The 56699-nt window shown below is 59.4% G+C and carries 52 protein-coding genes and 1 pseudogene (2 of these 53 running past the window's edge); 35 read left to right on the top strand and 18 right to left on the bottom strand.

Annotated features, from left to right (window positions below; genetic code table 11):
- A protein-coding gene (locus ACYZTL_RS01405; RefSeq protein ID WP_461950244.1) for a trypsin-like serine peptidase crosses the window boundary here: on the top strand, positions 1 to 880 show its 3' portion. It extends 647 nt beyond the left edge of the window; the window shows 880 of its 1527 coding nt (coding positions 648–1527); its start codon lies off the left edge, out of view; it ends in the stop codon at positions 878 to 880.
- Between the two features lie 60 nt (positions 881 to 940).
- Here ACYZTL_RS01405 and ACYZTL_RS01400 read toward each other — a convergent pair whose 3' ends face one another.
- A complete protein-coding gene (locus ACYZTL_RS01400; RefSeq protein ID WP_461950243.1) occupies positions 941 to 1558 on the bottom strand; it encodes a MiaE family protein in 618 nt (205 codons plus the stop codon).
- A gap of 160 nt (positions 1559 to 1718) precedes the next feature.
- Here ACYZTL_RS01400 and ACYZTL_RS01395 point away from each other — a divergent pair, with 160 nt between their 5' ends.
- On the top strand, positions 1719 to 2582 hold the full coding sequence (locus ACYZTL_RS01395) for a universal stress protein (RefSeq protein ID WP_461950242.1): 864 nt from the start codon (positions 1719 to 1721) through the stop codon (positions 2580 to 2582).
- 155 nt (positions 2583 to 2737) lie between these two features.
- On the opposite strand, the gene ACYZTL_RS01390 is transcribed toward ACYZTL_RS01395, so the two are convergent.
- Entirely contained in the window at positions 2738 to 3208 is a 471-nt protein-coding gene (locus tag ACYZTL_RS01390; protein ID WP_461950241.1) for a DUF1289 domain-containing protein, read from the bottom strand.
- A 408-nt stretch (positions 3209 to 3616) separates the two neighbouring features.
- On the opposite strand from ACYZTL_RS01390, the gene acnB reads away from it, so the two are divergent.
- Positions 3617 to 6226 (top strand): bifunctional aconitate hydratase 2/2-methylisocitrate dehydratase, encoded by a 2610-nt coding sequence (gene acnB / locus ACYZTL_RS01385; protein ID WP_461954235.1) that lies wholly within the window; start codon positions 3617 to 3619, stop codon positions 6224 to 6226.
- Between the two features lie 214 nt (positions 6227 to 6440).
- Here acnB and ACYZTL_RS01380 read toward each other — a convergent pair whose 3' ends face one another.
- Complete coding sequence (locus tag ACYZTL_RS01380; protein ID WP_461950240.1) at positions 6441 to 7721, bottom strand: serine/threonine transporter; 1281 nt, start codon at positions 7719 to 7721, stop codon at positions 6441 to 6443.
- Between the two features lie 290 nt (positions 7722 to 8011).
- On the opposite strand from ACYZTL_RS01380, the gene ACYZTL_RS01375 reads away from it, so the two are divergent.
- The 5 genes from ACYZTL_RS01375 (at position 8012) to ACYZTL_RS01355 (ending at position 12115) form a co-directional block, all read left to right on the top strand.
- The gene (locus ACYZTL_RS01375) at positions 8012 to 8395 is read left to right on the top strand and encodes a tautomerase family protein (protein ID WP_461950239.1); all 384 of its coding nucleotides are present in this window, start codon (positions 8012 to 8014) and stop codon (positions 8393 to 8395) included.
- A gap of 29 nt (positions 8396 to 8424) precedes the next feature.
- Positions 8425 to 9009: a TetR/AcrR family transcriptional regulator gene (locus tag ACYZTL_RS01370; protein ID WP_461950238.1), complete on the top strand. Its 585-nt coding sequence runs from the start codon at positions 8425 to 8427 to the stop codon at positions 9007 to 9009.
- Between the two features lie 112 nt (positions 9010 to 9121).
- Positions 9122 to 10105 carry a 2-hydroxyacid dehydrogenase gene (locus ACYZTL_RS01365; RefSeq protein ID WP_461950237.1) on the top strand — a complete coding sequence of 328 codons (984 nt, stop codon included), beginning with the start codon at positions 9122 to 9124 and terminating at the stop codon, positions 10103 to 10105.
- A 143-nt stretch (positions 10106 to 10248) separates the two neighbouring features.
- Complete coding sequence (locus ACYZTL_RS01360; protein ID WP_461950236.1) at positions 10249 to 11316, top strand: phosphotransferase family protein; 1068 nt, start codon at positions 10249 to 10251, stop codon at positions 11314 to 11316.
- Between the two features lie 31 nt (positions 11317 to 11347).
- Entirely contained in the window at positions 11348 to 12115 is a 768-nt protein-coding gene (locus tag ACYZTL_RS01355; RefSeq protein WP_461950235.1) for an SDR family oxidoreductase, read from the top strand.
- A gap of 463 nt (positions 12116 to 12578) precedes the next feature.
- Here the strand turns inward: ACYZTL_RS01355 and ACYZTL_RS01350 are convergent, their stop codons facing one another.
- Together ACYZTL_RS01350 and ACYZTL_RS01345 are read right to left on the bottom strand one after the other, a co-directional pair.
- On the bottom strand, positions 12579 to 12830 hold the full coding sequence (locus tag ACYZTL_RS01350; RefSeq protein WP_461950234.1) for a DUF1652 domain-containing protein: 252 nt from the start codon (positions 12828 to 12830) through the stop codon (positions 12579 to 12581).
- Between the two features lie 185 nt (positions 12831 to 13015).
- Positions 13016 to 14512 (bottom strand): helix-turn-helix transcriptional regulator, encoded by a 1497-nt coding sequence (locus ACYZTL_RS01345; RefSeq protein ID WP_461950233.1) that lies wholly within the window; start codon positions 14510 to 14512, stop codon positions 13016 to 13018.
- 265 nt (positions 14513 to 14777) lie between these two features.
- Here ACYZTL_RS01345 and ACYZTL_RS01340 point away from each other — a divergent pair, with 265 nt between their 5' ends.
- Positions 14778 to 15236 (top strand): REP-associated tyrosine transposase, encoded by a 459-nt coding sequence (locus ACYZTL_RS01340; RefSeq protein ID WP_461950232.1) that lies wholly within the window; start codon positions 14778 to 14780, stop codon positions 15234 to 15236.
- 94 nt (positions 15237 to 15330) lie between these two features.
- Here ACYZTL_RS01340 and ACYZTL_RS01335 read toward each other — a convergent pair whose 3' ends face one another.
- Positions 15331 to 16614, bottom strand: coding sequence for a Zn-dependent hydrolase (locus tag ACYZTL_RS01335; protein WP_461950231.1), 1284 nt, complete (start codon positions 16612 to 16614; stop codon positions 15331 to 15333).
- 157 nt (positions 16615 to 16771) lie between these two features.
- Entirely contained in the window at positions 16772 to 18256 is a 1485-nt protein-coding gene (locus tag ACYZTL_RS01330) for an NCS1 family nucleobase:cation symporter-1 (protein ID WP_461950230.1), read from the bottom strand.
- Between the two features lie 551 nt (positions 18257 to 18807).
- On the opposite strand from ACYZTL_RS01330, the gene hydA reads away from it, so the two are divergent.
- From hydA to preA, 3 genes are all read left to right on the top strand, one after another.
- Positions 18808 to 20247: a dihydropyrimidinase gene (hydA, locus tag ACYZTL_RS01325; RefSeq protein WP_461950229.1), complete on the top strand. Its 1440-nt coding sequence runs from the start codon at positions 18808 to 18810 to the stop codon at positions 20245 to 20247.
- A gap of 205 nt (positions 20248 to 20452) precedes the next feature.
- Positions 20453 to 21820 carry an NAD(P)-dependent oxidoreductase gene (locus ACYZTL_RS01320; protein ID WP_461954234.1) on the top strand — a complete coding sequence of 456 codons (1368 nt, stop codon included), beginning with the start codon at positions 20453 to 20455 and terminating at the stop codon, positions 21818 to 21820.
- Positions 21821 to 23095, top strand: coding sequence for an NAD-dependent dihydropyrimidine dehydrogenase subunit PreA (gene preA / locus ACYZTL_RS01315; protein WP_461950228.1), 1275 nt, complete (start codon positions 21821 to 21823; stop codon positions 23093 to 23095).
- A gap of 118 nt (positions 23096 to 23213) precedes the next feature.
- Here preA and ACYZTL_RS01310 read toward each other — a convergent pair whose 3' ends face one another.
- Positions 23214 to 23834 carry a TetR/AcrR family transcriptional regulator gene (locus ACYZTL_RS01310; protein ID WP_084320882.1) on the bottom strand — a complete coding sequence of 207 codons (621 nt, stop codon included), beginning with the start codon at positions 23832 to 23834 and terminating at the stop codon, positions 23214 to 23216.
- Between the two features lie 146 nt (positions 23835 to 23980).
- On the opposite strand from ACYZTL_RS01310, the gene copC reads away from it, so the two are divergent.
- Both copC and copD read left to right on the top strand, forming a co-directional pair.
- Positions 23981 to 24346 carry a copper homeostasis periplasmic binding protein CopC gene (gene copC, locus ACYZTL_RS01305; protein ID WP_461950227.1) on the top strand — a complete coding sequence of 122 codons (366 nt, stop codon included), beginning with the start codon at positions 23981 to 23983 and terminating at the stop codon, positions 24344 to 24346.
- Between the two features lie 3 nt (positions 24347 to 24349).
- Positions 24350 to 25207 carry a copper homeostasis membrane protein CopD gene (gene copD, locus ACYZTL_RS01300; RefSeq protein ID WP_461950226.1) on the top strand — a complete coding sequence of 286 codons (858 nt, stop codon included), beginning with the start codon at positions 24350 to 24352 and terminating at the stop codon, positions 25205 to 25207.
- Positions 25208 to 25406: 199 nt separating this feature from the next.
- On the opposite strand, the gene ACYZTL_RS01295 is transcribed toward copD, so the two are convergent.
- Entirely contained in the window at positions 25407 to 26207 is an 801-nt protein-coding gene (locus ACYZTL_RS01295) for a sulfite exporter TauE/SafE family protein (protein ID WP_461950225.1), read from the bottom strand.
- Between the two features lie 161 nt (positions 26208 to 26368).
- On the opposite strand from ACYZTL_RS01295, the gene ACYZTL_RS01290 reads away from it, so the two are divergent.
- Positions 26369 to 27232: an MBL fold metallo-hydrolase gene (locus ACYZTL_RS01290; RefSeq protein WP_461950224.1), complete on the top strand. Its 864-nt coding sequence runs from the start codon at positions 26369 to 26371 to the stop codon at positions 27230 to 27232.
- Positions 27233 to 27341: 109 nt separating this feature from the next.
- Here the strand turns inward: ACYZTL_RS01290 and bkdR are convergent, their stop codons facing one another.
- The gene (gene bkdR, locus ACYZTL_RS01285) at positions 27342 to 27830 is read right to left on the bottom strand and encodes a Bkd operon transcriptional regulator BkdR (protein ID WP_461950223.1); all 489 of its coding nucleotides are present in this window, start codon (positions 27828 to 27830) and stop codon (positions 27342 to 27344) included.
- Between the two features lie 185 nt (positions 27831 to 28015).
- On the opposite strand from bkdR, the gene ACYZTL_RS01280 reads away from it, so the two are divergent.
- The 5 genes from ACYZTL_RS01280 (at position 28016) to ACYZTL_RS01260 (ending at position 34310) form a co-directional block, all read left to right on the top strand.
- A complete protein-coding gene (locus ACYZTL_RS01280; RefSeq protein WP_461950222.1) occupies positions 28016 to 29251 on the top strand; it encodes a thiamine pyrophosphate-dependent enzyme in 1236 nt (411 codons plus the stop codon).
- Position 29252: 1 nt separating this feature from the next.
- On the top strand, positions 29253 to 30311 hold the full coding sequence (locus tag ACYZTL_RS01275; protein WP_461950221.1) for an alpha-ketoacid dehydrogenase subunit beta: 1059 nt from the start codon (positions 29253 to 29255) through the stop codon (positions 30309 to 30311).
- Positions 30312 to 31583 carry a dihydrolipoamide acetyltransferase family protein gene (locus ACYZTL_RS01270; protein WP_461950220.1) on the top strand — a complete coding sequence of 424 codons (1272 nt, stop codon included), beginning with the start codon at positions 30312 to 30314 and terminating at the stop codon, positions 31581 to 31583.
- 17 nt (positions 31584 to 31600) lie between these two features.
- Positions 31601 to 32983: a dihydrolipoyl dehydrogenase gene (gene lpdA, locus ACYZTL_RS01265; RefSeq protein ID WP_461950219.1), complete on the top strand. Its 1383-nt coding sequence runs from the start codon at positions 31601 to 31603 to the stop codon at positions 32981 to 32983.
- 307 nt (positions 32984 to 33290) lie between these two features.
- Positions 33291 to 34310 (top strand): branched-chain amino acid aminotransferase, encoded by a 1020-nt coding sequence (locus tag ACYZTL_RS01260; protein WP_461950218.1) that lies wholly within the window; start codon positions 33291 to 33293, stop codon positions 34308 to 34310.
- 113 nt (positions 34311 to 34423) lie between these two features.
- Here the strand turns inward: ACYZTL_RS01260 and ACYZTL_RS01255 are convergent, their stop codons facing one another.
- Complete coding sequence (locus tag ACYZTL_RS01255) at positions 34424 to 35185, bottom strand: ArsR/SmtB family transcription factor (RefSeq protein WP_461950217.1); 762 nt, start codon at positions 35183 to 35185, stop codon at positions 34424 to 34426.
- 79 nt (positions 35186 to 35264) lie between these two features.
- Here ACYZTL_RS01255 and ACYZTL_RS01250 point away from each other — a divergent pair, with 79 nt between their 5' ends.
- Entirely contained in the window at positions 35265 to 36377 is a 1113-nt protein-coding gene (locus ACYZTL_RS01250) for a cytochrome P450 (protein WP_461950216.1), read from the top strand.
- 50 nt (positions 36378 to 36427) lie between these two features.
- On the opposite strand, the gene dmeF is transcribed toward ACYZTL_RS01250, so the two are convergent.
- The 4 genes and pseudogenes from dmeF to ACYZTL_RS01230 form a co-directional block, all read right to left on the bottom strand.
- A complete protein-coding gene (gene dmeF / locus ACYZTL_RS01245) occupies positions 36428 to 37354 on the bottom strand; it encodes a CDF family Co(II)/Ni(II) efflux transporter DmeF (protein WP_461950215.1) in 927 nt (308 codons plus the stop codon).
- 12 nt (positions 37355 to 37366) lie between these two features.
- Positions 37367 to 37642, bottom strand: a complete 276-nt coding sequence (locus ACYZTL_RS01240; protein ID WP_149661361.1) for a metal/formaldehyde-sensitive transcriptional repressor — start codon at positions 37640 to 37642, stop codon at positions 37367 to 37369.
- Positions 37643 to 37808: 166 nt separating this feature from the next.
- A pseudogene (locus tag ACYZTL_RS01235) lies at positions 37809 to 37991 on the bottom strand (DUF6124 family protein); the annotation flags it as partial.
- Between the two features lie 137 nt (positions 37992 to 38128).
- Positions 38129 to 38467: an FKBP-type peptidyl-prolyl cis-trans isomerase gene (locus tag ACYZTL_RS01230; RefSeq protein ID WP_214383947.1), complete on the bottom strand. Its 339-nt coding sequence runs from the start codon at positions 38465 to 38467 to the stop codon at positions 38129 to 38131.
- A 140-nt stretch (positions 38468 to 38607) separates the two neighbouring features.
- On the opposite strand from ACYZTL_RS01230, the gene ACYZTL_RS01225 reads away from it, so the two are divergent.
- From ACYZTL_RS01225 to ACYZTL_RS01215, 3 genes are all read left to right on the top strand, one after another.
- Entirely contained in the window at positions 38608 to 38931 is a 324-nt protein-coding gene (locus tag ACYZTL_RS01225; RefSeq protein ID WP_461950214.1) for a protealysin inhibitor emfourin, read from the top strand.
- A gap of 85 nt (positions 38932 to 39016) precedes the next feature.
- Positions 39017 to 40090, top strand: coding sequence for a diguanylate cyclase domain-containing protein (locus tag ACYZTL_RS01220; protein ID WP_461950213.1), 1074 nt, complete (start codon positions 39017 to 39019; stop codon positions 40088 to 40090).
- A 267-nt stretch (positions 40091 to 40357) separates the two neighbouring features.
- On the top strand, positions 40358 to 42166 hold the full coding sequence (locus tag ACYZTL_RS01215; protein WP_461950212.1) for a monovalent cation:proton antiporter-2 (CPA2) family protein: 1809 nt from the start codon (positions 40358 to 40360) through the stop codon (positions 42164 to 42166).
- 193 nt (positions 42167 to 42359) lie between these two features.
- On the opposite strand, the gene ACYZTL_RS01210 is transcribed toward ACYZTL_RS01215, so the two are convergent.
- Positions 42360 to 42932 carry a cytochrome b gene (locus ACYZTL_RS01210; RefSeq protein WP_461950211.1) on the bottom strand — a complete coding sequence of 191 codons (573 nt, stop codon included), beginning with the start codon at positions 42930 to 42932 and terminating at the stop codon, positions 42360 to 42362.
- A 202-nt stretch (positions 42933 to 43134) separates the two neighbouring features.
- Between ACYZTL_RS01210 and ACYZTL_RS01205 the strand changes: the two genes are divergently transcribed.
- Genes ACYZTL_RS01205 through ACYZTL_RS01175 form a run of 7 tightly spaced genes read left to right on the top strand, consistent with a single transcriptional unit; the run spans position 43135 to position 49435 of the window.
- Entirely contained in the window at positions 43135 to 43812 is a 678-nt protein-coding gene (locus ACYZTL_RS01205; protein WP_461950210.1) for a thermostable hemolysin, read from the top strand.
- Entirely contained in the window at positions 43802 to 45283 is a 1482-nt protein-coding gene (locus ACYZTL_RS01200; protein WP_461950209.1) for an AMP-binding protein, read from the top strand. Before ACYZTL_RS01205 ends, ACYZTL_RS01200 begins: the two co-directional genes overlap by 11 nt.
- Complete coding sequence (locus ACYZTL_RS01195) at positions 45280 to 45954, top strand: TenA family transcriptional regulator (protein ID WP_461950208.1); 675 nt, start codon at positions 45280 to 45282, stop codon at positions 45952 to 45954. Before ACYZTL_RS01200 ends, ACYZTL_RS01195 begins: the two co-directional genes overlap by 4 nt.
- On the top strand, positions 45941 to 46750 hold the full coding sequence (locus ACYZTL_RS01190; protein WP_461950207.1) for an SDR family oxidoreductase: 810 nt from the start codon (positions 45941 to 45943) through the stop codon (positions 46748 to 46750). The genes ACYZTL_RS01195 and ACYZTL_RS01190 overlap by 14 nt, the downstream gene beginning before the upstream one ends.
- A complete protein-coding gene (locus tag ACYZTL_RS01185) occupies positions 46747 to 47391 on the top strand; it encodes a tetratricopeptide repeat protein (RefSeq protein WP_461950206.1) in 645 nt (214 codons plus the stop codon). The genes ACYZTL_RS01190 and ACYZTL_RS01185 overlap by 4 nt, the downstream gene beginning before the upstream one ends.
- Positions 47392 to 47402: 11 nt before the next feature.
- On the top strand, positions 47403 to 48065 hold the full coding sequence (locus tag ACYZTL_RS01180; protein ID WP_461950205.1) for a response regulator: 663 nt from the start codon (positions 47403 to 47405) through the stop codon (positions 48063 to 48065).
- Positions 48062 to 49435, top strand: a complete 1374-nt coding sequence (locus tag ACYZTL_RS01175; RefSeq protein WP_461950204.1) for an ATP-binding protein — start codon at positions 48062 to 48064, stop codon at positions 49433 to 49435. Before ACYZTL_RS01180 ends, ACYZTL_RS01175 begins: the two co-directional genes overlap by 4 nt.
- 90 nt (positions 49436 to 49525) lie before the next feature.
- Here the strand turns inward: ACYZTL_RS01175 and ACYZTL_RS01170 are convergent, their stop codons facing one another.
- Positions 49526 to 50422 (bottom strand): LysR family transcriptional regulator, encoded by an 897-nt coding sequence (locus ACYZTL_RS01170; protein WP_461950203.1) that lies wholly within the window; start codon positions 50420 to 50422, stop codon positions 49526 to 49528.
- 121 nt (positions 50423 to 50543) lie between these two features.
- On the opposite strand from ACYZTL_RS01170, the gene ACYZTL_RS01165 reads away from it, so the two are divergent.
- The 3 genes from ACYZTL_RS01165 to lldD all read left to right on the top strand — a co-directional run bounded on the left by ACYZTL_RS01165 (position 50544) and on the right by lldD (position 55771).
- Positions 50544 to 52190, top strand: a complete 1647-nt coding sequence (locus tag ACYZTL_RS01165; RefSeq protein WP_461950202.1) for a GMC family oxidoreductase — start codon at positions 50544 to 50546, stop codon at positions 52188 to 52190.
- Between the two features lie 229 nt (positions 52191 to 52419).
- Positions 52420 to 54042, top strand: a complete 1623-nt coding sequence (locus ACYZTL_RS01160; protein ID WP_461950201.1) for an MFS transporter — start codon at positions 52420 to 52422, stop codon at positions 54040 to 54042.
- Between the two features lie 574 nt (positions 54043 to 54616).
- Positions 54617 to 55771 carry an FMN-dependent L-lactate dehydrogenase LldD gene (gene lldD, locus ACYZTL_RS01155; protein ID WP_461950200.1) on the top strand — a complete coding sequence of 385 codons (1155 nt, stop codon included), beginning with the start codon at positions 54617 to 54619 and terminating at the stop codon, positions 55769 to 55771.
- 36 nt (positions 55772 to 55807) lie between these two features.
- On the opposite strand, the gene ACYZTL_RS01150 is transcribed toward lldD, so the two are convergent.
- Entirely contained in the window at positions 55808 to 56176 is a 369-nt protein-coding gene (locus ACYZTL_RS01150) for a DUF427 domain-containing protein (protein ID WP_461950199.1), read from the bottom strand.
- Between the two features lie 346 nt (positions 56177 to 56522).
- Here ACYZTL_RS01150 and ACYZTL_RS01145 point away from each other — a divergent pair, with 346 nt between their 5' ends.
- On the top strand, positions 56523 to 56699 hold the 5' portion of the coding sequence (locus ACYZTL_RS01145) for a C1 family peptidase (RefSeq protein ID WP_461950198.1). It continues 2052 nt past the right edge of the window; 177 of the gene's 2229 nt are visible here — the first part of the coding sequence; it begins with the start codon at positions 56523 to 56525; its stop codon lies beyond the right edge, outside the window.

Genomic DNA, 56699 nt, shown 5'->3' with positions numbered 1-56699 from the left:
TTGTGGAGCTGAAGACTATTACTCCAAGGGAGCCCCGGTGCTTGAGCGAAACAGCGGAAACATTCTCAGTGTTTTATCGATCGGCACTTACAAGTCGACAATTGAAAGACAATGTTTCGATTATGCCCCCTGCGAAGTAAAAAACGGTCAGCCCCAATGGTCAGCGGAAACGCAATATGGCCATGCTGTCGATTTTTTATCGAGCTGTTTCAATGAAGGCGTTTTCACCAATACTGCAAAAGCATGCACATTTGAACGTACTTTTGAAGTCACCGACCTGGATAATTATTCCCGTTACACTGCAATGCCTCTAAACGACGCACAACCCAATGCACGGGCAACGTTTTCGTTAAGCACGCCTTACTATCGATTTAAAACCGCACGCGATGTTAAGCACTGCAGTCAATCTGATGGTTACAGCGACATCAGCAGCGCAACTGATGCAGCTATCAAATCACCAATCCCTCGGGAGCCCGGAATTTATTTTCTTTGCGTTATCGGTGTCGAATCTGCAGAACAGTCACTTTCAGCAGAACTTATGAAAAACACTTTGATCCTTCCTACCCAACTTGTAGAAAGAACGCCAGTTGAATTGCCACTGAATCCTAATTACGGCATTTACAATGACGGGAGTCTTGGCTTGCGGTTCAGCCAGCGCCTCCCCTCTAATCTGGCTATTCGTTATTACAAAGGCCCCTTCAAAGATACAGACTGTAGCAACGTAGACAGAAAGGACTATGTGCACGCATCGCATGAAGCGCCAATCAAAGCCGAAGAATTTCCGTTTACGCTGTGCATTAAAAACGTAGACCTGAGTTACCGCGTTTCCAAAGAGGCGCTTATTTTCCACTTCGACGAAGAGGGCCGAATGAGTCGGTAAAGGTGACTTGATCATAGCCCCGTCAATCTGATCGAGACTGACGGGGTTTATTTCGATTGATCAGGCCACTGACTCTTGTGTTGGTACACCGCTGTGAAAACGAAACTCCACGTCTGGCGATTCGATCAGCTCTTGCTCAGCGGCGCGGACCCGGTCGATCACTTGGGCGATGTCCTTGGCATCACCATACTGATACGCCAGTTTCAAATAACCCTGAAAATGCCGCGCCTCGCTTTTCAGCAGCCCGAAATAGAACTTGCCCAGCTCTTCGTCCAGGTGCGGCACCAGCGCCTCGAAACGTTCGCAACTGCGGGCTTCGATGAACGCGCCGACCACCAGTGTATCCACCAGTTTGACCGGCTCGTGACTGCGCACCACTTTGCGCAGGCCCGAGGCGTAACGGCCGGCGGACAGCTGGCGCAGTTCGATCTTGCGCTTTTTCATCAGGCGCATGACTTGCTCGTGGTGCACCAGCTCTTCCCGGGCCAGGCGCGACATCAGGTTGATCAGATCGACGTGGGAGTGGTACTTGGCAATCAAGCTCAATGCTGTGCTGGCGGCCTTGAATTCGCAGTTCTTGTGGTCGATCAGCAAGGTTTCCTGATCGGCCAGCGCGGCCTGGACCCAGCCATCGGGGGTGCGGCAACCGAGGAACTCGTGAATTTCGGGAAGGATCATGGGGCTCACGGACATATAGGTTAAAACGAAGGGCGCCGATTATACCGGCCCGTCGCCAGACCACCAGTCGCGACCGTTGATATGCATCAAGTCCCGGATTCGCGACCAGCAACTATAGTTGTCCAACGCCATGCTTTATTACCCTATGGAGATCCCGATCATGCAAGCCATTCGCAGCATTCTGGTGGTCATCGAACCCGAACATTCGGAAAGCCTGGCGCTCAAACGGGCCAAATTGATTGCCGGCGTGACCCAGGCTCATTTGCATCTGCTGGTGTGCGACCGCAAGCATGACCATAGCGGAATGCTTGGTGTGCTCAAGGCGGCGCTGCTTGAGGACGGCTACAGCGTCACCACCGAGCAGGCGTGGAACGAAAGCCTGCAAGAAACCATCGTCGATGTTCAACAAGCGGAAGGTTGCGGGCTGGTAATCAAGCAACACTACCCGGACAGCCCGCTGAAAAAGGCCCTGCTGACCCCGGCGGACTGGAAACTGCTGCGCTCTTGCCCGACGCCGGTGCTACTGGTCAAAACCTCGAAGCCCTGGACGGGCGGGGTCATTCTGGCGGCGATCGACGTCGGCAATACCGATGATGAACACCGCGCCTTGCACGCCGCCATTGTCGATCACGGCTACGACATCGCCAGCCTGGCCAAGGCTCATCTGCATGTGGTCAGCGCCCATCCGTCACCGATGCTGTCGGCGGCGGATCCTACGTTGCAGCTCAGTGAAACGATCGAGGCGCGCTATCGAGAACAGTGCAAGGCGTTCCAGGCAGAATTCGATATTGACGATGAGCACCTGCATATCGCGGAAGGTCCGGCGGATGTGTTGATTCCGTACACGGTGCATAAGCTGGGTGCGGCGGTGACGGTGATTGGCACGGTCGCGCGGTCCGGGTTGTCCGGGGCGTTGATCGGAAATACGGCGGAAGTGGTGCTGGATGCGGTGGAGAGCGATGTGCTGGTGCTGAAGCCGGATACGATCATGGATCATCTGGAGGAGATCGTGACGCAGCATTGAGATTTGCCGAGCATTTGTGGCGAGGGAGCTTGCTCCCGCCGGGTTGCGAAGCGACCCCAAATCGGCCGGCGCGGTGTATCAGATAAACTCGCAGGTCGATTTTCGACTGCTGCGCAGCCGAGCGGGAGCAAGCTCCCTCGCCACAGGTTAAAGGTTTAGCCGCCGAAGGCGTCTTTGAGGAAACCCGGCGCGATGTAGCGCTGGTAATGCGCCTCCGAGAGCAAAAAGAACTCCCGATCAATCGCATCCCGCAACTCCGGCAGGTTCCAGTCGCGAAACTCCGGCAGCAGCACCATCCCGTAGGCTTCCAGGTTGTTGATCACCCGCGCGCCCCGGGCGATCAGCTGGTACGCCCAGCAATATTCCGACTGATGCGGCACGAAGCGAATCTTGCGCTGTTCAAGCTGCATTCTCAGCAGCGACGGATCAAAAATTTCTACCTTGGCAGCCATCACCTGGGACAACAGCTGCTCAAGACGCAGCCACACCGCGCGCTTTTCCTCCTCGTTGTAACCGTTCCAATGGATCACTTCATGGTGGAAACGCTTGCAGCCACGGCAGACCAGGTCACCGTAAACAGTGGAGCAAAGGCCGACGCAGGGGGTCTTGATGGTCTGATTGGGCATAGGTCAACAAAGCACGGGAAAGCAGAACAGGTCGGCATGTTAGCCCTTTGTCTAACATTCATCACCCCTCAAAGTTCCGAGCCGAACTTACCTTTAAATTTTTTTTGCCGTAGAATCAGCCAGCCTTTTAAGGCGCCAATGTCCGTTAGAAGCTGTTTTCAAAGCGTCACGAGCACAGTCGTTCCTTCAGAGCGGTGTTGGCGAAGGGTTTTTCCAGCGGGGAAAAGCTCTACGCCAACCCTCATCAGCTCCCCGTTCTGCAGGCGTAAAACTTTGAAAGCAGCTTCTGTAAGGAATTGTCGGTAATTCTGGCTAAGTGGCCCACAACGCCACGCAGCGCATGAGTACGGCAATTTCGGGATGAGCGTCCCGGACACCCATTTGGGACCACTGATGAGGGTAATAACTGTGCTTGAAGCCTACCGCAAACATATCGAAGAGCGTGCAGCACTGGGTATCGTTCCCCAGCCGCTTAACGCCGAACAAACTGCAGGCCTGGTCGAGCTGCTGAAGAATCCCCCGGCTGGCGAAGAAGCTTTCCTCGTTGACCTGATCACCAATCGCATTCCGCCTGGCGTGGACGAAGCGGCCTATGTAAAAGCCGGTTTCCTCTCTGCCCTGGCCAAAGGCGAAGCAAAATCCCCTCTGATCGACAAGAAACGCGCTGTTGAACTGCTCGGCACCATGCAGGGCGGCTACAACATCGTGACCCTGGTTGACCTGCTCGACGACGCCGAACTGGCGCCGGTTGCTGCTGCTCAACTGAAGCACACCCTGCTGATGTTCGATGCGTTCCACGATGTCGCGGAAAAAGCCCGTAACGGCAACGAACACGCCAAAGGCGTGATCCAGTCCTGGGCCGACGGCGAGTGGTTCAAGAACCGCCCTGTCCTGGCCGACAAGATCAGCCTGCGCGTGTTCAAGGTCACCGGCGAAACCAACACCGACGACCTGTCCCCTGCTCCAGACGCCTGGTCCCGCCCGGACATCCCGCTGCACGCCCTCGCCATGCTGAAAATGGCCCGCGAAGGCATCGTGCCTGACGCCCAAGGCGTCACCGGCCCGATGAAGCAGATCGAAGAAATGCGCGGCCAAGGCTTCCCTATCGCCTACGTCGGTGACGTGGTCGGTACCGGTTCTTCGCGTAAATCGGCGACCAACTCGGTGCTGTGGTTCTTCGGCGACGACGTTCCTTACGTGCCGAACAAGCGTGCTGGCGGTTTCTGCTTCGGCAGCAAGATCGCTCCGATCTTCTACAACACCATGGAAGATGCCGGCGCACTGCCGATCGAGTTCGACGTTACCAACATGAACATGGGCGACGTGATCGACCTGTACCCGCATGCTGGCAAAGTCTGCAAACACGGCACTGACGAAGTCCTGACCACCTTCGAAATGAAGACTCCGGTACTGTTGGACGAAGTTCGTGCCGGCGGCCGTATCCCGCTGATCATCGGTCGCGGTCTGACCGACAAGGCCCGTGCCGAGCTGGGCCTGGGCCCTACCGATCTGTTCAAACTGCCAGAAGCACCTGTCGACACCGGCAAGGGCTTCACCCTGGCACAGAAAATGGTCGGCAAGGCGTGCGGCCTGCCGGAAGGCAAAGGCGTTCGTCCAGGTACTTACTGCGAACCGAAAATGACCACCGTCGGCTCTCAGGACACCACCGGTCCGATGACCCGTGACGAACTGAAAGACCTGGCGTGCCTGGGCTTCTCGACCGATCTGGTGATGCAGTCCTTCTGCCACACCGCTGCTTACCCTAAGCCGATCGACGTGACCACCCACCACACCCTGCCAGACTTCATCATGACCCGCGGCGGCGTTTCCCTGCGTCCGGGCGACGGCATCATCCACAGCTGGCTGAACCGCATGCTGCTGCCGGACACCGTCGGCACCGGTGGTGACTCGCACACCCGTTTCCCGATGGGCATTTCGTTCCCGGCCGGTTCCGGTCTGGTTGCGTTCGCCGCAGCCACCGGCGTTATGCCGCTGGACATGCCGGAATCGATCCTGGTGCGCTTCAAAGGCAAAATGCAACCGGGCGTCACCCTGCGTGACCTGGTTCACGCCATTCCTTACTTCGCAATTCAGGCTGGCCTGTTGACCGTTGAAAAGAAAGGCAAGAAGAACGCCTTCTCCGGCCGCATCCTGGAAATCGAAGGCCTGGACGACCTGAGCATCGAACAAGCTTTCGAGCTGTCCGACGCCTCGGCCGAACGTTCGGCTGCCGGTTGCACCATCAAGCTGTCGAAAGAATCGATCACCGAGTACCTGAACTCCAACATCACCCTGCTGCGCTGGATGATCGGCGAAGGTTACGGCGATGCACGTACTCTGGAACGTCGCGCTCAAGCGATGGAAGCCTGGGTTGCCAACCCTGAGTTGATGGTTGCCGATGCTGACGCCGAATACGCTGAAGTCATCGAAATCGACCTGGCCGACATCAAAGAGCCTGTGCTCTGCGCGCCAAACGATCCGGACGACGCCCGTCTGCTGTCCAGCGTCGCTGGCGAGAAGATCGACGAAGTGTTCATCGGTTCGTGCATGACCAACATCGGTCACTTCCGCGCTGCCGGTAAGCTGCTGGATCAGGTCAAAGGTCAGCTTCCAACCCGTCTGTGGCTGTCGCCGCCGACCAAAATGGACGCTCACCAACTGACCGAGGAAGGCTACTACGGCATCTACGGCAAGGCCGGCGCTCGCATGGAAATGCCGGGTTGCTCGCTGTGCATGGGTAACCAGGCACGTGTAGAGCCGAACTCGACTGTGGTGTCCACGTCGACCCGTAACTTCCCGAACCGTCTGGGTGACGGCGCGAACGTTTACCTGGCTTCGGCTGAGTTGGCGTCCGTTGCATCCATCCTGGGTCGCCTGCCGACCGTCGAGGAGTACATGGAATACGCTGGCAAGATCGACAGCATGGCGGCTGATGTTTACCGCTACCTGTCCTTCGACCAGATCGCCGAGTTCCGCGAGGCTGCTGCGAACGCCAATATTCCGGTCGTTCAAGCCTAACGTACAACGCTGTAGAAAACGCCGCCCATCGCGAGATGTGCGGCGTTTTTTTATGCCTGCAAGGTTTGAAATGCAGAACCCTGTGGGAGCAAGCCCGCTCCCACAGGGGATAGGCGTACAACAGCGCTAAATGGCCAATTCGCCAAAAAAAAACGGCCAACCCGCAAAGCGGATCGGCCGTAATCACATCATCAAATCAAGTAAATAGCAGCGATCAGGCACTCAGCGAATAGATCAACGCCGAAATAGCCACCAAACCAACGGCCGTCACAAACACATTGGACGCTTGACCACGAAAGCGCGCCATCGCCGGCACCTTGCGAATCGCATACATCGGCATCAGGAACAGAATTGCCGCGATGACCGGGCCACCCAAGGTTTCAATCATCCCGAGAATGCTCGGGTTCAGCGTCGCCACGATCCAGCACACCACCAGCATGAACGCCGCGGTCATACGATCCAGCGTCTTGGCCGCCGGGCGTTTTCCGCTTTTCACGATCAGACCCTTCAGGCCTTCACTGGCACCGATGTAGTGCCCCAGGAACGACTTGGAAATGGCCACGAACGCAATCAACGGCGCCGCAAATGCGATGGTCGGGTTGCTGAAGTGGTTGGCCAGGTACGACAGGATCGACAGGTTCTGCGCCTTCGCTTCCGCCAGTTGCGTCGGTGACAGGGTCAGCACGCAGCTGAACACGAAGAACAGCACCATTACCACCATCAACACGTGCGCGCGGGACAGGATCTGCGAGCTGCGCTCTTCGGCGTGGTCACCGTAGCGACGCTTCTGGTCCACGGCGAACGCCGAGATGATTGGCGAATGGTTGAACGAGAACACCATCACCGGAATCGCCAGCCACAAAGTGTGCAACAGCGCCGACGGCTCAGGCAGCGTCGATGCGGTGGTCAGGATGCCGCCGTTCCAGTGCGGAATCAGGAACACCGCCAGGAACAGCAACGCCACGATAAACGGATACACCATCAGGCTCATGGCCTTGACGATCACCTGCTCACCGCAACGCACCACCGCCAGCAGGCCGAGGATCAGCACGAACGACAACACGGCGCGCGGTGGCGGCATGATGTGCAGCTGATGCTCAAGGAAGCTGCCCACAGTGTTGGTCAGCGCCACGCTGTAGATCAGCAGGATCGGGAAGATCGCGAAGAAATACAGCAAGGTGATCAGCGCACCTGCCTTGATGCCGAAGTGTTCTTCCACCACTTCGGTGATGTCCGCGCCTTCGCGTCCGGACAACACGAAGCGGGTCAGGCCGCGGTGTGCGTAAAAAGTCATGGGGAACGCCAGCAGCGCCAGGATAATCAACGGCCAGAAACCGCCCAAACCCGCGTTGATCGGCAAAAACAGGGTACCGGCCCCGATGGCCGTGCCAAACAAGCCAAGCATCCAGGTGGTGTCATGACGATTCCAGCCCTCAAGGCTGACAGGTTTCGCCGCTACATAGCGTTCGTTGACGCTATTGGCCTGATCATTCATCCGGTGAGATCTCCGCATTCCGGTCAGTTGCTACCCGGTCAGGACGAGTCGGAAAAATCCGACAGGCAGCGCCCTGGCCGAAACAGGGGCGCGATTGTCCGGGATTAATGAACAGAAGCAAAGACTTAGCTGAGGAATGGTGGTGCGGATCAGTGGGATTCAACACATTGGGTATTTGTATTTTCAAAGATCCCACTTCGTCTGCTTTAGATCGCCGAAAGCAGTCTCCACTTGATAAAGGTCGATCATCATGTATTTTTAAGTGACCGTATCCCTTCCGGAGACCTCCCATGCCACTGGTTCGTATCGACATCAAAAAGCATCAGGATCCCACCCACGCCAAACGCATCGGCCAACTGATCTACGCCGCCATGCACAGCGCCATTGGCGTACCGGAAAACGATAATTTCCAGATCCTCGCCGAACACGACGAGCAGCACTTCATCTTTGACCCCCAATACCTGGGGATCAATCGCACCGACCAACTGGTGGTGATTCAGATCACCCTGAGCGAAGGCCGAACCGTCGAGCAGAAGAAGCTGCTCTACAAAACCATTGCCGAGAGCCTTAACACTGAACTGGCGGTGCGCCTGGAGGATGTTTTCATCAATCTGCTCGAAGTGAAAAAAGAAAACTGGTCGTTCGGCAACGGAATTGCCCAGTACGCCCTCTGATCGCCATCCTTTATCTATGTGAGCCGCCAATGCCCCGTGTTTCCCGCAAGCAAGCCGAACTCAACCGCGAAATTATCGTCGAGGCGGCCACGCGCCTGTTTCGCGAACGGGGGGTGCATGGCATCAGCGTCATCGACGTCATGGCGGCAGCGGGCCTTACCCATGGCGGATTTTATGGGCATTTCGAATCCAAAGAGGCCCTGGCCCAGGAGGCCAGCGGCCGCGCATTCCAGCAATCGGCAGACCGCTGGAAAGACTGGATCACCGCCAACGAAGACAAGACCGCCGCCCGTCAGGCCTTGATTGGCCCCTACCTGTCGGCCGCCAGCCGCGACAATCCGGGCGATAGCTGCCCAGTGGTGGCGTTTGCCGGGGACATGTGCCACGAAGCCGCCGAAAGCGGCCTGCGCAAAACCTTCATGGAAGGCCTCGGCTCATTGCTCGACACGCTCACTCCCTTGATGAACACGGGCGACGACGCCCGCGATCGTCAACAGGCGCTGGTGCAATACTCCCTCATGGTCGGCGCACTGATGCTCGCCCGGGCTACCCGGGGCGACGCTTTGTCCGATGAAATTCTGCAAGCTGCGCGCACCTTTCTGACAGCGCCATAGCCTCCCTCTCCTGTTCCGCTATGATCATCTGACAGTGCTGCGATCTTTGGTCGTTGCCAATGCAATTTGAAGCCAGCCATCTCTAGGGATATTCAAGCCACAGGAGCCCAGCATGCCCGCAACCGTCCTGGTACTGGTCGAAACCATCAATGATTACCTGCCGATTCTCGAACATCAGGGCTTTCACCTGATTCTGGCACCAACACCCACCGAGCGGGCCGAGGCCATTTCGAGCCACGGCGCGCGCATAGATGCAGTGCTGACCCGCGGCCCGCTGGGGCTGTACGCCGATGAAATCGCTGCGCTGCCGGCGCTAAAGATCATTTGCGTGATTGGTGCCGGTTACGAGCATGTCGACCTGCAGGCCGCTGCCGACCGGGGCATTACGGTCACCAATGGCGCGGGGGTCAACGCCTCTTCGGTGGCAGACCACGCGATGGCCATGCTGCTTGCGATGGTGCGTGACATCCCTCGCTGCGACGCCGCCGTACGCCGAGGCGAGTGGCCGAAAATCATGCGCCCTTCCCTGGCCGGCAAACGCCTGGGCATTCTCGGCCTCGGCGCTGTCGGCATGGCCATCGCCAAACGCGCCGCCAACGGTTTCGACATGACCATCAGCTACCACAACCGCCAGCACCGCAGCGATGTGCCGTACAGCTTCTGCTCGACTCCCACCGAACTGGCCCGCGCCTCGGATTTCCTGGTGGTGGCCACGCCCGGCGGGCTCGGCACCCGAAGCCTGGTCAACCGATCAGTGCTGGATGCGCTGGGGCCCAACGGATTCATCGTCAACATCGCCCGGGCCAGCGTGGTGGTGACGGCGGATTTGATCAGCGCCCTGGAGCAACGGCGCATCGCCGGCGCGGCGCTGGATGTCTTCGATCAAGAACCGCAGGTGCCGGATGCCCTGAAATCGCTGAGCAACGTGGTTCTCACGCCGCACGTCGCGGGTTTGTCCCCTGAAGCGACCCGGGGCACCGTCGAGCTCGTCGGGCGCAACCTGATGGCGTTCTTTTCCGGCGAACCGGTGCTCACCCCCATCGACCTGCCGGTGTCGGCATCGGCGACGCCGCCCGAAAACAACGCCGCCCTGTAGGACAATTCAAACGGGTGTATCAAAAGCAATGATTGCCCGGCAACACCCTCACCTATAAGGGCCGATCGTGGTTGTGGGTGCCGGATGCGCGCATTAGATTAGCCAATAGTTTCAGGCCTCCAAAATAAGTAGAAGGGATAAGCATGGCGCTTACTGACCAGTCCACCCGTATCCGCACCGGCGAAGAACTCGATGCAAGCCTGATCGATCCGTACCTCAAGGCCCACATTCCGGGCCTCAGCGGTTTGCCGCAGATCAGCCAGTTTCCCGGCGGTGCGTCGAACCTCACCTATTTGCTGGAATACCCCGAACAGGAGTTCGTCCTGCGCCGGCCGCCGTTCGGCCACAAGGCCAAATCCGCCCACGACATGGGTCGCGAATTTCGTATCCTCAATCAACTGCGCGACGGCTTTCCGTACTGCCCGAAAGCCTACGTGCACTGCACCGACGAATCGGTGATTGGCGCCGAGTTCTATGTGATGGAACGGGTCAACGGAATCATCCTGCGCTCCGAACTGCCACCGGAACTGGGCCTGGATTCGGCGAAAACCGAAGCCCTGTGCAAGAGCTTCATCGACAAGTTCGTCGAACTGCACCGGGTGGATTACAACGCCTATGGCCTCGGTGACCTCGGCAAACCCGAAGGTTACGTGGCGCGGCAAATCAAAGGCTGGAGCGACCGCTACGAAAAAGCCCTGACGCCCGATGCGCCAAAGTGGGAAGCGGTCAAGGCCTGGCTCAACGACAAGATGCCAGCCGATCACCCGACGTCGAGCATCGTCCACAATGACTACCGCTTCGACAACGTGATCCTCGACCCGAACAACCCGATGCAGATCATCGGCGTGCTCGACTGGGAGCTCACCACCCTCGGCGACCCGCTGATGGACTTGGGCAACACCCTCGCCTACTGGATCGAAGCCGACGACCCGGCGCCGGTGCAACTGATGCGCCGCCAGCCGAGCCACGCACCGGGCATGCTGACCCGCCGCGAGTTCGTCGATTACTACGCCGAACGCGCAGGCATTCAGATCGACAACTTCGATTTCTACTACACCTACGGCCTGTTCCGCCTCGCCGGCATCGTGCAGCAGATCTACTACCGCTTCTTCCATGGTCAGACCCAGGACAAACGCTTCGCGCAGTTCATTCACATGAACAAACTGCTGGAGCAGATGAGTTTGCAGGTCATTTCGAAATCCAGCCTCTGATTGCACCCCTGGCTAATAACAAGGAAAACCCATGTCCAAGACTCAGTTGTTCGACCTCGACGGCAAGATCGCTTTCGTCTCCGGTGCCAGCCGCGGCATCGGTGAAGCCATCGCCAAACTGCTGGCCCAGCAAGGCGCTCACGTCATCGTTTCCAGTCGCAAACTCGAGGGCTGCCAACACGTCGCCGACGCGATCATCGCCGCCGGCGGCAAAGCCACCGCCGTTGCTTGCCACATCGGTGAAATGGAACAGATCAGCCAGGTCTTCGCCGGCATCCGCGAACAGTTCGGCCGCCTGGACATCCTGGTCAACAACGCCGCGACCAATCCGCAGTTCTGCAACGTGCTCGACACCGACCTTGGCGCCTTTCAGAAAACCGTCGATGTGAACATCCGCGGCTACTTCTTCATGTCCGTCGAAGCCGGCAAGCTGATGCGTGACAACGGCGGCGGCAGCATCATCAACGTGGCGTCGATCAACGGCATCTCGCCGGGGGTTTTCCAGGGCATCTATTCGGTGACCAAGGCGGCCGTGATCAACATGACCAAGGTGTTTGCCAAGGAATGTGCGCAGTTCGGGATTCGTTGCAATGCGTTGTTGCCTGGGTTGACGGATACCAAGTTTGCTTCGGCACTGGTGAAGAATGATGCGATTTTGAAGACTGCGTTGGCGCAGATTCCGCTGAAGCGCGTGGCGGATCCGAGTGAGATGGCGGGGGCGGTGTTGTATTTGGCGAGTGATGCTTCCAGTTATACCACCGGTGTTTCGTTGAATGTGGATGGTGGCTTCCTGTCCTGATCCGTTTTCAGCAGATGTGCCCCTGTAGGAGCCAGCTTGCTCGCGATGGACTGAAGAACTCCGCGTTGTTCCGGCAAGCGCGCGTTTTCGTTCACGACCATCGCGAGCAAACTCGCTCCTACTGCGTGACACACCGCGTCACGGTGGTCTCGCGCGTCACCTGCCCTTCCGCCCGCATATCGCCCATCACCTGGGTGCTATCCGAGGTCTGACAAGTCGTTTCAGGCGGAGGTGGTGGCGCAGCAGGTGGAGGTGGCGGCGGACTGGCACAGCCACCGAGCATGACGACACAGAATGCAAAAGGTGTGAAAACGCGTTTCCCAAGACTTTTCATAGGATGACCCGCGATAAGTGACTGACAAGTTTGTGACAACAAAACCCTGCCAAAAAGTCCACGGGTGGATTATAGAAAAGTTGATTTTGTGGATCTTCATGTCCAGTCAGTATTCAAAACCGACAAAAACTAGCGCACGGGATCGGGTCGATGCAGGGTGTTGCTTTCCAGTTCGTAGCGCAGCTCCTCAATGAACGCTGCAACCGCTTCGCTGGTGTTGAGGGTTGTCACGTTCAACCCGCTGACCACCAGGTCCACCTGCCCCGATACCGGATGGTAGAGCTTCACTGTCAACGAATGATCACCCGTAATCGAGCAGTCACAGGCCAGGGGAGAAAAGCTGCGCTCCAGTAACAGCCGCAGTTGCGCCAGATGAATCATTGCGATTGACCCTCGTGGCAAGGATCTGCAAGGGGGATGCGTTCTTGCTGCATGGCTGATCCTTGAGCGACTTGAACAGGCGCATGCGGATATTCCTCGGACCCCGCTCGCACGTTCCCAGCCTAAGACCCGTCGCACCTCGCCAAAACATCAATTTGCACTATGAAAACTAGTGCATTTGCACCTTAACGCTGACCTGTCGGTCGACGTTCGCTGGAGAACAATCCGCGCTCGCGCGCCCAGACGATCGCCTCGCTGCGGCTGTGCACATCCAGTTTGGAATACACCGTCGCAACGTGATTGCGCACGGTATTGGGGGCCAGTTTCAGGCGCGCGGCGATTTCCTTGTCGGCGAGACCTTCACAGATCAGGCCAAGTACATCGCGCTCTCGAGCCGTCAGGTCGGTGAAGGACGCACTGGGCAGTTTCGGCGAGTTGACGCTTTTCACATTGGCGAGTTTTTCGATCAGCGTGCGGCTGAACCAGGAGGCGTCTTTCATCACCTCTTCAATGGCCGCCACCAGCTCCAGTTCCGTGCGTTTGCGCTCGGTAATGTTCATCAACACCAGCAAGTAGCACGGGCTGTCCTGAATGTTCACGGTGTCGGCCGAAATCGCGCAATCGATCAGTTCGGTATCTTTTTTGCGCACCCGAACATCGATGCGATCCAGGTTCCCGGTTTTCTCCAGCGCCGCGAACAGTCGTGTGCGTGCGACCGCGTCATGGATGAAATCGATTTCGGCGATGGTTTTGCCGAGCACTTCTTCACTTGGATAAGTGAGGGTTTCGAGGAACGCTTCGTTGACCTCCAGCACCACCTGATCAATGGCGCTGCACACCAGGATCGGCACCGGCGTCAGGCGGAAAGCCTTGGCAAACCGCTCCTCGCTCTGGCGAAGGGCGACTTCAGCCTTGTGCCGGGGCTCCATGTCGACGAAAGAAAACAGCATGCAGTCTTCGTCGTTAAGCTCAAGAGGCTGGCCCGCGACGATCACCTGCTTGCTGCCGCCTTCGGGCAACTTCAGCTCGGCCTGCATCTGGGGAATGGTGGCGTGCTCTCGCAGACGTTCGATCGCCAGGTCTTTCTTTTCCGCACCGTCGAGAATATCCAGCTCATAGGTCGAAACGCCGATAACCTGATCGCGGGTGTAGCCGGTCATTTCCAGAAAGCCCGCATTGACCTTGATGTAGCGTAAATCGCTGAGACGGCATATCACTGCCGGGGCCGGATTGGCGCTGAAGGTCTTTTCGAAGCGCTGCTCGGCGCTGGCCCATTCGGTGACATCGTCAATGATCAGCACCAGCGACTCCGGTTCACCGCGACTGTCGGCCAACACCATGCTGCGCACGTTGTGGACCCAAACGCGGTCCTCATCTTCAAGCGGAGTCACTTCCACCAGCACATCGCTGAACGTCTCACCGCGTGCCACACGATTGATCGGGTAGTTATCAGACGGCACCGGATGATTGTTGCGATAGCGCAAGGCGAAGCGCTTGGCATATTCCTTGGCATTGGCGCCCAGGTCGCTGATCTGACTGACACCGTGCATGGTCAGCGCGGCTTCGTTGGCCCAGAGGATGGTTTGGTCGAGTTCCAGCAGGATCACACCGTCGGACAGGCCGGCGATGATCTGCTGGAGTTGGCGACGATTGGTCTCGGTGGTCAGGACGTCCCGGCTCATTGGATCTCCACAATTCTGGTCGCGCCAACGTGCGGCGCGCTGTGAAGATTACGACCGCTGGGGTTTGTGATCGTGCAGAAGGAGATCAAAAGATCGTCCGATCGCGGCCCGAGCCTTCGGCAGCTCCTACAGGGGATCGGTGTAGGAGCTGCCGACAGCTGCGATCTTTTTGGCGCATTCGAAATATTGTGAAAATGCTTTCATCCATGGCTCTCGCGCTAGCGACTAACGTTCATCTGCCAACACACTTCAAGGAGGGCAAGGAATGCCTGTTGCTGCAAGTGGATGTCGCCTGCGCAAGGCACGACTTTCAGAATCTGGCCGTATTTATCTGTTGACTGCGGTCGCTCATCAACGAGAGCGAGTGTTCGCCGATTGGCAGTTGGGACGGCTTGTGGTTGATCAGCTGCGCTGTGCTGATGAGGCGTCGCTGGTGACCTCGATGGCCTGGGTTGTGATGCCGGATCATCTGCATTGGTTGATCGAGTTGAAGGGTGGCACGTTGACCGAAGTGATGTGCCGGGTTAAATCCAGAAGCAGCCGTTCGATCAATATCGTGCGTGCATGCCATGGCCCAATATGGCAGCGCGGGTATTACGACCGTGCGTTACGTCGGGATGAGGACCTGAAGGATGCAGCTCGTTACATCGTTATGAATCCGTTGCGTGCCGGATTGGTGAAGCGGGTGGGTGATTATCCGTTGTGGGATGCCATTTGGGTTTGATGGGCCAAGATCAAAAGATCGCAGCCTTCGGCAGCTCCTACAGGAGAATGCGAATCCAATGTAGGAGCTGCCGAAGGCTGCGATCTTTTGATTTTCAAGCCGCGAGTTGCCCACCAGCAATCGCCGCCGAAGCCGCCAGCATCGCCCGCAACAACACTGCACACCCCGCCGCCAGATCATCCGGTGCGGCGTTTTCGATTTCGTTGTGGCTGATGCCACCTTCACACGGCACGAAGATCATCCCGGCCGGGCCGAGTTCGGCGAGGAAGATGGCGTCGTGCCCTGCTCCGCTGACGATGTCCATGTGCGACAAGCCGAGACCTTGCGCGGCACCGCGTACGGCGTCTACGCAGCCCTTGTCGAAGTACAGCGGCGGGAAGTCGGCGGTGGGCGTGAGTTCGAAGGTCAGGCCGTGTTCTTCGCAGGTGGTTTCGATGACTTCGCGGACTTCGGCGATCATCGAGTCCAGGCGTGCCGGTTCCAGGTGACGGAAATCGAGGGTCATGCGCACTTCGCCGGGGATGACGTTGCGTGAGCCGGGGTAGGCTTGCAGGCAACCGACAGTGCCGCATGCGTGGGGTTGATGGCCGAGGGCAGCGCGATTGACGGCGCCGACGATCACGGCGGCGCCGACCAGTGCGTCCTTGCGCAGGTGCATCGGGGTCGGGCCGGCGTGGGCTTCGACGCCGCGCAGTTTCAGGTCGAACCATTTCTGGCCGAGGGCGCCCATGACGACGCCGATGGTTTTACGTTCGTCTTCGAGGATCGGGCCTTGTTCGATGTGGGCTTCGAAATAGGCGCCGACGGCGTGACCGCTGACCGCGCGTGGGCCGGCGTAGCCGATGGCATTCAAGGCTTCACCGACGCTGATGCCTTCGGCGTCGACCTTGGCCAGGGTTTCTTCGAGGGTGAATTTTTCTGCGAACACACCGGAGCCCATCATGCACGGGGCGAAGCGCGAGCCTTCTTCGTTGGTCCAGACCACCACTTCCAGCGGCGCTTCGGTTTCAACGCCGAGGTCGTTGAGGGTGCGCAGCACTTCGACGCCGGCGAGCACGCCGAAGCAACCGTCGAACTTGCCGCCGGTGGGTTGGGTGTCGATGTGGCTGCCGGTCATGACGGGTGGCAGGTTCGGGTTGCGGCCGGTGCGGCGGGCGAAGATGTTGCCGACGGCGTCGATGCTGACGGTGCAGCCGGCGTCCTCACACCACTTGACGAAGATGTCGCGGGCCTGGCGATCGAGGTCGGTCAGGGCCAGGCGACAGACGCCGCCCTTGACGGTGGCGCCGAGTTTTGCGAGTTCCATGAGCGACTGCCAGAGGCGGTCGCGGTTGATGTGCTGATGGGTGGATTGCAGAACGTCTACGGCAGCGTTCATGGTGATCTCCTCAGGCTGTTGTTATAGGTTTTTTTCAGGCATTCATTGGGTGTATTTGAGGCCGCCTTCGCGAGCAAGCCCGCTCCCACAGGGGAATGCATTTCAACTGTGGGAGCGGCGGTGCGACGATTCGACTTGCTCGCGAAGGGGCCATCCGCTACACCGCAGATTTCGCGACAGACGGGCTAGGCCGCATCGAGCACAACCCGTAATAAATCACCCCGCCCAGCGCCGAACCGGTAAACCAGCCATAGCTGTAAAACCAGCTGAACGCATCGCTGCCCAGCGACAGCAGCGTCAACACCACCGGCACACCAAACGCGATAAACCCGAACCAGTTCCACGCCGGATAAACGTCATCGCGATAAAGCCCGGCCAGATCCAGTTGCTGTTTCTTGATCAGGAAATAGTCCACCACCATGATCCCAGCGATCGGGCCGAGCAGGCTGGAATAGCCCAGCAGCCAGTTCGAATAGACCGTTTCCAGGCTCAGGTCCGAGACAATCAGCCCAAGCTTCTTCAGCAGTTCATGGCCCATCAGCAACAACCCCACCAGACCGGTGAGCAACACGGCTTTGGTGCGGTTGATCACTTTCGGCGCGATGTTCTGGAAGTCGTTGGTCGGCGAAACAATGTTGGCGGCGGTGTTGGTGGAAAGCGTGGCGATGATGATCAGTGCCATGGCCAGCGCGACCCAGACCGGGCTCTGGATATGCCCGATCAAAGTCACCGGATCGGAGACGCTCACACCCACCAGTTTCACCGACGCGGCGGTCATCACCACGCCCAGAGAAGCGAACAGGAACATGGTCAGCGGCAAGCCGATGATCTGCCCGACGATCTGGTCCTTCTGGCTTTTGGCGTAGCGGCTGAAGTCCGGAATGTTCAGGGACAACGTGGCCCAGAACCCGACCATGGCGGTCAGACCGGCGGCGAAGTAACTGGCCACGCTCGCGCCTTCCGGACGCTTGGCCGGGATCGCCAGCAATTCGCTCATCGACACGTTCGGCATCGCCCACACCAGCAGGCCGACACCGACCAGCACCAGCAGCGGCGCGGAGAGCGTTTCAAGCCATTTGATCGAGTCGGCGCCGCGAATCACCACCCACAGGTTCAGCGCCCAGAAGATCATGAAGCCGATGACTTCGCCGGTGCCGCCGAGGGATTTCCAGCCTTCGAACACCGAGCCCAGAAACAGGTGAATCGCCAGCCCGCCGAACATCGTCTGGATGCCGAACCAGCCACACGCCACCAAGGCACGAATCAGGCAGGGAATGTTGGAACCCAGAACGCCGAATGACGAGCGAAGCAATACGGGAAACGGGATGCCGTATTTGGTGCCGGGGAAAGCATTCAGTGTCAGAGGGATCAACACAATGATGTTGGCGAACAGAATCGCCAGCAGCGCTTCGCCGACCGTCAGGCCGAAATAAGCGGTCAGCACCCCACCGAGGGTGTAGGTCGGCACGCAGATCGCCATGCCGACCCACAGCGCGGTGATGTGCCATTTGTTCCAGGTTCGTTCGCGCACCTTGGTCGGTGCCATGTCGTGGTTGTAACGGGGACTGTCGAGGACGTCGCTGCCGGCTTCGAGCTCAAACAAGCCGTCGCGCTCGGTCACTTGTGATCTGATCTGTTGCATGGCCGCTCCATTGTTCTTTGAATTATTTTTTGCTCATCAGGGGCTGGCGTCATCAATAAACATGCCGGGCACCCCGATTGCGCATCGGGCAGTTCCATAAAACGTTGTAACTCACTGATGTTTATCAGCTTTATTTATTTACCTGGTGAGTCCTCGGTGACTTGCCTGTTCCCTCAGGCCAAAGGCCAGGCAAGTTGTCCAAACCGTCAGGACTCAATCTGGTGCATCGATCTTTTTTTCAAAGTTGCGCATCAACCATAGACCATCCTCAAGCGGCTGATTTCACATAAGAAATCTTGACCATTTTTAGAACCTGTCAAGTGCGTCAAAATGGTGAGGGGCCTCACCATTTTGGTGATTATTCATTTTAATACTTATATATCAATAACTTAAAGCGGTTATATGCTTATAAAAAATATTCTTGCTGATTCCATGAACTCATACTAGTTTCTATTCCTGACAGCGCTGACAGGAATATGCCTGTTTACGTCTGCTTCCTATAAAACATTTAGAACCGGCACCAGTCGGTCATTGCCTGCGAGGAACTCGGAATGTCTCTGTTGATCCGTGGCGCCATCGTTATTACCCAAGATGAAAGCTATCGCGCCGACGTCTATTGCGCCGACGGCGTGATCAAAGCCATCGGTGAAAATCTTGATGTTCCGGCGGGCGCCGAAGTGCTCGACGGCAGCGGTCAATACCTGATGCCCGGCGGCATCGACCCGCACACGCACATGCAACTGCCCTTCATGGGCACCGTGGCCAGTGAAGACTTTTTCAGCGGCACGGCGGCCGGTCTCGCCGGGGGCACCACGTCGATCATCGACTTCGTGATTCCCAATCCGCAGCAGTCGCTGATGGAGGCCTTTCATCAGTGGCGCGGCTGGGCGGAGAAGTCGGCCTCGGATTACGGTTTCCATGTCGCGATCACCTGGTGGAGCGAGCAGGTCCGCGAGGAAATGGCCGAGCTGGTCAGCCATCACGGCGTCAACAGCTTCAAGCATTTCATGGCCTACAAGAACGCGATCATGGCGGCCGATGACACGCTGGTGGCAAGCTTCGAGCGTTGCCTGGAGCTGGGCGCCGTGCCGACCGTGCATGCGGAAAACGGTGAGTTGGTTTATCACCTGCAACGCAAGCTGATGGCGCAGGGCATGACCGGCCCTGAGGCGCATCCGCTGTCGCGCCCTTCTCAAGTTGAAGGTGAAGCGGCGAGCCGGGCAATCCGCATCGCCGAAACGCTGGGCACGCCGCTGTATCTGGTGCATGTCTCGAGCAAGGAAGCCCTCGACGAAATCACCTACGCCCGCAGCAAGGGTCAGCAAGTCTACGGTGAAGTGCTGGCCGGGCATCTGCTGCTGGACGACAGCGTCTATCAACACCCTGACTGGCAGACCGCCGCCGGTTACGTGATGAGCCCGCCCTTCCGTCCTCGCGGTCACCAGGAAGCGCTTTGGCATGGGCTGCAATCCGGCAACCTGCACACCACCGCCACCGACCACTGCTGCTTCTGCGCCGAGCAAAAAGCTGCGGGGCGTGATGACTTCAGCAAAATCCCCAATGGCACCGCCGGTATCGAAGACCGTATGGCCGTGCTGTGGGATGAAGGGGTGAACACCGGGCGTTTCTCGATGCAGCAATTTGTCGCGCTCACCTCCACCAACACCGCGAAGATTTTCAACCTCTACCCGCGCAAGGGTGCGATTCGCGTCGGTGCCGATGCGGATCTGGTGCTGTGGGATCCCGAAGGTTCGCGGACGATTTCAGCGAAGACCCATCACCAGCAAGTCGACTTCAACATCTTCGAAGGCAAGACCGTACGCGGTGTGCCGAGCCATACGATCAGCCAGGGCCGTGTGGTCTGGGCCGATGGGGATTTGCGCGCCGAGCGTGGGGCCGGGCGGTATGTCGAACGGCCGGCGTATCCGGCGGTATTTGATTTGCTGAGCAAGCGGGCTGAGTTGAATCAGCCTGTGGCAGTGAAACGCTGATCTGCTCCTGTGGCGAGGGAGCTTGCTCCCGCTGGCCTGCGTAGCAGGCCCAAAACCAGTCGATTCCAGATCCCAGGAAAACCGAGTGGGCAGGATAGGGGGCGGCTTCGCCACCCAGCGGGAGCAAGCTCCCTCGCCACAGGATGATGCAAAAAAACCAATGCCCACCAGAGGCAGTTACCTCAACAACTGTGAGGCCAACACCGTGATCAAGACCTTGAACCACCTCCCGCATCCCTATGAGAATGCGGCCGCCCTCGCCGGCCATTTCACCGATCTGGCGCCGCCGTTAAACGACCGCCAGGCACATCTGGAAGCCTCGCGCTGCCTGTATTGCTACGACGCCCCGTGCGTGAATGCCTGTCCAAGCGACATCGACATTCCTTCGTTCATCCGCAATATCCATCAGGACAACGTGCAAGGCGCGGCGCAGAAAATCCTCTCGGCGAACATCCTCGGCGGCAGTTGCGCCCGGGTCTGCCCGACGGAAATCCTCTGCCAGCAAGCCTGCGTGCGCAACAACGCCCATGAATGCGCGCCGGTGTTGATCGGCCTGTTACAGCGCTACGCCGTGGACAACGCGCACTTCAGCGAACACCCCTTCCCTCGCGCCGCAGCCACCGGCAAGCGCATCGCTGTGGTCGGCGCCGGCCCGGCCGGTTTGTCCTGCGCCCATCGCAGCGCCATGCACGGGCATGACGTGGTGATTTTCGAAGCACGGGAAAAGGCTGGCGGCCTCAACGAATACGGGATCGCCAAGTACAAACTGGTGGACGATTACGCGCAAAAGGAAATCGATTTTCTGCTGCAGATCGGCGGCATCGAAATCCGTCACGGACACAAACTCGGTGAAAACCTGACCCTCAGCGAACTGCATCAGCAATTCGACGCAGTGTTTCTCGGCCTCGGCCTCAACGCCAGCAAACAGCTGGGACTGGCCCACGAAGATGCGCCAGGCTTGCTCCCCGCCACCGAGTACATCCGTGAATTGCGCCAGGCCGATGACCTGACACAACTGCCTTTAGCCGACCACTGCATCGTCCTCGGCGCCGGCAACACCGCCATCGACATGGCCGTGCAAATGGCCCGCCTCGGCGCACGTGACGTGAATCTGGTGTATCGCCGCGGTGTCGAGGACATGGGCGCCACCCACCACGAACAAGAGATCGCCAAAGCCAATCAGGTGCGCTTGCTGACGTGGGCGCAACCCGAAGAAGTGCTGCTCGATGATCAAGGCAACGTGCGCGGCATGCGCTTCGCCCGCACACATTTGGTGGAAGGTCGCCTGCAAACCACTGGCGAAACGCTCGAACTGGCCGCCGATGCGATCTTCAAAGCCATCGGCCAGGCCTTCGACTCAAGTGCCCTCAGCGATCCGCTGGCTCGCGAACTCAAGCGTCAGGGCGATCGGATTCAAGTCGATGAACACCTGCGCACCAGCATTCCGGGCGTGTATGCCGGCGGTGACTGCACCAGTCTCGATCAGGACCTCACCGTGCAGGCGGTGCAGCACGGCAAACTGGCCGCCGAGGCCATCAACGCTCAACTGATGCTTAACGTGGAGGCTGCGTAAATGGCCGATCTGTCGATTGTCTTCGCCGGCATCAAAAGCCCCAATCCGTTCTGGCTGGCCTCCGCGCCTCCGACCGACAAAGCCTACAACGTGGTCCGCGCCTTCGAAGCCGGTTGGGGCGGCGTGGTCTGGAAAACCCTGGGTGAAGACCCGGCGGCGGTCAACGTGTCGTCGCGCTACTCGGCGCACTTCGGTGCCAACCGTGAGGTGTTGGGTTTCAACAACATCGAGCTGATTACCGACCGCTCGCTGGAGATCAACCTGCGGGAAATTACCCAGGTCAAAAAGGACTGGCCGGATCGCGCACTGATCGTGTCGCTGATGGTGCCCTGCGTCGAAGAATCCTGGAAACACATCCTGCCGCTGGTAGAAGCCACCGGTGCCGATGGCATTGAATTGAATTTCGGCTGCCCGCACGGCATGCCGGAAAGGGGCATGGGCGCGGCGGTCGGTCAGGTGCCGGAGTATGTCGAGCAGGTCACGCGCTGGTGCAAGACGTATTGCTCGCTGCCGGTAATCGTCAAGCTCACGCCGAACATCACCGACATTCGCGTCGCCGCCCGAGCGGCCCATCGTGGTGGTGCCGATGCGGTGTCGCTGATCAATACGATCAACTCGATTACCAGCGTCAACCTGGAGCGCATGGTCGCCAACCCCATCGTCGGCAGTCAAAGCACCCACGGCGGTTATTGCGGTTCGGCGGTGAAGCCGATTGCGCTGAACATGGTCGCTGAAATCGCTCGCGATCCGCAGACTCAAGGCATTCCGATTTCCGGCATCGGCGGCATCGGTAACTGGCGCGACGCGGCGGAATTCATCGCGCTGGGCAGCGGCTCGGTGCAGGTGTGCACGGCGGCGATGCTGCATGGCTTCCGGATTGTAGAGGAGATGAAGGACGGCTTGTCACGCTGGATGGACAGTCAGGGTTACGCCAGCGTGTCGGAATTTTCCGGGCGGGCCGTGGGCAATACCACGGACTGGAAGTACCTGGACATCAACTATCAGGTGATTGCGAAGATCGATCAGGACGCGTGTATTGGGTGTGGGCGTTGCCATATCGCCTGCGAAGACACTTCGCATCAGGCGGTGGCCAGCCTCAAACAGGCGGACGGCACGCACAAGTATGAAGTGGTCGATGAGGACTGTGTGGGGTGTAATTTGTGCCAGATCACCTGCCCGGTGCAGGATTGCATCGAGATGGTGCCGATGGAGAACGGGAAGCCGTTTCTGGACTGGAACCATGATCCGAGGAATCCGTATCACGTCGCGGTCTGATCGTTGACGTTCAAGAGATCGCAGCCTCGTTTCACTCGACAGCTCCTACACAGCTCCTACAGGGTTTCGCATTCCCTTGTAGGAGCTGTCGAGTGAAACGAGGCTGCGATCTTTTGATTTATGGCTCCAACCCGATCCCCCGCAAAATCACACTCGTCACCGTCTGCACCGCCCTTTCAAACTGCATGTCCGACAGCGGCTGATGATCATTCAAAATATTCACCTGATGATCAAAGTCAGCGTAATGCTGGGTCGAGGCCCAGATCATGTACAGCAGGCTTGAAGGTTCCACCGGCAGGATGCGTTTGTCGTCCACCCACTGGCGGATTTTCGCTTCTTTCATCTTGGCCCAGTCGTACAGACTGGCGTCCAGTGCCACGCCCAACGTCGGCGCGCCGTGGATGATTTCGTTGGCCCAGACTTTCGAGCCGTAAGGCCGGCTGCGGGAGTGGTTCATCTTGGCGCGGATGTAACTGCTGAGCACCACGCGCGGGTCATCGAACATCTCGAAACACAGTGCGTCCTGCTTCCACACCTCCAGCAAATCGAACAGTACGGCGCTGTACAACTCGGTCTTGGTGCTGAAGTAGTAATGCAGGTTGGAACGCGGCAGTTGCACTTCGGCGGCGATGTCGGCCATCGCCGTACCGCCGAAGCCTTTTTCGGCAAAGACCTTTTCCGCCCCGAGCAGGATTTTTTCGACGTTACTGCGGCGAATCTCGATCTTGTGATTGCCCATGAGGGCTCCCTGACAACAGCGTTGCTCAAGACTAGCATCCGCTCTACCTCGCGGCGACAGGGGAAAACGAAACTTCGTACACCCGCCCGCTCGCGCTCGCAGCTAAACTGTCCCACTTCTTCGAACCTGCCTCTGAGGTGCCTACGATGCTTTTCAAGAAAACCCTGTCCACCGCCGCCCTGCTCGGCTCGCTGCTTGCCGCTTCGTCGGTCTTTGCCCACGCCCATCTGAAAAGCCAGACCCCGGCTGCTGACAGCACCGCGAGCGCGCCCTCGGAACTGCGTCTGGAGTTTTCCGAAGGTGTCGAAGCGACGTTCACCAAAGTCACGATCAGCAAGGACGGCGCCAGCGTGCCAGTGAAAAGCCTGGCCACCGAAGGCAGCGACAAAAAGACCTTGATCGTCACCCCGGCAGCGCCGTTGACGGCAGGTGCCTACAAAGTCGAATGGCATGCGGTGTCGGTCGACACCCACAAAAGCGAAGGCGCCTACAGCTTCAAGGTTGGCCAGTAATTCATGACGAGCACGATGGTGCTGTGCCGTTTCCTGCATTTCACCGTGGTGCTGATGCTGTTCGGGGGCTGGGTATTCAGGCCGTTACTGTTGGGCCGTGAGACGTTGCTGGATCAACCTCTGGCGCGAGTCAGCCGTTGGCTTGCGGCAGTGGCATTGGTCAGCGGCGTCAGCTGGTTGCTGCTGATCACCGCCAGCATGGCCGGGGACTGGCCGGCGGCATTCGATCCGTCGACCCTGGGGTTGGTGCTGGGCAATACGTTTTTTGGTCAGGTCTGGACCTGGCATCTGTTGCTCAATGGTTTGCTGTTGATTGTGCTGCTGACGCGGCTCCGCACCCACCTGCCCTTGCGCCTGATTCTCGGCGGCCTGTTGCTGGCCACGCTGGCACCGGTCGGCCACGGGGCGATGCTTGATGGCCTCAGCGGCCAATTGCTGATCCTCAATCAGATCGTTCACCTGATTTGTGTCGGCGCCTGGTTGGGTGGGCTGATGTTGCTGGTGATGATTCTGCGGCAGCCGGCTGGCCATGCCGTTCGCGAAATACTGCAACGCTTCAGCGGCGTGGGTTACGCATTGGTTGCCGGATTGGTTATCACGGGGCTGATCAATGTTCGGGTACTGACCGGGCAGTTCTGGCCTACACCGCTACTGTCCGGTTTCGCACTGATTCTGCTGATCAAGGTTGTGCTGGTCGCCGTCATGCTGGGGCTGGCGCTGTTCAATCGGTTGCAGATCAGGGATTGCGAGGAGCGTCTTGCAACGCTCAAGACCACCGTGATCCTGGAATGGTTGCTGGGGATTGGCGCAGTGGCGGCGGTCTCCCTATTAGGCACCATGCCCCCCATGATTTCGAGCTGACAACACAGTCCCCTGTAGGAGCGAGCTTGCTCGCGATGGACGTTAACGATAATGCGCGGTTTCTGAATATACGCGTCGCTCTTCAGACCATCGCGAGCAAGCTCGCTCCTACAGGGGGCGTGTCACGGGACTGGTATTGCTGGAGCAGGATCAGTCCGCTGAACTGACTTTCAGTCTGCAGTATCGCCCGTTGTAGACCTCAGGCCCGAACCAGCATATACACCGCGACGATCACGCAGACGCTGGCGAATCCTGCCTGCAACGCCCGGGCCGGTACGCGCGCGCAAAGCTGTCGGCCAATGATCATGCCGACCACGCTTGCGATGATGAACGCCACGCCTAAACCATCAATCCGCACCCCGGCATGAAACGCGCCGATCACGCCGATGGCGGAAATCAGACTGATCACCATCAGGGATGTCGCCACAATCCCTCGCATCTGCACATCGGTCAGTTGCTTGAACGCCGGGACGATCAGAAACCCGCCGCCAACCCCCAGCAACCCGGAAACAACACCGGTCACCGCGCCGAGTGCCGCCAGGGTCGCGGTGCATTTGGCTGTCCAGGAAAAGCGTCCGGTCTGTTGATCGAGCATGCAGTTTTTCTGGCCCCAGTTGGCGTGGCCGTGGTCGCTCGGGCCTTCTTCATGTCGCTCGCGGCGCAGCATCCGCCAGGCCACCATGACCATCAGCAGGCTGAACAGAATCATCAGAATCTTTTCCGGCAACTGATGGGCAAAGTAGATGCCGACCGGCGAAAAAATCGCCCCCAGCAAAGCAATCAACAGCGCGGCGCGGTAACGCACCAGACCATGGCGCAACCCGTCAATCGCCCCGACCGCCGCTGCGCTTCCCACTGCAAACAAGGCAACGGGTGCAGCCTGAGTCATGCTCATACCCAATCCCAGCACCAGCGCCGGGACAGCAAGAATGCCGCCACCGGCACCGGTCAATCCGAGGACCAGCCCCATGACCAGGCCAAAAAAACTTGCCAGCAACATAAAACACTCATGATCCGCAAAAAAGGCCGGGAACGCCCGGTATCGATGACTGACAGGATAGAGCCCGCGCAGCTTTTTACATCAATTGAATTGTTGGGGGGCTGGTCAGCGCAGGGAAAATGACACTACCCTCAATGCCTGTCCCAAAAGAAACGGCCACCATGCCTGCCTTGATTGAAGCCTTCCTCGACCCTGCCTCGTCGACCTACAGTTACGTGATCTACGAAGCCGATGGCGGTCAGTGTGCGATCGTCGACCCGGTGCTCGATTACGACCCGGCCGCCGGGCGCACCGCCACCCTCCAGGCCGACAGGATCGTTGCCTTCCTCCGCGAACACCGCTTGCAGGTGCAATGGCTGCTGGAAACCCACGCCCATGCCGATCACCTGTCCGCCGCGCCTTATCTGCGTCGGGAACTGGGTGGCAGGATTGCGATTGGCCAGTCGATCAGCAAGGTTCAGGGGGTGTTCAAAAGCCTGTTCAACCTTGAGCCGGAATTTGCGGTGGACGGTTCGCAGTTCGATCATCTGTTCGCCCCGGACGAATCGTTCATGATCGGTAACCTCAAGGCCACGGCCCTGCATGTACCTGGTCACACGCCGGCGGACATGGCTTACCTGATCGACAGTAATGTGATTCTGGTGGGCGATACGCTGTTCATGCCGGATGTAGGCACCGCGCGCTGCGACTTTCCCGGCGGCAATGCCAATCAGATGTTTGCTTCTATCCAGAAACTGCTGGCCTTCCCCGCCAGCGTGAGTCTCTACGTCTGCCACGATTACCCGCCCGAAGGCCGCGAATCCCGGTGCATGGCATCGGTGGGCGAGCAGCGCAAAGGCAACATCCACGTTCGCGACGGTATTGATGAAGCCGCGTTCGTCGCCATGCGCACCCAGCGTGATGCGGGGTTGGGCATGCCGACACTGCTGCTGCCGGCGATTCAGGTGAACGTGCGGGCGGGGAATTTGCCGCCGGCCGAGGACAATGGCGTGGCGTATCTGAAAATACCGATCAACACGCTCTGAACAATCAAAATCAAAAGATCGCAGGCTTCGCCAGCTCCTACAAGATTCGGGTACACCCGCGCACGCACGGTCAATGTAGGAGCTGGCGAAGCCTGCGATCCTTTGATCTTTAATTGCCCAAGGTCAACCCATTCGCCGGCAACGGCAGCGCGGTTTTGTAACGCACCTGCTTCAGCGCAAAACTTGAGCGGATGTTGGCCACGCCGGGGACTTTGGTGAGGAAGTCCATCATGAAGCGCTCCAGCGACTTAATGGTCGGCACCAGCACCCGGATCAGGTAGTCCGGATCCCCCGCCATCAAATAGCACTCCATCACTTCCGGGCGATCCGAGATCGCTTCCTCGAAATGCTGCAACGCCTCCTCCACCTGTTTTTCCAGGCTGACGTGAATGAACACATTCACATGCAGCCCCAGCAGATCGGCATCCAGCAACGTCACTTGCTCGCGAATCAGCCCCAATTCTTCCATCGCCTTGACCCGGTTGAAGCACGGCGTCGGGGACAGGTTCACCGAGCGCGCGAGGTCGGCATTGGTGATGCGCGCGTTCTCTTGAAGGCTATTGAGAATGCCGATGTCGGTACGGTCCAGTTTGCGCATGAGACAAAACCACCTGCTTTTTATGTTTATGCAGATTTTTTATCCTCAAATGATCTCAAGCGCAACGAAACAGAGAGAAATATTCTTCTTGGCCGGGCCTATGATTGTTGTAGGACAAGATTTCTTCCACAGAGGAATGACGGTCAGCTCACTACAAGAAATTCACAAGATCGAGCGTAGAAGCCATGAACCAAGCGTACGAACCGCTGCGCCTGCACGTTCCCGAACCCTCGGGCCGCCCAGGCTGCAAAACCGACTTCTCCTACCTGCGTCTGACCGACGCCGGCACGGTGCGCAAACCCGCCATTGACGTAGAACCCGCCGACACGGCCGACCTGGCCAAGGGCCTGATTCGGGTGCTCGACGATGAGGGCAATGCCCTCGGTCCGTGGGCCGAAGGCGTCCCGGTCGAGATCCTGCGTAAAGGCATGCGCGCCATGCTCAAGACGCGGATCTTCGACAACCGCATGGTCGTCGCCCAGCGTCAGAAAAAAATGTCGTTCTACATGCAAAGCCTTGGCGAAGAAGCCATCGGCAGCGCCCAGGCCCTGGCCTTGAACATCGACGACATGTGCTTCCCGACGTACCGCCAGCAAAGCATCCTGATGGCGCGCGAAGTACCGCTGGTGGGCCTGATCTGCCAACTGCTGTCCAACGAGCGCGATCCGCTCAAGGGTCGTCAGTTGCCGATCATGTACTCGGTAAAAGAGTCCGGCTTCTTCACCATTTCCGGCAACCTCGCCACCCAATTCGTACAAGGCGTGGGCTGGGGCATGGCCTCGGCGATCAAGGGCGACACCAAAATCGCCTCGGCCTGGATCGGCGACGGCGCCACCGCTGAATCCGATTTCCACACCGCCCTCACCTTCGCTCACGTTTACCGTGCGCCGGTGATCCTCAACGTGGTCAACAACCAGTGGGCGATCTCCACGTTTCAGGCGATTGCCGGTGGCGAAGCGACCACTTTTGCCGGTCGTGGTGTCGGTTGCGGCATTGCCTCCCTGCGGGTTGATGGCAACGATTTCATCGCGGTCTACGCCGCCTCTGCCTGGGCCGCCGAACGCGCCCGCCGCAACCTCGGCCCGACCATGCTCGAATGGGTCACCTACCGCGCCGGTCCACACTCCACCTCTGACGACCCGTCCAAATACCGTCCTGCCGACGACTGGAGCTACTTCCCGTTGGGCGATCCGATTGCGCGCTTGAAGCAACATCTGGTGAAAATCGGCCACTGGTCCGAAGAGGAACACGTCGCCGTCAGCGCCGAACTGGAAGCCGAAGTCATCGCCGCGCAGAAAGAAGCCGAACAGTACGGCACCCTCGCCGGCGGCCAGATTCCGAGCGCCGCGACCATGTTCGAAGACGTCTATAAAGAGATGCCGGAGCACTTGAAGCGCCAGCGTCAAGAGTTGGGGATCTGACATGAACGATCACAACAACAATATCCAGCCGGAAACCGCCATGACCACGACCACCATGACCATGATCCAGGCCCTGCGCTCGGCCATGGATGTGATGCTTGAACGTGACGACAACGTCGTGGTGTTCGGTCAGGACGTCGGCTACTTCGGTGGCGTGTTCCGTTGCACCGAAGGCTTGCAGAACAAGTACGGCACGTCCCGCGTATTCGACGCGCCGATCTCCGAAAGCGGCATCGTTGGTGTTGCCGTGGGCATGGGCGCTTACGGTTTGCGTCCGGTGGCCGAGATTCAGTTCGCCGATTACGTATACCCGGCGTCGGACCAGATCATTTCCGAAGCCGCCCGCCTGCGTTATCGCTCGGCCGGCGAGTTCACCGCACCGATGACCCTGCGCATGCCTTGCGGCGGTGGCATCTACGGTGGCCAGACGCACAGCCAGAGTATCGAGGCGATGTTCACTCAGGTCTGCGGTTTGCGCACGGTCATGCCGTCCAACCCGTACGACGCCAAGGGCTTGCTGATCGCCTCCATCGAAAACGATGACCCGGTGATCTTCCTCGAACCCAAACGCCTGTACAACGGCCCGTTCGATGGTCACCACGAACGTCCGGTAACGCCATGGTCGAAACACCCGGCCGCACAAGTCCCGGACGGTTACTACACCGTGCCACTCGACGTCGCCGCCATCACCCGTCCAGGCAAGGACGTGACCATCCTGACCTACGGCACCACCGTTTATGTGTCGCAAGTCGCGGCGGAAGAAACCGGGATCGACGCTGAAGTCATCGACCTGCGCAGCCTGTGGCCGCTGGACCTGGAAACCATCGTCAAGTCAGTGAAGAAAACCGGCCGTTGCGTGATCGTTCACGAAGCGACCCGCACCTGCGGTTTCGGTGCCGAACTGGCTGCCTTGGTGCAAGAGCACTGCTTCCACTACCTGGAAGCGCCGATCGAACGCGTCACCGGTTGGGACACCCCTTACCCGCACGCGCAAGAGTGGGCGTATTTCCCTGGCCCGACCCGTGTGGGCGCGGCTTTGCATCGGGTTATGGAGGTCTGAATGGGCACGCACGTTATTAAAATGCCGGACATTGGCGAAGGCATTGCAGAAGTTGAACTGTCGGTGTGGCACGTCAAGGTCGGCGACATGGTCGTCGAAGATCAGGTGCTGGCCGATGTGATGACCGACAAGGCGATGGTCGACATTCCTTCGCCGGTGCACGGCAAGGTGATCGCGCTGGGCGGTGTGCCCGGCGAAGTCATGGCGGTTGGCAGCATCCTGATCAGCATTGAAGTCGAAGGCGCGGGTAACGTTAAAGAGTCGGCTCAGCCTGTAGTTGCCGCCGTGAAAGAAGCGCCGGCGCCGAAAGTCGAAGCCGTTGTGGAAAGCAAACCGGTCGCGGCTGCAGCGCCGAGAGCGGCCGTTTGCCAAGGCCCGATGGTGGCTCGCGAGGCCGATGAGCGTCCGTTGGCCTCCCCGGCCGTGCGCAAACATGCGTTGGACCTCGGGATTCAATTGCGTCTGGTGCGTGGCACCGGCCCTGCCGGTCGCGTTCTGCACGAAGACCTCGATGCCTATCTGGCGCAAGGTCAGTCGAATGCATCGACCGCCACCGCCGCGTACGCACAGCGTAACGACGAAGAGCAAATCCCGGTGATCGGCATGCGCCGCAAGATTGCCCAGCGTATGCAGGACGCCACTCAACGCGCTGCCCACTTCAGTTATGTCGAGGAAATCGATGTCACTGCCGTGGAAGAACTGCGCGCGCACCTGAACGAAAAACACGGCGCGACCCGCGGCAAGCTGACCTTGCTGCCGTTCCTGGTCCGCGCGCTGGTCGTCGCCCTGCGCGATTTCCCGCAGATCAACGCCCGCTACGACGACGAAGCCCAAGTCATCACCCGCCTTGGCGCGGTGCATGTCGGCATCGCCACCCAGGCCGACATCGGATTGATGGTGCCAGTGGTGCGTCACGCTGAAGCCCGCAGTTTGTGGGACAACGCTCAGGAAATCTCCCGTTTGGCCACCGCCGCGCGCAATGGCAAGGCCGCTCGCGATGAACTGTCCGGCTCGAGCATCACCCTGACCAGCCTTGGCGCCCTGGGCGGCATCGTCAGCACGCCGGTATTGAACCTGCCGGAAGTGGCCATCGTCGGCGTCAACAAAATTGTCGAACGCCCGATGGTGGTCAAAGGCCAGATCGTGATCCGCAAGATGATGAACCTCTCCAGCTCCTTCGATCACCGCGTGGTCGATGGCATGGACGCGGCGCAATTCATCCAGGCCGTGCGTGGCCTGCTCGAACAACCCGCCACCCTGTTCGTGGACTAATTTTTAGTGGGGCTTGAATGCAAACTTTGAACACCACGCTGCTGATTATCGGTGGCGGCCCTGGCGGTTATGTGACGGCGATTCGTGCCGGTCAGTTGGGCATCTCGACCATTCTGGTGGAAGGCGAATCACTGGGCGGTACGTGCCTGAACATCGGCTGCATTCCGTCGAAGGCGTTGATTCACGTTGCCGAGCAGTTCCACCAGACGCAGCACCACAGCCAACACTCTGCGTTGGGCATCAGCGTTTCTGCGCCTGTTTTGGATATCAACAAAAGCGTTGAATGGAAGGACGGGATCGTTGATCGCCTGACGACCGGCGTTTCGGCGCTGTTGAAGAAAAACAAGGTTCAGGTCATTCAGGGCTGGGCCAAAGTGATCGACGGCAAGACCGTTGAAGTCGGCGACACGCGGATTCAGTGCGAACACCTGGTGCTGGCCACCGGATCGAAAAGCGTCAACCTGCCGATGCTGCCGATTGGCGGGCCGATCATCTCCTCCACCGAAGCCCTCGCGCCGACGTCGGTGCCGAAACGGCTGGTCGTGGTCGGTGGTGGTTACATCGGTCTGGAGCTGGGGATTGCCTATCGCAAGCTCGGTGCCGACGTCAGCGTGGTCGAGGCTCAGGATCGTATCCTGCCAGCCTACGACGCCGAACTGACCCAGCCTGTTCACGATGAATTGAAAAAACTCGGCGTGAAGCTTTACTTGAAGCACAGCGTTCAAGACTTTGATTCCAATAGCAATACATTGCAGGTTCTCGACCCGAGCGGCGACACCCTCAACCTGGAAACCGATCAGGTGCTGGTGGCGGTCGGTCGTAAACCAAACACTCAGGGTTGGAACCTCGAAGCATTGAAACTGGACATGAACGGCTCGGCGATCAAGATCGACAACCGTTGCCAGACCAGCATGCGCAACGTCTACGCCATCGGCGACCTGAGCGGCGAACCGATGCTTGCGCACCGGGCCATGGCTCAGGGAGAGATGGTGGCCGAGTTGATCAGCGGTAAAACCCGCGAATTCAACCCAACCGCTATCGCTGCCGTGTGCTTTACCGATCCGGAACTGGTGGTGGTCGGCAAGACCCCGGACGACGTCAAGGCGGCGGGTCTGGACTGCATCGTTTCGAGCTTCCCGTTCGCGGCCAATAGCCGGGCGATGACGCTGGAATCGAAAAGCGGCTTCGTGCGGGTCGTCGCTCGTCGGGACAATCATGTGATTGTCGGTTGGCAGGCGGTCGGTGTGGGTGTTTCGGAATTGTCGACCGCGTTTGGCCAGAGCCTGGAAATGGGTGCTCGGTTGGAAGATATCGCCGGCACGATTCATGCGCATCCGACATTGGGTGAAGCGGTACAGGAAGCGGCGTTGCGGGCGTTGGGGCATGCGCTCCACCTGTAACCCCGGTCAACTGTGGCGAGGGAGCTTGCTCCCGCTGGGCTGCGAAGCGGCCCCTGGCGGATTTCCAGGCACACCGCGTTGTCTGGATTTGCGACTGCTTCGCAGCCGAGCGGGAGCAAGCTCCCTCGCCACAGGATTTCGAACAACGAAGAGTCGGCGGCGAATTTCATGGGCAGGCTAAGAAATCTGCCAATCACCCGATAGTCCGGGCTGCGAAACAGGCCCGGAATGAAGTATTGTTGTCCCCATCCAAAAAACGTCAGAAGCCTTGAACCGTTTCGGCGGTTGTTAAGTGATAGAGGGTGTCATGGGTAACGAAAGCATCAATTGGGACAAGCTGGGTTTTGATTACATCAAGACCGACAAGCGCTATCTGTCGCACTATCGTAATGGTGAGTGGGACAAAGGCACCCTGACCGAAGACAACGTGCTGCACATCAGCGAAGGCTCGACTGCCCTTCACTATGGCCAGCAATGCTTCGAAGGCATGAAGGCCTATCGTTGCAAGGACGGCTCGATCAACCTGTTCCGCCCGGATCAGAACGCCCTGCGCATGCAGCGCAGCTGTGCACGCCTGCTGATGCCGTTCGTGGAAACCGAGCAGTTCATCGAAGCCTGCAAGGAAGTGGTCCGTGCCAACGAGCGTTTCATCCCGCCTTACGGCACCGGCGGCGCGCTGTACCTGCGTCCGTTCGTGATCGGCGTGGGTGACAACATCGGCGTGCGTACCGCACCGGAATTCATCTTCTCGATTTTCTGCATCCCGGTCGGCGCCTACTTCAAGGGCGGCCTGACCCCGCACAACTTCCTGATCTCCAGCTACGACCGTGCCGCCCCACAAGGCACCGGCGCGGCCAAGGTCGGTGGCAACTACGCCGCCAGCCTGATGCCAGGTTCCCAGGCCAAGAAAGCGCATTTCGCTGACTGCATCTACCTGGACCCGATGACCCACACCAAAATCGAGGAAGTCGGTTCGGCCAACTTCTTCGGGATCACCCACGACAACAAGTTCGTGACCCCGAACTCGCCGTCGGTACTGCCGGGCATCACCCGCCTGTCGTTGATCGAACTGGCCAAGACGCGTCTGGGCCTGGAAGTGGTTGAAGGTGACGTGTTCATCGACAAGCTGTCCGACTTCAAGGAAGCCGGCGCTTGCGGTACGGCTGCCGTGATCACCCCGATCGGCGGCATCAGCTACAACGACCACCTGCATGTGTTCCACAGCGAAACCGAAGTCGGCCCGGTCACCCAGAAGCTCTACAAAGAGCTGACGGGCGTACAGACGGGCGACATCGAAGCGCCAGCAGGCTGGATCGTCAAGGTTTGACCTGACAACCGCTGCATCGAAGCCCTCCATTGCCTTGGTGATGGGGGGCTTTTTTTATGAGCCTTGGGCGGGTTGGAAAAGCAAAATCAAGGGATCGCAGGCTGCGCCAGCTCCTACGCCGATCGCGATTCACCTGTAGGAGCTGCCGAAGGCTGCGATCTTTTGATCTGTTCATATGAATCAGGAAGTATCAAATCAAATCGCGCGCCCATCTCCCTGCGCCCCAACGCCGTCACCGCCAACGCCCGACTGTCCAGGTCCTGTGTCACCCACTTACGCTTGATCGCCGTTTGCAACAACGCCGCCCCCAGCGAACCGCCCAGGTGTGGCCGGCGCATGCTCCAGTCCAGGCAGGGACAGGCGAACCGCCGTCGCAGGGTGTTCAGGTCGTTGACCTCAATGCCCAGTCCTTCAAACAACGCTTCGCCGCTGTCGCTCAACCGATAGGCCTGCTCATCGGTTTCCAGCAACCAGCCTTTTTCCAGCAGCCGGTCATGCAGCAACACGGCCAGCGTGCCGGCCATATGGTCATAGCACGTACGGGCAAATTGCAGGCGGTCCGGAGTGCGCGGGTTGAAGGTCGGCGCGGTGTTCTGGCCGATCACCATCAATGCTTCCAGCGCCTGGGCCACGCGTTTGTCCGCGAGGCTGTAATAGCGATGGCGCCCCTGAACGTGCAGCCGCACCAGCGCCAGTTCCTTGAGTTTGGCCAGGTGCGCACTGGCGGTGGAAGCGCTGACCTCGGCAATCGCCGCCAGCTCGGTGCTGGTGCGGGCATGGCCGTCCATCAATGAGCAGAGGATTTTGGTCCGGGCCGGCTCCGCAATGGCGGCGGCCACTTGAGAAACGCCGATGTCGTGTTGTTCTGCGTTCATATTTCGCTCCCGGACGAATCAAGGGCCTTTCGGACTGGAGATAGTAGCAACACTTTTTCAACGAACAAGGCTGCGACCCATGGACCCGATCATCGCTGCGACTCATGCCGATCCTTATCCTTATTACGCGCAGTTGCGCGCTCAAGGCGGGCTGGTTTTTCACGAAGGACTCAAACTATGGGTGGCCAGTAGCGCCAAGGCTGTCGCTGCGGTGCTGGCACATGCTGACTGTCACGTGCGGCCGATTCTTGAGCCTGTGCCCAAGGCGATTGCCAGCGGCATGGCGGGCAAGGTCTTCGGTCAGTTGATGCGGATGAATGAGGGCGAACGGCAGCGCTGCCCGAGGTCGGCCATCCAACCAGGGCTGGCGATGATCGACAGAGATGAGATCAATACGCTGGTCAGCGCGCGATTGATCAGTCCAGACGCCGATGGGCTGCACAAGGCGATGTTCCGTGGCCCGGTTTGCGTGGTGGCGCTGCTGCTGGGGTTCACGCCTGCGCAGGGCCGGGTCATCAGCGAGCTGACGGCAGATTTCGTCGCGTGCCTGTCGCCTCTCAGCGATCAGGCGCAACTGAACGCGGCCCATGCCGCGGCGGAACAGCTGAGCGGCTATTTCATCGAGTTGCTGAATGACCCGGATAATCAAAGTACCCTGCTCGCCGGTATTCGCAAGCGGTTTGCGGCGACATCCACCGACAACGAAGCAATGATCGCCAATCTCATCGGCCTGTTTTCCCAGACCTATGAAGCCACCGCCGGGCTGATCGGTAACGCGTTGTTGGCGCTGATTCGAAACCCGCGGTGGCTGAACGATTCGATCAACATTGACGACCTGGTGGCCGAAGCCCAGCGCTTCGATCCATCGGTGCAGAACACCCGCCGCTTCATCGCCGCAGCTTGTGAAATCGAAGGCGTAAAGCTAAATACCGGCGATGTGATTCTGGTGCTGCTGGGTTCGGCCAATCGTGATCCGCAGCTCAATGACCAGCCTGACGCCTTCAAGCTCGAGCGTCCGGAGCGTCGCAGTTTCACCTTTGGTGCCGGGCGTCATCAATGCCCGGGGCAGGAGCTGGCCATGAGCATCGCCAGCGCCACGTTGACGCAGATTCTGGCGTTGGAACCCGCACTGGACCGATTGACCTGGCGCTACCGCCCTTCCCTGAACGGCCGGATTCCGCTGTTTTCGTGAAGGTCATCTATTAGTTACATTAAGCAGCCGATCCCGAGTCAGCACTTCGTTCAAGCGTTACGATGTTCGACCGTCAGGTGGGACAATTCATGAACCGGCGCAAGACGTTTGCGAATGGCGTCGGCGTCGACATCCGGCGACGCCACCACACTGACAATCGCCGCTCGCGCCTGTGGGCCGACTTGCCAGACATGCAGGTCGCTGATCCTCACATCACCGTTCGATTCCAGCAGATCACGAATCTCCGCTGCAACCTGCTCATCGGTGGTGTCGAGCAGCACGGCGGCACTGTCGCGCAACAAGCCATATGCCCATTTTGCAATCACGATGGCGCCGACAATGCCCATGACCGGATCCAGCCAGACCCAGCCCAGATACCGGCCGGCCAGCAACGCGGCGATGGCCAGCACGGATGTCAACGCATCGGCGAGCACATGGACGTACGCGGAACGCAGATTGTTGTCGTGATGGTGATGATGTTCATGAGAGTGGCTGTGATCATGGCCGTGATGCCCGTGTTGACCGGCCAGCAAAAATGCACTGACGATGTTCACTAAGAGCCCCACCACCGCAATCAGCGTCGCTTCGGTAAAGGCAACGGTAGTCGGCTGAAACAGGCGCAGAACGGATTCTCCGGCAATGCCGAGCGACACCAGCCCCAATACCATTGCCGAGGCAAAACCGGCCAGATCACCGACCTTGCCAGTACCAAAACTGTAACGGGCGTTGTTGGCATTGCGTCGGGCAAACGCGTAAGCCGCCGCCGAGATACCCAAGGCGCCGGCATGCGTTGCCATGTGAAAACCATCGGCCAGCAGCGCCATGGACCCGGTGATGTAACCGGCAGCGATCTCACCGATCATCATTACGAAGGTCAACGCCACGACCCATAGCGTGCGGCGAGCATTTTCATCGTGGGAAGCGCCGAGGAACACGTGGTCATGGCTGAAGGATGGAGCCTGAGGTGTCAGTGTCATGGTGATCGGACTCTATTTCGAGTAACGGCGAATGGCTTGCAGCAACTCTTCAACGCCTTGCGCGCGTTCCTCGTTGCTGAGATCGGGATGGGCCACGTGTTCACGGGCATGGGCGTCGATGAACTGATCCATCAAGCCATTGACCGCTCCACGGATCGCCGCGACCAGGTGCAGGGTCTTGGCGCAATCGGCGTCGGACTCGAGTGCCTTTTCTACTGCCTGAACCTGGCCGGCAATGCGCCGCACCCGGTTGAGCAGATCGTCTTTGTGTTCGTGAATGTGCGACATACCTATACCCCCCACCCCTATGTAGCGAGCATGATCAATGATAGGGCCGGTGAAGGCAAGGCTGTTTTGAGGTTTCTTGTGGTTGGCCGCGTTATCGTTCTTCGCGAGCAAGCTCGCGAAGACGGCCCGACAAACGCAACAAATGTCAGGCCTGACCGATCAACGCTTACTCAGGCGGATCAATTTGATCCAGCACCTGGTTCACCGTGATTTCCGCCAGCATGATGCTGGTTGAAATGCCCAGCAGGGCATTACGCGACCCGCCGTCCAGAAGATCCACCAAGTGATGAACCATTACGTCAACCGAGGCCAGCGTCTCGACCAGATAAACCAGCAGGGTTTCGGTCGTGCGGACACCCTCGACGATATCGACGTATTCACCTGGGTCGCCAATGGAAAGAAGTGCCGGGGGGCTCAATCAACCGGCAAAAACCGCCTTCTGCGAACAGAGAGCACCGTTTTTGTCATTAAAGTTTCACCCGCCAATCAATCATCCCGCGTCAGCACTTCCAGCAATTCAATCTCGAAAATCAGGTTCGAATTCGGTGTGATCTTGCCCATCGTGCGCTCGCCGTAGGCCAGATGCGCCGGCACCAGCAACTTGCGTTTGCCGCCGACCTGCATCCCCATGATGCCCTGATCCCAGCCCTTGATGACTCTCCCCGTGCCAATCACACACTGGAAAGGCTTGCCTCGGCTGTAGGAAGAATCGAATTCGGTGCCGTCTTCCAGCCAGCCGCGATACTGGGTGGTGATCAGTGCGCCTTTGACGGCGGCTTTGCCGTCGCCCGGCTCGATATCGATGATTTGCAGTTCGTCGTTCATGCTTCTACTCGTTTACGGTCGCCCGGGTTCGGGGCGCGGAGGGAGGTTTTCGCAGAATTCGGCGCCGAAGGCAATCCATGGAACCGAAGCCCTTGGCGCCCGTTCACATGAGTATCGATCAATCCGAGTCAGGAGGGCTCATGAACACCCTGCCAACACTAGGCGATGAAGCCGTCGTCCGTCTCTCCCGCCAGGGCGGTTTCGCGGTGATCCACGCCTTGACCCGCCCCCGTGAAATCGAATTCGCGCAATGTGATCTCGATCAGCGCACGCGTATTTGCACGTTGCTGGAGGGTTGTCTGCCACTGACCCGCGAGTCTTCCGGCCAGGGCGATCAGCGCTTCTATCAAATCGAAGTGCGCTACCGCCTCAATGAGCATGACGACCAGTTGGTGCTGAAAGTGCCCGAGGATCAGGCGCCGGGAGAACTGGTGCATTTGTGGGATAAGGGAGAAGTTCTTTAGAGCCTGAAGTGCTATTGAGTCGAAGGGTGAACTAACATATGCGCACCTTCCCGGAATGATAGCTCGCCATGATGGCAACCCCTGAATGATCTCCGTCTCTACCAGCGCAGCCCTGGGTTCGGTGCTGCTTGCCGTGATCATCGCGCTGATCTGCCGCGAGCGCTCGCTGCGCAAGCAGCTCGCCGAACATCGGGTGCTGATTGCCAGCCTGTCCGAACGGCAAACTATCCATCAGGACAGCGACGCCGAACGCTTCAAGCGCAGCCAGTACTTCGCGCGTATCGGTACCTGGGACTGGGATGTCGACACTGACCGGCTCTACTGGTCGGACGCGATCTACGGCATGTTCGGCTTCAAGATCGGCGAAGTAACGCCCACGTACGCCTTGTTTTGCGCCTGCGTGCACCCGGACGACCGGGTCAAGGTGCGGGCCGGTGAGCTGCGTTGCCTGGAAACCGGCGAAAATCATGACGAGGAATACCGGGTCATCTGGCCCGACGGCACCCTCCGCTGGCTACGCGAGACCGGCAACGTGGTGAAGAACGATCACGATGAAACGATCAAGATGATGGGCGTGGTCCGCGACATCACCGAAGAAAAAGCCTCCGCCAGTTATTTGCAGCACCTGGCCCATTTCGACCCGTTGACCGGCCTGCCCAATCGACTGGTGCTCGAAGAACGCCTGTCCGAGGCGCTGGAACAGGCGCGCATCAGTGCCACGCGGGTGGCGCTGGTGTTTGTCGATCTCAATGGCTTCAAGGCAATCAACGACCGTTACGGCCATGCCGCCGGTGACCGCGTACTCGTCACCACCGCCACGCGCCTGAAGCGAATCCTGCGTTCAACCGACACCGTCGCCCGCATCGGCGGCGACGAATTCGTGGTCATCCTCCAGGGCCTGCCTAAAGGCAGCAGTCTGCAAGACGAAGCCCGCAGCATCTGCCAGAAAATCTTCGTCGAACTCTCACCGCCGGTGACCATCGGCACCGACCAGCGCCACATCGGCACCAGCCTGGGCGTCGCGGTCTTCCCGGACCATGCGCCGAGCATGGACCGGTTGATTCACATTGCCGACCTGGCGATGTATGAGGCTAAACGCAGCGGGAATAATCAGTATCGGTTGGGTACTGAAAGCGCAGTACGGGCTTATAGCGAATAGATCCTCGCAGGCGCTTTTGCCGGTGAGATCGCCTTCGCGGGTAAGCCCTGATGCCTGTAGGAGCAGCCGGTCGACGCTCGATTGCTCGCGATGGTCGTTAACGATGCCGCTTGTTTACTGACTAAACGCAGTGCTCTTTAGTCCATCGCGAGCAAGCTCGCTCCTACAGAATCCTTAACTGAACAGCATTAGCTCCCACACTGGATCTTCTGCGAGTCCAGCCTTTATCCTTGTGCCCCCCGCAGTACCGAGTCCTGGAGTTTCCCCATGCCCCATGAAGGCAACCTGTTGCAGGCCGCTGTCGTGTTTCTGTTCGCGGCGGTGCTCACCGTTCCCTTGGCCAAGCGCCTGCAACTGGGGGCGGTGCTGGGCTATCTGTTTGCCGGCGTCATTATCGGGCCGTCGGTGCTGGGGCTGATCGGCAATCCACAAAGCGTCAGCCATATTTCCGAACTCGGCGTGGTGTTGCTGCTGTTCATCATTGGACTTGAGCTGTCGCCACGGCGCTTGTGGGTGATGCGCAAGTCAGTGTTTGGCGTCGGTCTGGCGCAGGTGCTGTTGACCGGGTCGGTGATTGGTGTCATGGCGCTGTTCGTGTTTGGCCAATCATTGAACAGTGCGATTGTGCTCGGCTTGGGCCTGGCCTTGTCGTCCACTGCGTTTGGCTTGCAAAGCCTGGCCGAACGCAAAGAGCTGACCAGTCCGCATGGGCGACTGGCGTTTGCGATTCTGTTGTTCCAGGACATCGCCGCGATCCCGCTGATCGCCATGGTGCCGCTGCTGGCGGGCGGCGATCACACCACCACTGCGGCCGAGGATTTGAACCACGGCTTGCGGGTATTGGGCAGCATTGCGGTGGTGGTGATCGGAGGACGCTATCTGCTGCGACCGGTGTTCCGCGTGGTGGCCAGGACCGGTTTGCCGGAAGTCTCCACCGCCACCGCGTTGCTGGTGGTGATCGGTACGGCGTGGCTGATGGACCTGGTCGGCGTGTCGATGGCGCTGGGCGCGTTCCTCGCCGGTTTGCTGCTGGCGGACTCCGAGTATCGCCACGAACTGGAAGCGCAGATCGAACCCTTCAAGGGTTTGCTGCTGGGGCTGTTTTTCATCAGCGTCGGCATGGGCGCGAACCTGAGTTTGCTGCTCAGCGCGCCGATCACCGTGCTGGGGCTGACGCTGCTTCTGATCGCCATCAAGCTGCCGCTGCTGTTTGTGGTGGGCCGACTGGCCGGCGGCCTGGGCAAGGTCAGTGCGATTCGCCTCGGCATCGTGCTCGCCGCCGGTGGTGAATTCGCGTTTGTGGTGTTCAAGATCGGCCGGGATCAGGGCTTGTTCGAACCGCGTCTATATGACCTGCTGGTGCTGACGATCACGCTGTCCATGGCCGTGACGCCGCTGTTGCTGCTGATCTGCGCACGGCTGGTCAGCCCGAGGGTGCAGCCGGTGGTGGTGCCGGAGAAGTTCCGCGAGATCGACACCGACAAACCCCGTGTGGTGATTGCCGGCATGGGCCGGATGGGGCAGATCGTCGCCCGTATCCTGCGCGCGCAAAACATCAAGTTCGTGGCCCTCGACACCTCGGTGGAAACCATCGAGCTGTCGCGCAGTTTCGGTGGCGTGCCGGTGTTCTACGGCAACCCGATGCGCCCGGAAATCCTCAGCGCGGCCAAGGTCGAACAGGCGGAATACTTCATCATCGCCACCGATGATCCGGACACCAACATCAAGACCGCCGAGGTGGTGCACAGGTTGTACCCGCACATCAAAATCATTGCCCGCGCCCGTAACCGCCAGCACGTGCACCGGTTGGTGGACCTGGGGGCCGAGGCGATTCGGGAAACCTATTATTCAAGTCTGGAAATGAGCCGGCGCACGCTGGTCGGGCTCGGCTTGACCCAGGCTCAGGCCGATGCGCGGATCAAGCGCTTCAAACATCACGATGAACAAGTGCTGGAAGCGCAGCATGCGGTGTATGACGATGCGGCGAAGGTGTTGCAGACCGCGCAGGAAGCCCGGGCGGAACTGGCGAAGCTGTTTGAGTCGGATCAGTTGGAAGAGCAATCGGCCAAGAGTTGAGGTGAATGTGAGGGCCTCTTCGCGAGCAAGCCCGCTCCCACAGGTTCAATGTCGTACCAGATATTGTGGCAAACATAAATCCTGTGGGAGCGGGCTTGCCCGCGAAGAACGATAACGCGGTGTACTTGGATAAATAACGAATCAAGGAACTCACCACCCGCAAACATTACGCCGGCCAGCACGCAGTTCGACATTATCGCTGATGCTGATTGACCCTGTTGCCCGACCGGCCGGGCAGCATGCGCGTCAGGGTATTGTCGCGGACCCAATAGTGATGGAACAAACCCGCCGCCGCGTGCAATCCAATCAGCCAGTAACCGCTGCTGCCGAGCAGTTCATGCCAATACTTGAACTGTCTGGCCAGGTCCGGATCCACTGCCACCGGCGATGGCAGGAAGAAACCGAACCAGGGCACAGGCTTGCCACCGGCCGACAGCATCAGCCAAGCCAGTAACGGAGTGCCGATCATCAGCACATAGAGCGCCAGGTGCATCAGATGCGAAACGCCGACTTGCCATTTGGCAACCGCCGGAGTAACCGGTGGCCGGGGCGTCAAGCGTGCGAGCAAGCGCAGCCAGACCAATACAAAAATACTCAGCCCGAACAGACTGTGCAGGCCCAGGAACAATCCCCTCAACGTGTGCCCCTTTGGTAGCAAGCCCTTGATTTCGATACTGGCATAAACGCCGACAAACAGCGCCAGCATCAGCCAGTGCAAGGTGATCGAGAGTTTTCCATACCGATGAGCGACTGGGTTGGGGGTCATAAAAGGGCCTAGTGAAATAAATGATCGACTGCCGAATCATTCGGGCAGCCTGACCCGGGTGGGTCGCCGACGGACGCCACCCTGCCCAGTCAGTCTTAAGGCAATCTGAAGATGGCCTCGCTGCAACCTTTTGCCACCTTCAGATTCCGTTAAGAAATGCCGCCGATACTCCTCCCGAATTCACTCCGGGAGGCATCTTTCCATGCCCGATTACGACTGGAACATCCCTTTACCCCTGCATTTCGGCCATGCCGAAAATCAGCAGTTGAGTCTGGCCAGAGCCTTGCCGGACGAGCCCCAGCGTCCAGTCTTCGAAGCCTTTATCCAACAACGATTCCGCAAGGCCCACGGAGCCGACATCCGTCATTTCATGCCGGAACTGTTTGGCATGAGCAATGCGGCCGGTGAACTCTGCGCGGTGGCCGGTGTGCGTCTGGCGAACGGCGGGCAGTTGTTTCTGGAGCGTTACCTGGATGAACCGATTGATCCATTGATCCGCGCTGCGGCCGACCGCCCCGTGGACCGGGCCGGCATCGTCGAAGTTGGCAACCTGGCCGCCAGCGACACCGGCAGTGCGCGAATGAGCATCATCGCCATCACCTACCTGCTGGCCATGGGCGGCCTGGAATGGGTGGCGTTCACCGGCAACATCGGGCTGGTGAACAGCTTTCATCGCCTGGGTTTGAAACCGGTGACCCTGTGTGCAGCCGATCCGGCGCGGCTCGGCGACGACCGCCACAGCTGGGGCAGCTACTACGAGAGCAAGCCGTGGGTTCACGTCGGCAACATCCGCGCCGGTTTCGTCCATCTGCGAAACATCGGGATGTTCAACCGCCTGGGTTTGCCGTCGTCCATTGAGGAATCCAGCCATGTCGCCTGAAATAGAGCGTTTTAAACAGACTTTGCGCAGCCATGCCGAACGCAAGAGCAATGCCATCGCTCTGTGGGGCGATCAGTTGAAACTCGACTACGCCACGCTTTACGCCGAAGTCACCTATCGCCAGCAACGCCTGCGCGATGAAAACGTCAACGTGGTTGCACTGGCGCTGGACAATGGCGTTGAAGCCATGCTCTGGGACCTGGCCACGCTGTTCGAAGGCCTGACCTGCCTGACGTTGCCACCCTTTTTCAGCCCTGCGCAACGCCGCCATTGCCTGGAGCAAAGCCAGGCCGAACTGGTGATCGCCGAGCCGGAACAGGAAGGCGAACTGCAAAACGCAGGCTATGAGAAGACCGGTGAATTCTGGCGCCGCCGCTTCAGCGGTCCGAACCGGCTGCCCGAAGGCACCGCCAAACTGACGTTTACCTCCGGCACGACGGGCACACCAAAAGGCGTGTGCCTGAGCGCCGAGAGCTTTTTGCGCGTCGCCCGCGAGCTGGATCAGGCCAGCAAATCCACCCACCCTCAGCATCACCTGGCCTTGCTGCCCCTGGCCATCTTGCTGGAGAACCTCGGTTGCTATGCCGCGCTGTACGCCGGCGCAACCTTAAGCCTGCCCAGCCAGAAAACCCTGGGCATCCAGGGCGCCAGCGGTGTTGATGTGCCACGCCTGCTCGGCTGCCTGGCCAGCCGAGTACCGGAAAGCCTGATCCTGGTGCCGCAATTGCTATTAATGCTGGTCAGCGCCGCCGAGCAAAAAGCGTTCAATCCCTATGCGTTACGTTTTGTCGCGGTGGGTGGCGCACGGGTTTCCGAGGAATTGCTGCATCGTGCGCAAAGAGTCGGCCTCCCGGTTTACGAAGGTTACGGGCTGTCGGAGTGCGCGTCGGTGGTGTGCCTCAATCGACCAGACGCACATCGCCCCGGCAGCGTCGGCCAGCCCTTGCCCCATGTGCACATTCGTCTGGCCGATGACGGCGAGGTGCTGATCAAGGGTTCGACGCTGCTCGGTTATCTGGGTGAAGCACCGCACGCTGAGGAATGGTGGCCCAGCGGCGATCTCGGCGAATTCGATCCCGAGGGTTTCCTTTACCTCAAGGGGCGCAAGAAACATCAATTCGTCACCAGTTTCGGCCGCAACGTGAACCCTGAATGGGTCGAGGCCGAATTGACCCAGGGTCATTACATCGCGCAGGCCTTCGTCTACGGCGAAGCCATGCCGCGCAACCATGCCCTGCTCTGGCCGCATCGCCCGGATTGCACCGACGAAGAAATTGCCGTCGCCGTCGCCCAGGCTAACGAAGCCTTGCCCGATTACGCACAGGTCCATCACTGGACCCGCCTCGATCAACCGTTCACCCCCGCCAACGGCCTGCTGACCGCCAATGGACGTCCACGCCGTGACGCCATCGTCGAACGTTATCGGGCGCAACTGACTGAATCCGCACTTTCCGAGGAATCCGCATCATGAGTTTTTTCGACACCCTGCAAGAAGCTACCCAGCAAGAACGACACGAACTGTTCAACCTTCCGATCATTCGCGACGCCCTGGAGGGCAAGGTCAGTCTGGACAGCTACCGGGCTTTCCTGGCGCAAGCCTATTACCACGTGCGCCACACCGTGCCTTTGTTGATGGCCTGCGGCGCGCGTCTGCCGCAGCGTCTGGAATGGCTGCGTGAAGCCGTGTGCGAATACATCGAGGAAGAATACGGCCACGAAAAATGGATCCTCAACGATATTGAAGCCTGCGGCGGCGACAAGGATTCGGTGCGCGACGGTCGCCCGTCCCTGCCCATTGAGCTGATGGTCAGCTACCTCTACGACCTGATAGCGCGGGACAACCCGGTCGGACTGTTCGGCATGGTCAACGTGCTCGAAGGCACCAGCATCGCCCTTGCCACCCACGCGGCCGGCAGCATTCGCGAGCGCCTGGAACTACCGGAGAGCGCCTTCAGCTACCTCAGTTCTCATGGTTCTCTGGATATCGAGCACATGCAAACCTACCGCCGACTGATGAACACGCTCGACGACCCGGCCGACCAGGCCGCAGTGATTCATGCCTCCAGGGTCGTGTACAAACTTTACGCCGACATGTTCCGCGGCTTGCCGCGCGACGGGGAGAATCCGCATGCGCCTGTCTGACGCTCGCGTGGTATTGACCGGTGCCAGCGGTGGCATTGGCCTGGCAATCGCGACCGCCTTGTGTGCCAACGGTGCGCGGGTACTGGCGGTGTGTCGACATCGGGAACCGCTGGAGCCATTGCTCAAACGTTATCCGCAACACCTTTTCTGGGCCGGCGCGGACCTGACCATAGTGGCCGACCGGCGCGAAGTGCTGGCCGCGGCCGGGGCCATTGGCGGGATCAACCTGCTGATCAACGCCGCCGGAATCAATCACTTCGCCATGCTCGAACAGCTGGATGACGGCGACATCAACGCGATGCTGGCGGTGAACATCAGCGCGCCGATCTGCCTGACCAGAACCTTGCTGCCGTTACTCAAGCAAGCCGAGAGCGCGATGGTGGTCAATGTCGGCTCTACGTATGGCTCCATCGGCTACCCCGGTTACGCCAGTTATTGCGCCACCAAGTTTGCCTTGCGCGGTTTTTCCGAAGCGTTGCGCCGGGAACTGGCGGATACCCGCGTCGGTGTTCTGTACGTTGCCCCGCGCGCGACTCGCACAAGCATGAACAGCCCGGCGGCGCAGGCCTTGAATGACGCGCTCAAGTCCAATGTCGACGACCCGCAAACCGTCGCCACGGCCGTGATCCACGCCATTGCCGGCGACCGCCGCGACTTGTACCTGGGCTGGCAGGAGCGCTTTTTCGTGCGCTTGAACAGCCTGCTGCCGAATCTGGTGGACAGGGGGTTGCGCAAGCAATTGCCGTTGATCCGTCACCTGAGTCAAAAGCCCGACAACGAGAACCTCAAGCCATGAAAAAACTCACCGTTTGCCTGCTGCTCGCCGCCCTGAGCCAAAGCGTCTGGGCGCTGGACACTGCTGACCAGCAACGCCTGACAGGCATCCAGCAAAGCTGGGCACACATTCAATACGAACTGCCGGCAGATCAACGCACCGACGCGTTTGAAAAACTCGCCGCGCAGGCTGCGGCGTTTACGCGGGAACGCCAATCAGTTGCCGAAGCCTGGATCTGGTCCGGCATCGTCACCAGCAGTTGGGCCGGCGCTCAGGGCGGGCTGGGTGCGTTGAGCAAGGTCAAGGACGCGAAGGTCGATCTGGAAAAAGCCATGGCCCTGGACCCCAAAGCCCTGCAAGGCTCGGCCTACACCAGCCTTGGCGCCCTGTACGACCGCGTTCCCGGCTGGCCCATCGGTTTTGGCGACTCGGACCAAGCCGAGCTGTTACTCAAACAGGCCTTGCAACTCAACCCGAACGGCATCGATAGTCTGTACTTCTGGGGTGACCACCTCTACCGTCAAAAGCGTTACGGTGAAGCCCGGACAGCGCTGCAAAAAGCCCTGCAGGCCGCGCCACGGCCGGGCCGGGTGCTCGCCGATGCCGGACGTCGCAAGGAAATCGAAGCGTTGCTGGTGGACGTGAACAAGAAACTCGACTGACGGGAGTCCATGTGCGCTTATTACTGATAGAGGATGACGTTGCACTTGGCGAAGGCATCCATCAGGCGCTGGGCCGCGAAGGCTACACCGTCGACTGGTTGCAGGACGGCAGCAGCGCGTTGCACTCGCTGCTCAGCGAAACCTTTGACCTGGCGGTGCTCGACCTCGGCCTGCCACGCATGGACGGGCTCGAAGTGCTGCGGCGCTTGCGCGACAGCGGCTCCAACCTGCCCGTGCTGATCCTCACCGCGCGGGATGCCACCGAGGATCGCATCGCCGGGCTCGATGCCGGCGCGGACGATTACCTGATCAAGCCCTTTGATCTGGCAGAACTCAAGGCGCGGCTGCGGGCCTTGTTGCGGCGCAGCGCCGGCCGCGCCCAGGTGCTGATCGAACACGCCGGCATCAGCCTCAACCCCGGCACTCAGCAAGTCAGCTATCAGGGTGAACCGGTGGCGCTGACACCCAAGGAGTATCAACTGCTCCATGAATTGCTCTCGCCACCGGGCCGGGTCATGACCCGCGATCATCTGATGCAGCTGCTGTACGGCTGGAACGAAGAAGCCGAGAGCAACACCCTGGAAGTGCACATCCATCACCTGCGCAAGAAATTCTCCACCGACCTGATTCGCACCATTCGCGGTGTCGGTTATCTGGTGGAGGAGCGTCGATGACGTCGATCCGTCGCCGCACGCTGACGTTGATTATCGGCCTGATGCTGGCCGGTCTGGCCGTGATCAGCGCGTTCAACCTGCACGACAGCAATCATGAAATCGCCGAAGTCTACGATGCGCACCTCGCGCAAAACGCCCGTTTACTGCAGGGTGTGATGCGCATGCCGTTGGCGAGCAAGGAACACACCGAGCTGTACCAAGCGTTCAACCAGGCCTTGAGCGAAGCGGTGCCGAGGGTCGACGGCCACCCGTATGAAAGCAAACTGGCATTTCAGGTCTGGAATCAGCAGGGCGAAGTGCTGGTGCACACCGCCAGCGCCCCCTCCTTCACCGCGCCCCCGTCGAAACCCGGGTTCAGTGATGTCGTGGACCTGAACAACCGCCACTGGCGCGCCTTCCTGCTCGAAGACAAACAGAACCACCTGCGCATCTGGGTCGGCGAGCGGGACGACGTGCGTTCAGACCTGGTAGGCCGGATCGTGCGGCACACCTTGTGGCCCAATATTCTGGGCAGCCTGATTCTGGCGGCAATGGTCTGGCTGGCCATCGGCTGGGGCCTCAAGCCGCTGGCGAATATGGCAGCGACATTACGGGCGCGGCACAGCGGCTCACTTGAACCGCTGCAATTGAACCCGTTGCCCAGCGAACTGGAACCGATGCAAGCAGCGCTCAACCGCATGCTCGCGCAGATTCAGGAAGTTCTCGGTCGCGAGCGCCGCTTCATTGCCGACGCGGCTCATGAAATGCGCACTCCCCTGGCGGTGTTGCGGGTACATGCGCAAAACCTGCTGGAGGCCGGCACCGAACAGGAACGTCGCGAATCACTGGAGTTCCTGATCGCCGGCGTCGACCGTGCCAGCCGTCTGGTGAATCAATTGCTGACCATGGCCCGTCTCGAGCCCAAAGCCGTGGCGCCAGTGCTGCATAGCATCGACCTGACCGCAACCGTACGCGACAGTCTGGTTCAACTGACGCCGTGGCTGTTGAGTAAAAACCTTGAGCTGGCCTTCGACGTCAACGATCAGCACTTACCCGTGGTGGCCGACGCCGCCGCCATCGACATTGCCCTGAACAACCTGATCACCAATGCCGCGAATTTTTCACCTGTGCAAGGTGTTATCACCGTGCAACTGAACCAGGCCGACGGGTTCTACAACCTCAGCGTTGAAGACCAGGGGCCCGGCATCGATGAAGCGGATCGCGGGCGATTGTTCGAACGTTTTTACAGCCGCGGCAATGCTCAAGGCGCCGGGTTGGGGCTGACGATCGTCAACACCATTGCCACTCGGTTGGGTGGCCGAATCACACTGGTCAATCGCCCGGAAGGCGGGTTGCGTGCCACCCTGTCGATTCCGGATAAGTCTTTGTAGGAGCGAGCTTGCTCGCGATGGACGTTAACGATAACGCGGGGCACCTGACTAAACGCGGCGTTCTGGCGTCCATCGCGAGCAAGCTCGCTCCTACAAGGGATCGATGCCTGACAATAACTGTTGTTCGCGCTCACACAATTCCACCACGTAATCCCACAACACCCGCAGCCGCACGGATTTGTGCAGCTCGCGGCGGGTGCTGATCCAGTAGCTGCGCTGGATGCTTTCATCCGGCAACAGCGGCACCAGCTCCGGATCGGCACTGGCCATGTAGCACGGCAGCACCGCGATCCCCAGACCCGAGCGCGCCGCCTGTTGCTGGGCGATGACGCTGGTGCTGTGGAAGACCACCTGGGGGTTGCGGCAGAAGCTGTTGAGGAACATCAGTTCCTGGCTGAACAGCAAATCGTCTACGTAACCGATCCAGGCATGGCGACCGAGGTCTTCGCGGCTGCGCAACGGTGGCGACCTGTCGAGATAAGCCTGGCTGGCATACAGCGCCAGTCGATAGTCGGTGAGTTTGCGCGTGACCAGCATGTCGGCGGACGGGCGCTCCAGATGGATGCTGATCTCGGCTTCGCGGTTGAGAATGCTCACAAACCGCGGCACCGCCACCAGTTCCACTTCCAGCCCCGGATAGCGTTCGAACAGCCCGTTCATGCGGCAGGCGAGGAACATGATGCCCAGCCCTTCCGTCACGCCGACGCGAATCTTGCCCAGCGGCGCAGTCGATTGGGTGATCTCCTCCTGAGCCAGCAACGCCACGTTTTCCATCGCCTCGGCGTGTTTGAGCAGCGCTTCGCCGGCCGGAGTCATTTCGTAGCCCTGGGCGTGCTGGACGAACAGCGCCGTGCCAAGACTCTTTTCGATGGCCTCGATGTGCCGGGCCACCGTGGCGTGGGTGGTGTTCAAACGGCGGGCAGCGGTGAGCAAACGCCCGCTGCGTTGCAATTCGAGAAAAAACCGCAGGTCATTCCAATCGAACATGAACCGTCCTTAGGGCTACGCTGTTTAAAAACGCACAGCGGCTGCGCAAAAACTAACATTCTTTTAACGAAAGCTAACAACTAGGATGACCGACAACAAGAACAACAATACGAGGTCAGGGATGCAGACTTCCCTTGATGAATTCGACTACATCGTGGTCGGGGCCGGGCCGGCCGGGTGTTTGCTGGCCAATCGCTTGTCGGCCAATCCGCAACACCGGGTGCTGCTGCTTGAAGCTGGCGGCCGCGATAACTACGCGTGGATTCACATCCCCGTGGGTTACCTGTTCTGCATCGGCAACCCACGCACCGACTGGTGCTTCAAGACCGAAGCGCAACCCGGCCTGCAAGGTCGTGCGCTGAGTTACCCGCGCGGCAAGGTCCTCGGCGGCTGTTCCTCGATCAACGGCATGATCTACATGCGCGGCCAGGCCATTGACTACGATGGCTGGACCGCCGACGGCAATCCCGGCTGGAGCTGGAACGACGTTCTGCCGCTGTTCAAGAAAAGCGAAAATCACTTTGCCGGCGACTCAGAGTTTCACGGTTCCGCCGGCGAATGGCGGATCGAGCGTCAGCGCCTTTCATGGCCAATTCTCGACGCATTCCGCAGTGCTGCCGAGCAAAGCGGCATCGCCAGCATCGACGACTTCAACCAGGGCGACAACGAAGGTTGTGGCTACTTCCAGGTCAATCAGAAGGCCGGCATTCGCTGGAATGCGGCCAAGGCGTTTCTCAAACCGGTCCGTCACCGCCCCAATCTCACCGTACTGACTGACGTAGAAGTTGACCGCGTCCTGCTGGAAAACGGCCGCGCATCGGCGGTCAGCACGCGCTGGCAGGGCGAGGCGAAAACCTTCAAGGCGCGCAAGGAAATCATCCTCTGCGCTGGCGCGGTCGGTTCACCAACCATCCTGCAACGCTCCGGCATCGGCCCTCGCCCGCTGCTGGAAAAACTGGGGATCGGCGTGGTCCTTGAGCTGCCCGGCGTGGGCGGCAATCTGCAGGATCACCTGCAACTGCGGCTGATCTACAAACTGGAAAACGCCCGGACCCTGAACCAGATCGCCGGCAGTGTCTGGGGCAAGATGGGCATGGGGCTGCGTTATCTGTATGACCGCAGTGGGCCCTTGTCGATGGCGCCGAGTCAGCTCGGTGCGTTTGCCCGGTCGGGGCCGGAACAAACCTCGGCTAACCTTGAATACCACGTGCAACCCTTGTCGCTGGAGCGCTTCGGCGAGCCGTTGCACGCCTTCCCCGCCTTCACCGCATCGGTCTGCGATTTGCGCCCGCAAAGCCGTGGTCGAATCGACATTCGTTCGGCGGATCCGCAGGAAGCACCGTTGATTCAACCCAATTACTTGAGCCACCCGGAAGACTTGCGCGTCGCGGCCGATGCCATCCGCCTGACCCGACGCATCGTTTCCGCCCCCGCCCTGCAAGCCTTTAAACCGGTGGAATACCTGCCCGGTGACCGCTTGCAGAGCGAAGAAGAACTGCACGAAGCCGCCGCCCGCATCGGCACGACGATTTTCCATCCGGTCGGCACCTGCCGCATGGGCAGCGACGCCGACGCGGTGGTCGATGCGCAACTCAAGGTCCATGGCATCCCGGGCCTGCGCATCGCCGATGCTTCGATCATGCCGCGCATCACCTCGGGCAACACCTGTTCGCCTACGCTGATGATTGCCGAGAAAGCCGCGCAACTGATTCTTGACCCCAACACAAGGAGTATCACCCCACCAATGGAACTGGCTTCGAACGTCTGAATGCCGCACGCAGTCAATGTAGGAGCTGGCGAAGCCTGCGATCTTTTGGCGCCCTTGAGTGCGCCAGAGAATCAAGGTCAAAAGATCGCAGCCTGCGGCAGCTCCTACAGGGATCGGGTAAATCAGCAAGATCGATGCAGGTAGCGTCGAATTGACAGTAGCGGCACCCGCCCACAAGGCAGGCGCCGACAGTGGAACAACAAAAACAATCACTGTGAGGGATACCGATATGTCAGAACATGTACAGCAGCTGGAAATCACACTCAGCGTCGACACGAGCCGCGATACCCGCAAAGTCATTTTCGCGTCGTCACTCGGGACGGTGTTCGAGTGGTACGACTTCTTCCTCTACGGCGCCCTCGCGGCGGTCATCAGCAAACAGTTTTTCGCCGGGGTCAACGACACCACCGCGTTCATCTTTGCGCTGATGGCGTTCGCCGCCGGTTTCATCGTGCGACCCTTCGGCGCGCTGGTGTTCGGTCGGTTGGGGGACATGATCGGGCGCAAATACACCTTCCTCGCGACCATAGTTCTCATGGGTGTGGCGACGTTCTGCGTCGGGCTGCTGCCGACCTACGCCAGCATCGGCATCGCCGCGCCGATCATTCTGGTGGTGCTGCGCATGCTTCAGGGCCTGGCCCTGGGCGGTGAATACGGCGGGGCTGCGACCTATGTCGCGGAACACGCGCCCATCGGAAAACGCGGTTTCCACACCAGCTGGATTCAATCCACTGCCACCCTCGGACTATTGCTGTCGTTGTTGGTGGTGCTCGGCTGCCGCTACTTCACTGGCGACCAGTTCGAAGTCTGGGGCTGGCGGATTCCGTTTCTGTTTTCGATCGTGCTGCTGGGCATCTCGACCTGGATTCGCCTGAGCCTGCACGAATCACCCGCGTTCGTGAAAATGAAAGAGGAAGGCAAACTCTGCAAGTCGCCGCTGCGTGATTCCTTCGGCAAATGGGAAAACCTCAAAGTCGTGCTGATCGCGCTGTTCAGCATCAACGCCGGACAAGCGGTGACATTTTATGCGGCGCAGTTTTATGTGCTGTTCTTCCTCACCCAGTTCCTGAAAATGGACCCGGCACTGGCCAACAGCCTGTTGATCGTCAGCGTGATCATTGGCGCGCCGTTTTTCATTTTCTTTGGCTGGCTGTCAGACAAGGTCGGGCGCAAACCGGTGTTGATGGTCGGCCTGTTGCTGGCCACCGCGCTGTACTTCCCGATCTTCAAGACCCTGGCCCATTACGCCAACCCGGCCATTGACCAGGCCAGCCGTCAGGCACCGATCACCGTACTGGCCGACCCGGCCACCTGTACCTTCCAGTTCGACCCGGTGGGCAAGGCGAAATTTGACAGCCCGTGCGACAAGGTCAAAACCTTCCTGGTGAAACAGGGCTTGCCTTACAACAGTGAAGCGGCCCCGGCCGGCAGCGGCGTGCAGGTCAGCGTCGGCGAGGTGAAAATCGATGGCTACGATGAAGCGGCCCTGCGTGGCGCGGTGACTCTGGCCGGGTATCCGTCACAGGCTGACACTCAGCTGATCAACAAGCCGATGATCGTGGCGCTGATCGTGGCGCTGATCATTATTTCCGCCATGTGCTACGGCCCGTTGGCGGCGCTGATGGTCGAACTGTTTCCGACGCGCATCCGCTATACCTCGATGTCCCTGCCTTATCACATCGGTAACGGGTGGTTCGGCGGGTTCCTGCCGACGGTGTCGTTTGCGTTGGTGGTCTATACCGGGGACATCTTTTATGGGCTGTGGTACCCGGTGGTGATTACTGCGGTGAGTCTCGTGGTGGGGATGATCTGTTTGCGTGAGACCAAGAATGTGGATCTGGATACCAACTGAGGGCTGTTTGGTGGTCGAACGATTGGGGGCATATCCGTTATTTCGGTGATGGCGACTGGCGGTTTCGCCCTGACGGCGAGTCACTTTCGAAAAGCGCGAAAGTAACCAAAGCGCTTCTGCCCCTTTCGTTCGGCGCCTCGCCTAGGCTCGGCATGCCCTCGCTCCGGTCCTGCTCCGTGGGCCCGCCGCGATCGGCCATCCATGGCCGTGCGCGGCTAACCCGGCATCCATGCCGGGTTGCCCACTGCGCAGAACCTCCACTCGGCCTCTCGAGGGGGCGTGCACCGCAAGATCAAAAGCTGCAGGCGAGCTAACGCTCGACCTGATGAGTGGTGAAAAGCGACAGCCGTACGCTGATCCACTGTGGGAGCGGGCTTGCTCGCGAAGGGGCCGTGTCAGTCGACATCAAGGGCGGATGCCAAACCGCATTCGCGAGCAAGCCCACTCCCACAGGGTTCCGGGTACATCCGCGAGACTGGTTTCTAAAGTGAACAGAGTTACCGCAAACGCAGGTCGTTTTAGTTACTCTGACCTGAAGCACCCATCGCCCCGCCACTCACCCGACCGAGGCACCATGATCATTTCTTCCGCATCCGACTACCGCGAGGCAGCCCGTCGCAAGCTCCCCCGTTTCCTGTTTGATTACATCGACGGGGGCGCTTATGCAGAGCACACGCTGAGGGCCAACAGCGCCGACCTGACGGGCATCAGCCTGCGTCAGCGCATTCTGAAAAACGTCGAAACCCTGAGCCTTGAAACCACCCTATTCGACCAGCCCCTCGCAATGCCGATCATCCTCGCACCGGTCGGCCTGACGGGCATGTTCGCCCGCCGTGGTGAAGTGCAGGCGGTCAAAGCCGCACAAAACAAAGGCATCCCCCTGTGCCTGTCGACAGTCTCGGTGTGCTCGATCGAGGAAGTAGCGACCCAAAGCCAACAATCCATCTGGTTTCAGCTGTATGTGCTGAAAGACAGAGGCTTCATGAAAAATGCCCTGGAGCGGGCCAAGGCCGCCGGGGTGAAAAACCTGGTGTTCACCGTCGACATGCCCACACCCGGCGCCCGCTACCGGGATGCGCACTCGGGCATGTCCGGACCTTTTGCATCTTCACGACGAATGTTGCAGGCCATGACCCGACCCGATTGGGCCTTCAACGTCGGCGTCATGGGGCGCCCGCACGACCTCGGCAACATCTCGAAGTACCTCGGCAAAGCCGTCACGCTCGAAGACTACATGGGCTGGCTGGCCAACAACTTCGACCCTTCGATCAGCTGGAGCGATCTGGAGTGGATTCGTGATTTCTGGCAAGGCCCGATGATTATCAAAGGCATTCTCGATCCTCAGGATGCCCGGGACGCGGTCAGCTTTGGCGCGGACGGCATCGTGGTGTCAAACCACGGCGGAAGACAGCTGGACGGCGTGCTCTCCACCACGAAGGCATTACCGCCGATCATGCAAGAGGTGGGCAATGACCTGACGGTGCTGGTCGACTCGGGGATCCGCTCGGGGCTCGATGTCGTGCGGATGCTCGCGCTGGGCGCGAAAGGCGTCTTGCTGGGGCGGTCCATGGCGTATGCGCTGGCCGCCGACGGTCAACGCGGGGTAGAAAACATGCTGGATATTTTCGCCAAAGAGATGCGCGTGGCGATGACGTTGACCGGGGTGACTTCGATTGGTCAGATCGATGAAACCACCTTGGTGCAGGCGGTTCATGAGCTGAAAGCCTGAACAGAAGAACGCCCTGTCACTGCAGGGCGTTTTCAATCACTCGACGTCTTTGAGAAGCTCGAACGTGACTTGATCGGGATAAAACGCCACATATTTTCTAATCTGCTCTACCGACACTTTGGGGTCTTCATAGCTCCATACCGCATTGGCACCCTCATGCCCCGGGATCTGCAGGCTGAAATAGCTCGCGTCGCCCTTGTAAGGGCAATAGGTCGTGTGATCGGTGCGGGCAAAAAACTGCTCGGCGATGTCCTCCCGCGGGACGTAATACACCGGAGGGTAATTGGCCTCCAACAGCACCAGCGCGCGCGTGGACGCGGCCACCTGAATACCGTGGAACTTCACCAGCAGGCAGCCGGGCTGCTCGGCGATGGTGATGACAGGACTGGGACCGGAGCTTTTCATGAAATGCGTTCCTCGGGACGGTGATAAACCAGTGGGAGCGTGCGATGCGGCGATCCGACTTGCCCACGATGGGGCGCGCAGCGGCCCCAAAACTTGAGAACACAACTCTGTCATGTATAACCCAGATTTCGTCATTACGAAGTCTTCACAGCCGAACGGGACCCTGACGGTTATCCGTCTGTAGCCCGGCTCACCGCCTCCACTCTTCAAGTCATCGCCTATTAGACCAACGGCTCAACTGCGCCGAAACATCGTCTACGATCAATAGCACCGTTGACATCCCTGCTTCGCAGTCAGGTCGTCGTGGCGTGGGGGTTCGAGTCTCAGAAACTTGAGGGTCACCAACATGCCGGCCAGTCGATTCTCCCTCGATCAAACGCTCATCACCCTCGATGCACGCCCGGATCGCCTCGATCTGCGTGATCGCCTGTTTACTCCACGCATTCAATCGTTACCGCCCTCCTGGCCCGCCGACAAGGACATCGCCACCGAACTCTCGGGGTATCTCGCCAGAGACATGGTG

The organism is Pseudomonas sp. LB3P81 (genome assembly GCF_054897965.1).
This window is presented reverse-complemented; position numbering and strand designations above follow the sequence as displayed.

What these genes read in the sequence shown, in the direction of transcription:
- ACYZTL_RS01210 (WP_461950211.1), bottom strand. Translation starts at nt 42,932, where the DNA reads ATGACCCCCAACCCAGTCGCTCATCGGTATGGAAAACTCTCGATCACC.
- ACYZTL_RS01310 (WP_084320882.1), bottom strand. Translation starts at nt 23,834, where the DNA reads ATGGGCAATCACAAGATCGAGATTCGCCGCAGTAACGTCGAAAAAATC.
- ACYZTL_RS01215 (WP_461950212.1), top strand. Translation starts at nt 40,358, where the DNA reads ATGCCCCATGAAGGCAACCTGTTGCAGGCCGCTGTCGTGTTTCTGTTC.
- ACYZTL_RS01355 (WP_461950235.1), top strand. Translation starts at nt 11,348, where the DNA reads ATGTCCAAGACTCAGTTGTTCGACCTCGACGGCAAGATCGCTTTCGTC.
- ACYZTL_RS01240 (WP_149661361.1), bottom strand. Translation starts at nt 37,642, where the DNA reads ATGTCGCACATTCACGAACACAAAGACGATCTGCTCAACCGGGTGCGG.
- hydA (WP_461950229.1), top strand. Translation starts at nt 18,808, where the DNA reads ATGTCTCTGTTGATCCGTGGCGCCATCGTTATTACCCAAGATGAAAGC.
- ACYZTL_RS01255 (WP_461950217.1), bottom strand. Translation starts at nt 35,185, where the DNA reads ATGAACGCAGAACAACACGACATCGGCGTTTCTCAAGTGGCCGCCGCC.
- ACYZTL_RS01250 (WP_461950216.1), top strand. Translation starts at nt 35,265, where the DNA reads ATGGACCCGATCATCGCTGCGACTCATGCCGATCCTTATCCTTATTAC.
- lldD (WP_461950200.1), top strand. Translation starts at nt 54,617, where the DNA reads ATGATCATTTCTTCCGCATCCGACTACCGCGAGGCAGCCCGTCGCAAG.
- ACYZTL_RS01275 (WP_461950221.1), top strand. Translation starts at nt 29,253, where the DNA reads ATGAACGATCACAACAACAATATCCAGCCGGAAACCGCCATGACCACG.
- ACYZTL_RS01230 (WP_214383947.1), bottom strand. Translation starts at nt 38,467, where the DNA reads ATGAACGACGAACTGCAAATCATCGATATCGAGCCGGGCGACGGCAAA.
- copD (WP_461950226.1), top strand. Translation starts at nt 24,350, where the DNA reads ATGACGAGCACGATGGTGCTGTGCCGTTTCCTGCATTTCACCGTGGTG.
- ACYZTL_RS01260 (WP_461950218.1), top strand. Translation starts at nt 33,291, where the DNA reads ATGGGTAACGAAAGCATCAATTGGGACAAGCTGGGTTTTGATTACATC.
- lpdA (WP_461950219.1), top strand. Translation starts at nt 31,601, where the DNA reads ATGCAAACTTTGAACACCACGCTGCTGATTATCGGTGGCGGCCCTGGC.
- ACYZTL_RS01350 (WP_461950234.1), bottom strand. Translation starts at nt 12,830, where the DNA reads ATGATTCATCTGGCGCAACTGCGGCTGTTACTGGAGCGCAGCTTTTCT.
- ACYZTL_RS01395 (WP_461950242.1), top strand. Translation starts at nt 1,719, where the DNA reads ATGCAAGCCATTCGCAGCATTCTGGTGGTCATCGAACCCGAACATTCG.
- ACYZTL_RS01225 (WP_461950214.1), top strand. Translation starts at nt 38,608, where the DNA reads ATGAACACCCTGCCAACACTAGGCGATGAAGCCGTCGTCCGTCTCTCC.
- ACYZTL_RS01190 (WP_461950207.1), top strand. Translation starts at nt 45,941, where the DNA reads ATGCGCCTGTCTGACGCTCGCGTGGTATTGACCGGTGCCAGCGGTGGC.
- ACYZTL_RS01360 (WP_461950236.1), top strand. Translation starts at nt 10,249, where the DNA reads ATGGCGCTTACTGACCAGTCCACCCGTATCCGCACCGGCGAAGAACTC.
- ACYZTL_RS01330 (WP_461950230.1), bottom strand. Translation starts at nt 18,256, where the DNA reads ATGCAACAGATCAGATCACAAGTGACCGAGCGCGACGGCTTGTTTGAG.
- ACYZTL_RS01295 (WP_461950225.1), bottom strand. Translation starts at nt 26,207, where the DNA reads ATGTTGCTGGCAAGTTTTTTTGGCCTGGTCATGGGGCTGGTCCTCGGA.
- ACYZTL_RS01185 (WP_461950206.1), top strand. Translation starts at nt 46,747, where the DNA reads ATGAAAAAACTCACCGTTTGCCTGCTGCTCGCCGCCCTGAGCCAAAGC.
- ACYZTL_RS01165 (WP_461950202.1), top strand. Translation starts at nt 50,544, where the DNA reads ATGCAGACTTCCCTTGATGAATTCGACTACATCGTGGTCGGGGCCGGG.
- preA (WP_461950228.1), top strand. Translation starts at nt 21,821, where the DNA reads ATGGCCGATCTGTCGATTGTCTTCGCCGGCATCAAAAGCCCCAATCCG.
- ACYZTL_RS01390 (WP_461950241.1), bottom strand. Translation starts at nt 3,208, where the DNA reads ATGCCCAATCAGACCATCAAGACCCCCTGCGTCGGCCTTTGCTCCACT.
- dmeF (WP_461950215.1), bottom strand. Translation starts at nt 37,354, where the DNA reads ATGACACTGACACCTCAGGCTCCATCCTTCAGCCATGACCACGTGTTC.
- bkdR (WP_461950223.1), bottom strand. Translation starts at nt 27,830, where the DNA reads ATGCGCAAACTGGACCGTACCGACATCGGCATTCTCAATAGCCTTCAA.
- ACYZTL_RS01175 (WP_461950204.1), top strand. Translation starts at nt 48,062, where the DNA reads ATGACGTCGATCCGTCGCCGCACGCTGACGTTGATTATCGGCCTGATG.
- ACYZTL_RS01150 (WP_461950199.1), bottom strand. Translation starts at nt 56,176, where the DNA reads ATGAAAAGCTCCGGTCCCAGTCCTGTCATCACCATCGCCGAGCAGCCC.
- ACYZTL_RS01195 (WP_461950208.1), top strand. Translation starts at nt 45,280, where the DNA reads ATGAGTTTTTTCGACACCCTGCAAGAAGCTACCCAGCAAGAACGACAC.
- ACYZTL_RS01335 (WP_461950231.1), bottom strand. Translation starts at nt 16,614, where the DNA reads ATGAACGCTGCCGTAGACGTTCTGCAATCCACCCATCAGCACATCAAC.
- ACYZTL_RS01280 (WP_461950222.1), top strand. Translation starts at nt 28,016, where the DNA reads ATGAACCAAGCGTACGAACCGCTGCGCCTGCACGTTCCCGAACCCTCG.
- ACYZTL_RS01290 (WP_461950224.1), top strand. Translation starts at nt 26,369, where the DNA reads ATGCCTGCCTTGATTGAAGCCTTCCTCGACCCTGCCTCGTCGACCTAC.
- ACYZTL_RS01270 (WP_461950220.1), top strand. Translation starts at nt 30,312, where the DNA reads ATGGGCACGCACGTTATTAAAATGCCGGACATTGGCGAAGGCATTGCA.
- ACYZTL_RS01160 (WP_461950201.1), top strand. Translation starts at nt 52,420, where the DNA reads ATGTCAGAACATGTACAGCAGCTGGAAATCACACTCAGCGTCGACACG.
- ACYZTL_RS01380 (WP_461950240.1), bottom strand. Translation starts at nt 7,721, where the DNA reads ATGAATGATCAGGCCAATAGCGTCAACGAACGCTATGTAGCGGCGAAA.
- ACYZTL_RS01340 (WP_461950232.1), top strand. Translation starts at nt 14,778, where the DNA reads ATGCCTGTTGCTGCAAGTGGATGTCGCCTGCGCAAGGCACGACTTTCA.
- ACYZTL_RS01400 (WP_461950243.1), bottom strand. Translation starts at nt 1,558, where the DNA reads ATGATCCTTCCCGAAATTCACGAGTTCCTCGGTTGCCGCACCCCCGAT.
- ACYZTL_RS01205 (WP_461950210.1), top strand. Translation starts at nt 43,135, where the DNA reads ATGCCCGATTACGACTGGAACATCCCTTTACCCCTGCATTTCGGCCAT.
- ACYZTL_RS01170 (WP_461950203.1), bottom strand. Translation starts at nt 50,422, where the DNA reads ATGTTCGATTGGAATGACCTGCGGTTTTTTCTCGAATTGCAACGCAGC.
- ACYZTL_RS01365 (WP_461950237.1), top strand. Translation starts at nt 9,122, where the DNA reads ATGCCCGCAACCGTCCTGGTACTGGTCGAAACCATCAATGATTACCTG.
- ACYZTL_RS01200 (WP_461950209.1), top strand. Translation starts at nt 43,802, where the DNA reads ATGTCGCCTGAAATAGAGCGTTTTAAACAGACTTTGCGCAGCCATGCC.
- ACYZTL_RS01345 (WP_461950233.1), bottom strand. Translation starts at nt 14,512, where the DNA reads ATGAGCCGGGACGTCCTGACCACCGAGACCAATCGTCGCCAACTCCAG.
- ACYZTL_RS01370 (WP_461950238.1), top strand. Translation starts at nt 8,425, where the DNA reads ATGCCCCGTGTTTCCCGCAAGCAAGCCGAACTCAACCGCGAAATTATC.
- copC (WP_461950227.1), top strand. Translation starts at nt 23,981, where the DNA reads ATGCTTTTCAAGAAAACCCTGTCCACCGCCGCCCTGCTCGGCTCGCTG.
- ACYZTL_RS01375 (WP_461950239.1), top strand. Translation starts at nt 8,012, where the DNA reads ATGCCACTGGTTCGTATCGACATCAAAAAGCATCAGGATCCCACCCAC.
- ACYZTL_RS01220 (WP_461950213.1), top strand. Translation starts at nt 39,017, where the DNA reads ATGATCTCCGTCTCTACCAGCGCAGCCCTGGGTTCGGTGCTGCTTGCC.